40 protein-coding genes, 2 tRNA genes, 2 rRNA genes and 2 pseudogenes (1 of these 46 running past the window's edge) are annotated in these 45,000 nt (G+C 48.0%); 26 read left to right on the top strand and 20 right to left on the bottom strand.

Annotation, left to right across the window (positions count from 1 at the left end; all coding sequences use genetic code 11):
• Positions 1–590 precede the first annotated feature (590 nt).
• Positions 591–1,580, bottom strand: a complete 990-nt coding sequence (gene epmA / locus V5J35_RS11500) for an EF-P lysine aminoacylase EpmA (RefSeq protein WP_354007274.1) — start codon at positions 1,578–1,580, stop codon at positions 591–593.
• Positions 1,581–1,663: 83 nt separating this feature from the next.
• On the opposite strand from epmA, the gene V5J35_RS11505 reads away from it, so the two are divergent.
• A complete protein-coding gene (locus V5J35_RS11505) occupies positions 1,664–2,245 on the top strand; it encodes a hypothetical protein (protein WP_354007275.1) in 582 nt (193 codons plus the stop codon).
• 143 nt (positions 2,246–2,388) lie between these two features.
• On the opposite strand, the gene efp is transcribed toward V5J35_RS11505, so the two are convergent.
• Positions 2,389–2,958: an elongation factor P gene (gene efp, locus V5J35_RS11510; protein WP_354007276.1), complete on the bottom strand. Its 570-nt coding sequence runs from the start codon at positions 2,956–2,958 to the stop codon at positions 2,389–2,391.
• Between the two features lie 12 nt (positions 2,959–2,970).
• On the opposite strand from efp, the gene epmB reads away from it, so the two are divergent.
• Positions 2,971–4,026 (top strand): EF-P beta-lysylation protein EpmB, encoded by a 1,056-nt coding sequence (epmB, locus tag V5J35_RS11515; protein WP_354007277.1) that lies wholly within the window; start codon positions 2,971–2,973, stop codon positions 4,024–4,026.
• 103 nt (positions 4,027–4,129) lie between these two features.
• Here epmB and V5J35_RS11520 read toward each other — a convergent pair whose 3' ends face one another.
• Entirely contained in the window at positions 4,130–5,149 is a 1,020-nt protein-coding gene (locus V5J35_RS11520) for a TLC domain-containing protein (protein WP_354007278.1), read from the bottom strand.
• A gap of 49 nt (positions 5,150–5,198) precedes the next feature.
• Here V5J35_RS11520 and V5J35_RS11525 point away from each other — a divergent pair.
• Positions 5,199–5,354, top strand: a pseudogene (locus tag V5J35_RS11525) (alanine:cation symporter family protein); the annotation flags it as partial.
• 91 nt (positions 5,355–5,445) lie between these two features.
• Here the strand turns inward: V5J35_RS11525 and V5J35_RS11530 are convergent.
• Positions 5,446–6,411: a PLP-dependent cysteine synthase family protein gene (locus tag V5J35_RS11530; protein WP_354007279.1), complete on the bottom strand. Its 966-nt coding sequence runs from the start codon at positions 6,409–6,411 to the stop codon at positions 5,446–5,448.
• Between the two features lie 156 nt (positions 6,412–6,567).
• Here V5J35_RS11530 and V5J35_RS11535 point away from each other — a divergent pair, with 156 nt between their 5' ends.
• Entirely contained in the window at positions 6,568–7,224 is a 657-nt protein-coding gene (locus V5J35_RS11535) for a hypothetical protein (protein ID WP_354007280.1), read from the top strand.
• Between the two features lie 164 nt (positions 7,225–7,388).
• Here V5J35_RS11535 and V5J35_RS11540 read toward each other — a convergent pair whose 3' ends face one another.
• Positions 7,389–8,027, bottom strand: coding sequence for a serine hydrolase (locus V5J35_RS11540; RefSeq protein ID WP_354007281.1), 639 nt, complete (start codon positions 8,025–8,027; stop codon positions 7,389–7,391).
• On the opposite strand from V5J35_RS11540, the gene V5J35_RS11545 reads away from it, so the two are divergent.
• Both V5J35_RS11545 and V5J35_RS11550 read left to right on the top strand, forming a co-directional pair.
• Positions 8,026–8,373, top strand: coding sequence for a hypothetical protein (locus V5J35_RS11545; RefSeq protein ID WP_354007282.1), 348 nt, complete (start codon positions 8,026–8,028; stop codon positions 8,371–8,373). The genes V5J35_RS11540 and V5J35_RS11545 overlap by 2 nt on opposite strands.
• Positions 8,313–9,980 carry a hypothetical protein gene (locus V5J35_RS11550; RefSeq protein WP_354007283.1) on the top strand — a complete coding sequence of 556 codons (1,668 nt, stop codon included), beginning with the start codon at positions 8,313–8,315 and terminating at the stop codon, positions 9,978–9,980. Before V5J35_RS11545 ends, V5J35_RS11550 begins: the two co-directional genes overlap by 61 nt.
• A gap of 356 nt (positions 9,981–10,336) precedes the next feature.
• Here V5J35_RS11550 and V5J35_RS11555 read toward each other — a convergent pair whose 3' ends face one another.
• Both V5J35_RS11555 and serB read right to left on the bottom strand, forming a co-directional pair.
• A complete protein-coding gene (locus tag V5J35_RS11555) occupies positions 10,337–11,680 on the bottom strand; it encodes a hypothetical protein (protein ID WP_354007284.1) in 1,344 nt (447 codons plus the stop codon).
• Between the two features lie 180 nt (positions 11,681–11,860).
• The gene (gene serB / locus V5J35_RS11560) at positions 11,861–13,087 is read right to left on the bottom strand and encodes a phosphoserine phosphatase SerB (protein ID WP_354007285.1); all 1,227 of its coding nucleotides are present in this window, start codon (positions 13,085–13,087) and stop codon (positions 11,861–11,863) included.
• 186 nt (positions 13,088–13,273) lie between these two features.
• Here serB and V5J35_RS11565 point away from each other — a divergent pair, with 186 nt between their 5' ends.
• Both V5J35_RS11565 and nfsA read left to right on the top strand, forming a co-directional pair.
• The gene (locus tag V5J35_RS11565; protein WP_354007286.1) at positions 13,274–14,563 is read left to right on the top strand and encodes an AhpA/YtjB family protein; all 1,290 of its coding nucleotides are present in this window, start codon (positions 13,274–13,276) and stop codon (positions 14,561–14,563) included.
• A gap of 2 nt (positions 14,564–14,565) precedes the next feature.
• Positions 14,566–15,303 carry an oxygen-insensitive NADPH nitroreductase gene (nfsA, locus tag V5J35_RS11570; RefSeq protein WP_354007287.1) on the top strand — a complete coding sequence of 246 codons (738 nt, stop codon included), beginning with the start codon at positions 14,566–14,568 and terminating at the stop codon, positions 15,301–15,303.
• A 58-nt stretch (positions 15,304–15,361) separates the two neighbouring features.
• Here nfsA and hisF read toward each other — a convergent pair.
• The 5 genes and pseudogenes from hisF to V5J35_RS11595 all read right to left on the bottom strand — a co-directional run bounded on the left by hisF (position 15,362) and on the right by V5J35_RS11595 (position 18,753).
• Positions 15,362–16,136 (bottom strand): annotated as a pseudogene (gene hisF / locus V5J35_RS11575) (imidazole glycerol phosphate synthase subunit HisF).
• Positions 16,137–16,152: 16 nt separating this feature from the next.
• Positions 16,153–16,539 carry a DUF4870 domain-containing protein gene (locus tag V5J35_RS11580; protein WP_354007289.1) on the bottom strand — a complete coding sequence of 129 codons (387 nt, stop codon included), beginning with the start codon at positions 16,537–16,539 and terminating at the stop codon, positions 16,153–16,155.
• A gap of 15 nt (positions 16,540–16,554) precedes the next feature.
• On the bottom strand, positions 16,555–17,199 hold the full coding sequence (gene hisH, locus V5J35_RS11585) for an imidazole glycerol phosphate synthase subunit HisH (protein ID WP_354007290.1): 645 nt from the start codon (positions 17,197–17,199) through the stop codon (positions 16,555–16,557).
• 3 nt (positions 17,200–17,202) lie between these two features.
• Positions 17,203–17,796: an imidazoleglycerol-phosphate dehydratase HisB gene (gene hisB / locus V5J35_RS11590; protein ID WP_354007291.1), complete on the bottom strand. Its 594-nt coding sequence runs from the start codon at positions 17,794–17,796 to the stop codon at positions 17,203–17,205.
• Positions 17,797–18,000: 204 nt separating this feature from the next.
• On the bottom strand, positions 18,001–18,753 hold the full coding sequence (locus tag V5J35_RS11595; RefSeq protein WP_354007292.1) for a hypothetical protein: 753 nt from the start codon (positions 18,751–18,753) through the stop codon (positions 18,001–18,003).
• Positions 18,754–18,976: 223 nt separating this feature from the next.
• Here V5J35_RS11595 and V5J35_RS11600 point away from each other — a divergent pair, with 223 nt between their 5' ends.
• The 3 genes from V5J35_RS11600 to V5J35_RS11610 all read left to right on the top strand — a co-directional run bounded on the left by V5J35_RS11600 (position 18,977) and on the right by V5J35_RS11610 (position 24,273).
• Positions 18,977–20,827, top strand: a complete 1,851-nt coding sequence (locus V5J35_RS11600; RefSeq protein ID WP_354007293.1) for an SPOR domain-containing protein — start codon at positions 18,977–18,979, stop codon at positions 20,825–20,827.
• 112 nt (positions 20,828–20,939) lie between these two features.
• Entirely contained in the window at positions 20,940–23,000 is a 2,061-nt protein-coding gene (locus V5J35_RS11605; protein ID WP_354007294.1) for an AsmA family protein, read from the top strand.
• Between the two features lie 142 nt (positions 23,001–23,142).
• Positions 23,143–24,273, top strand: a complete 1,131-nt coding sequence (locus V5J35_RS11610) for a PilT/PilU family type 4a pilus ATPase (RefSeq protein WP_354007295.1) — start codon at positions 23,143–23,145, stop codon at positions 24,271–24,273.
• A 33-nt stretch (positions 24,274–24,306) separates the two neighbouring features.
• Here V5J35_RS11610 and V5J35_RS11615 read toward each other — a convergent pair whose 3' ends face one another.
• Positions 24,307–24,831 (bottom strand): hypothetical protein, encoded by a 525-nt coding sequence (locus V5J35_RS11615; RefSeq protein WP_354007296.1) that lies wholly within the window; start codon positions 24,829–24,831, stop codon positions 24,307–24,309.
• A 128-nt stretch (positions 24,832–24,959) separates the two neighbouring features.
• Positions 24,960–25,544 (bottom strand): hypothetical protein, encoded by a 585-nt coding sequence (locus V5J35_RS11620; protein ID WP_354007297.1) that lies wholly within the window; start codon positions 25,542–25,544, stop codon positions 24,960–24,962.
• Positions 25,545–25,876: 332 nt separating this feature from the next.
• Here V5J35_RS11620 and V5J35_RS11625 point away from each other — a divergent pair, with 332 nt between their 5' ends.
• From V5J35_RS11625 to V5J35_RS11635, 3 genes are read left to right on the top strand one after another with little or no spacing between them, the layout of a single operon-like run.
• Positions 25,877–27,247: a hypothetical protein gene (locus V5J35_RS11625; protein WP_354007298.1), complete on the top strand. Its 1,371-nt coding sequence runs from the start codon at positions 25,877–25,879 to the stop codon at positions 27,245–27,247.
• Positions 27,228–28,202 (top strand): metal ABC transporter solute-binding protein, Zn/Mn family, encoded by a 975-nt coding sequence (locus tag V5J35_RS11630; protein WP_354007299.1) that lies wholly within the window; start codon positions 27,228–27,230, stop codon positions 28,200–28,202. Before V5J35_RS11625 ends, V5J35_RS11630 begins: the two co-directional genes overlap by 20 nt.
• On the top strand, positions 28,195–28,995 hold the full coding sequence (locus V5J35_RS11635) for an ABC transporter permease family protein (RefSeq protein ID WP_354007300.1): 801 nt from the start codon (positions 28,195–28,197) through the stop codon (positions 28,993–28,995). The genes V5J35_RS11630 and V5J35_RS11635 overlap by 8 nt, the downstream gene beginning before the upstream one ends.
• Here the strand turns inward: V5J35_RS11635 and V5J35_RS11640 are convergent.
• On the bottom strand, positions 28,967–29,815 hold the full coding sequence (locus tag V5J35_RS11640; protein ID WP_354007301.1) for a magnesium transporter: 849 nt from the start codon (positions 29,813–29,815) through the stop codon (positions 28,967–28,969). The genes V5J35_RS11635 and V5J35_RS11640 overlap by 29 nt on opposite strands.
• A 387-nt stretch (positions 29,816–30,202) precedes the next feature.
• On the opposite strand from V5J35_RS11640, the gene mutY reads away from it, so the two are divergent.
• The 12 genes from mutY to V5J35_RS11700 all read left to right on the top strand — a co-directional run bounded on the left by mutY (position 30,203) and on the right by V5J35_RS11700 (position 39,301).
• The gene (gene mutY, locus V5J35_RS11645; RefSeq protein WP_354007302.1) at positions 30,203–31,273 is read left to right on the top strand and encodes an A/G-specific adenine glycosylase; all 1,071 of its coding nucleotides are present in this window, start codon (positions 30,203–30,205) and stop codon (positions 31,271–31,273) included.
• 12 nt (positions 31,274–31,285) lie between these two features.
• Positions 31,286–32,746 (top strand): protein adenylyltransferase SelO, encoded by a 1,461-nt coding sequence (locus V5J35_RS11650; protein ID WP_354007303.1) that lies wholly within the window; start codon positions 31,286–31,288, stop codon positions 32,744–32,746.
• Between the two features lie 60 nt (positions 32,747–32,806).
• The gene (locus V5J35_RS11655; protein ID WP_354007304.1) at positions 32,807–33,079 is read left to right on the top strand and encodes an oxidative damage protection protein; all 273 of its coding nucleotides are present in this window, start codon (positions 32,807–32,809) and stop codon (positions 33,077–33,079) included.
• 100 nt (positions 33,080–33,179) lie between these two features.
• Positions 33,180–33,398: a hypothetical protein gene (locus V5J35_RS11660; RefSeq protein WP_354007305.1), complete on the top strand. Its 219-nt coding sequence runs from the start codon at positions 33,180–33,182 to the stop codon at positions 33,396–33,398.
• A gap of 198 nt (positions 33,399–33,596) precedes the next feature.
• Positions 33,597–33,672 (top strand) — tRNA-Phe (locus V5J35_RS11665).
• Between the two features lie 51 nt (positions 33,673–33,723).
• Positions 33,724–33,799, top strand: a tRNA-Phe gene (locus V5J35_RS11670).
• 188 nt (positions 33,800–33,987) lie between these two features.
• A complete protein-coding gene (gene ada, locus V5J35_RS11675; RefSeq protein WP_354007306.1) occupies positions 33,988–35,079 on the top strand; it encodes a bifunctional DNA-binding transcriptional regulator/O6-methylguanine-DNA methyltransferase Ada in 1,092 nt (363 codons plus the stop codon).
• Between the two features lie 135 nt (positions 35,080–35,214).
• A complete protein-coding gene (locus V5J35_RS11680; RefSeq protein WP_354007307.1) occupies positions 35,215–35,493 on the top strand; it encodes a hypothetical protein in 279 nt (92 codons plus the stop codon).
• A 116-nt stretch (positions 35,494–35,609) separates the two neighbouring features.
• Positions 35,610–37,388 carry a DNA repair helicase RadD gene (radD, locus tag V5J35_RS11685; RefSeq protein WP_354011285.1) on the top strand — a complete coding sequence of 593 codons (1,779 nt, stop codon included), beginning with the start codon at positions 35,610–35,612 and terminating at the stop codon, positions 37,386–37,388.
• Positions 37,389–37,536: 148 nt separating this feature from the next.
• A complete protein-coding gene (locus V5J35_RS11690; protein WP_354007308.1) occupies positions 37,537–38,088 on the top strand; it encodes a cytochrome b in 552 nt (183 codons plus the stop codon).
• A 52-nt stretch (positions 38,089–38,140) separates the two neighbouring features.
• Positions 38,141–38,722 (top strand): YceI family protein, encoded by a 582-nt coding sequence (locus V5J35_RS11695; RefSeq protein WP_354007309.1) that lies wholly within the window; start codon positions 38,141–38,143, stop codon positions 38,720–38,722.
• A gap of 246 nt (positions 38,723–38,968) precedes the next feature.
• Entirely contained in the window at positions 38,969–39,301 is a 333-nt protein-coding gene (locus tag V5J35_RS11700) for a hypothetical protein (protein ID WP_354016388.1), read from the top strand.
• 32 nt (positions 39,302–39,333) lie between these two features.
• Here the strand turns inward: V5J35_RS11700 and V5J35_RS11705 are convergent, their stop codons facing one another.
• From V5J35_RS11705 to V5J35_RS11725, 5 genes are all read right to left on the bottom strand, one after another.
• Positions 39,334–40,314, bottom strand: a complete 981-nt coding sequence (locus V5J35_RS11705; RefSeq protein ID WP_354007310.1) for a Tle-like phospholipase domain-containing protein — start codon at positions 40,312–40,314, stop codon at positions 39,334–39,336.
• A 241-nt stretch (positions 40,315–40,555) separates the two neighbouring features.
• A complete protein-coding gene (locus tag V5J35_RS11710) occupies positions 40,556–41,704 on the bottom strand; it encodes an SO2930 family diheme c-type cytochrome (RefSeq protein WP_354007311.1) in 1,149 nt (382 codons plus the stop codon).
• A gap of 5 nt (positions 41,705–41,709) precedes the next feature.
• Positions 41,710–42,930: a parallel beta-helix domain-containing protein gene (locus V5J35_RS11715; RefSeq protein ID WP_354007312.1), complete on the bottom strand. Its 1,221-nt coding sequence runs from the start codon at positions 42,928–42,930 to the stop codon at positions 41,710–41,712.
• 190 nt (positions 42,931–43,120) lie between these two features.
• Positions 43,121–43,236, bottom strand: a 5S ribosomal RNA gene (gene rrf, locus V5J35_RS11720).
• A 120-nt stretch (positions 43,237–43,356) separates the two neighbouring features.
• Positions 43,357–45,000: ribosomal RNA gene (locus tag V5J35_RS11725) — 23S ribosomal RNA — on the bottom strand (it continues 1,249 nt past the right edge of the window).

The raw sequence follows: 45,000 nt of genomic DNA on the forward strand, positions 1-45,000 counted from the left end.
TAACGAGTATGTTCGCTTGCTTGATCAGCATTTTAAATCATTTCAAAGTCCGCTCTTAGAAAAGAACTCGCTTTGTTGACTGATGCAATCGCACAAGCGCCCACACGAATTGTCTGATAATTTGTTAAAGAACAGGTTCAAACCAGAGTGTTTGAACCGCTGAATCGCTCTGCTCAGTGAGCCAGTGCCGATCAGCAAGGCCGCCTATCTTACCGTGGCGGCTTTCGTTGTCAAGCGATCATTTTTCGTAGAGAAGAAAGATGCTGTCGAACTCGCTAACCGTTCAATGTTTGCCGAAGCAGTTGTTGAACTCTTGGTCAGCGGCGGTGCATTCTAGCGAATCCGTTTTTGATGTCAACCACTTAATGTTTAAGAGGAAAATCAAATTATGGGTTCGTGACTGAAACTTCAGATGGGCTTCGTTCGAAGCGGCTTTGGAAGTGATGTCCCGATCAGTGGAGGCGTAGTATACGCAGAAATTACCCTATGGCAAGCAGTAATTGAAAATTAATCGCGCCTTATCGCACCGGAAGAAAGCACTCTGAAAAATGGAGTTTCTACATCTATATAGGAAGGGCGCTTCAATACTCTCAGGCTCTATGGAAATCGAATGAGACAACATCTGCAATCGCTTTCTTTCCGAGCATCAGCATCAAAAGTCGATCTATTCCAATAGCAACTCCAGCACAGTCTGGTAATCCATGCTCCAAAGCAGCAATCAGATTCTGATCGTAAGGATAAACGGGATATCCCTGAGCCTGCCGTTTGTCCTGCTCGTTCATGAAGCGGGCTTTCTGCTCCATGGCATCGGTAAGCTCGTGGTAACCGTTGGCCAGCTCGACACCATTAATAAACAACTCAAACCGGGCTGCCACCTCATGCCCTTCTTTATCTTTGTGAATTCGGGCTAGTGCTGACATGCTGGCAGGGTAGTCATAGACATAAACGCCAGCCAGAGATTCTGGAGAGTCTTTCCCAAGACCGGGTTCGATAACGGTAGAAAACAGCAGGTCAAGGCAGTCATTCCGCTCCAGATCGTTTAACTGGGCATCCACATAGCGATGAACCAGCTTTGTCAGATCACTTAGAGTTGCTGTATGAGGGTTTATTCCAAGATGCTGGCTGAATACTTCACGGTAACTTACCCGGTTAACTTCCACAAATGCAGAGACAGAACCAAGTAAGGCTGTTATATCGTCCATTAGAGTCTGCTGATCCATCCCAACCCGATAATACTCAAGCATGGTGAATTCAGGATTGTGTCGCCCTCCAGCTTCACCGTTGCGAAATACCCTGCCCAGGGAGTAAATATCGCCACTGCCTGCAGCCAGCAGCCTTTTCATCGCAAACTCTGGCGAGGTATGCAGATAGCAAACCTTTTGCTGCCCCTCTCCCAGAGGTTTGTACTGAACCTGAAAGCTATCAATAAATACATCAACGGTTGCTGCACCTGAAAGCATTGGAGTTTCGACTTCCAGAACTGACTGGCTGTCAAAGTACTGCCGTATACCTTTAAGTAGCTCTGCTCTTCTGCGCAGCGTCACCAATGAAGCGGAGGGTTGCCAGTTATCGCCGATCATCGGCTTATTACTCCTGTTTTTGAATCATATATAGGGTTCATTTCTATACTGAAAAAGCAATTGATTGTAACAAGGAAGTGAATATGACGTTGTTCAAGAAAATCCCGGCGATTCTGGCAATAAGCCTGATGCCCACATTAGCCATTGCCTGCCCTTACTCTAAACCCAACAGCCCTCAGGCACCTGCCGCATGCTCTATTCCCGATGGAGTCTATGAGTTGAGCGGCAGACTCTCAACCGCCTCCAATTATACGCTGTTGGTCTTTGTCAAGAATGCGTCTGCGAGGATGCTCATTAAAGATAAAGCTGGAAACAGAGACTTTATAGTTACTGCTAAACGTCCCAAGCGTGACTCTCGTCATGGCAAAAGAGGCATGAAGCCAGATGCACATGGACACCATCATAGAGACCATAAAGGCAAGCATCGTCGTCCCGGAGGACCACATAAAGGGCATGGAAAGAAACCCGAAAGAATAGCTATCTGTCAGGGAAATCAGATTAATATCTGTTTCGGCCCTGAATCTAAAAAGGCGGCAGCTACTCCCAAAGGACTGACAGGAGGCATGCAGCTGACTCACACCAATGGCCAGTTATCTGGATCAATCACCCTGAATGGCAGCCTTAACGGAAAAAATGCTGTTCAGCTGATCAGACAAAGTCGTTAAAAAACCTGCATTGAGTCAGAACAACAGAAAAGGGGAAGCCATTTACAGTTTCCCCTTTTTATATGGAAATGCAATTTTCACCGCCAGAAGGTGATGAAAACTGCATTTCCTCGCTCATGGCTGTTTATATGAAGCAACAATGCTTACTTCACACGACCTACGTACTCACCAGTACGGGTGTCGATCTTCAGCACTTCACCTTCAACAATGAACAGTGGCACCTTAACGGTTGCGCCAGTAGACAGCTTGGCTGGTTTGGAACCACCCTGGGCAGTATCACCTTTCAGGCCCGGGTCAGTTTCTACAACTTGCAGCTCAACAAAGTTAGGAGCAGATACGGACAGTGGGGAGCCGTTGTACAGCGTTACACTGTATACTTCCTGTTCCTTCAGCCAGTCGATGGTGTCACCCACCGCCGCTTTGCTGGCAGCGTGCTGCTCGTAAGAACCATCTGTCATCATGAAGTGCCAGAATTCACCGTCGGTGTACAGGTACTCCATGTCATAGTCCATTACGTCAGCCGCTTCGATGCTTTCGCCAGACTTGAAGGTGCGTTCCCAAACCCGGTTAGTCATCAGGTTACGGAACTTAACGCGGTTAAAGGCCTGGCCTTTACCGGGTTTAACAAACTCGTTCTCGATCATGACGCATGGGTCACCTTCGAGCATTACTTTAAGTCCTGAACGAAACTCGTTGGTACTATAACTAGCCATCAGTCGCTACCAGTGAATACAAAAACCTCTATGATAACCCGTTCCGCACCCGGTGTGCATACCGGCAACCAACAGACTGTGTCTGACAGCTGGCAAATGCAGTTGGCAAACTGTGTTACTCAACCAGAAGAACTGCTGGAAATTCTGGGTCTGGACCCGTCCTTTTTACCTGCAGCTATCAGTGCCAGCAAAACGTTTGCCATGCGGATTCCACGTTCATATATAGCACGTATGGAGTACAGCAACCCGAATGACCCACTGTTAAAGCAGGTGTTGCCTCTGGAACAGGAACTTCGGGAGGTTGCAGGCTTTGGAATCGACCCACTGGGCGAAAAGGATAAAAATCCAACCGAAGGGGTTATCCATAAATACCATGGGCGTTTATTGCTGATCACCAGTGGTGCCTGTGCTGTCAATTGCCGGTTTTGCTTTCGCCGGCACTTTCCGTATCAGGACAATCAGCTGAGCGGCCGTCATCTTGAAGAAGCCCTGAACTATATAAAGAATGACGATTCTATCCGGGAAGTTATCCTGTCCGGCGGTGATCCTCTCGCAGCCAGTGACCGCCGTTTACAGCAGTTAACTGAAGCACTGGCAGACATTCCGCATGTTAAGGTGCTGCGAATCCACTCCCGCCTGCCTATTGTTCTGCCCGACCGGGTTACCGATGACATGCTGGACTGGCTTGGCTCAACTCGATTAAAGACCGTTATTGTATTGCACTGCAATCACGCTAATGAGATCAATGGCAATGTCAGAGCGGCCATTGCCCGACTGAAACAAACCGGTGCTACCGTGTTGAACCAGGCGGTTCTCCTGAGAAATGTTAATGATAGCGTCGATGCACTGGTTGAACTGAGCGAAACACTGTTCGATGCTGGCGCTATGCCCTACTACCTGCACCTGCTCGATAAAGTACAGGGGGCTGCGCATTTTGATATTTCCAGAGAATCGGCTCAAGACCTGGTCAGGGGTATGATGCAGCGCTGTTCCGGCTATCTTGTTCCCAAGCTGGTTCAGGAGATTGCCGGGAAAACCAGCAAAACTATCATTCCACTGAGTGAATGAATTACGTTCCCTTCAGTCAGAAGCTGAGTCTTCTGCCTTGCTGGTCACTCCGGGGCTTTTGTGACAGCTTCGTCAGGCTCCGGAAAAGCAAAGTTGGCAGGATCTAGTTTGATACTGGAGAAAAACGCTGCCACGCGGTTTTGATGATCATATACCCCCAATAAAGGTTCATCAGGTTAAGAGCCATGCCGCCCGCAACGATTACATTAGATAATATGGGGTTTTTATTATATTCCTCTTTATTCAGGTAGGTGTCTTTGATGAACCTGTAAGATTCATAGGGAATAACGACAAGGCGGCTGCCAAAGAAAGCCAGAGTAAAAGGAATAAAGAACCCCAGTGGACGCTTGCTTCCTTTAGCTAAATAACGCTCTTTGTAGAGTACTCCGGCACTGTAGAAGACCTGTGAAGATTCGACGACCATACCAAAAATCGCTAGCCTTAACTTGCCTGTGTAGTGAGATACTGTGCTACCAGCAAAGATGATGAATCCGTGAAGCACAAATATATTTTCCTTTTCGTACCATGAAAACAGCATTTCATAGGCTGAATAAGCGTATATAACAAGAGGGAGCAGGTTTTCAGCATTATTCTCAAAGGACGGAGGTGCCGCTACGACTTCAGACAGTGTCTGGTTCCCGGTCGAATACAGGTAGACACTTGCAGGCCCCGTAGCAAGAGCGTTGAAAAGTGGTGAAACACGAGAGTTGCCGGACACAATCCGGGTCGCGACAAAAAAACAAAACAATGCAGAAGCTAAAAGCTGCTGTTGCCGATACAGTGCGGAGTCCCTGGCCTCGCTGTCCATAACGTTATCCGCCTGCTCGCCTGTTAACAGCTTCGGTAACAACAGGCAGACAGGCTGACCAGAGTCGGTACAGCCATCCATCGTCCCCGGATGCGTACAGTCCACCACAGAAATGGAGCCGTCATAAAATAACTGGCTACCGACTTCATTCTGACTTTCCGGGACGTTATCCAGATTGCGTTCTGCCTGCAGTTGTAACGGACAACATACAGGGAAAAAATGTTCTGATTCTAAAGTGCTATTGTTTGCCCAGACGAGACAGTCGAAGTAAAACAAACAAATAAACAACGCTAAATCGATAATGTATTTTTTCATGATGCACTGGAGTAGCTTCGTTTCACCGTAAATTCAGCTCCTGACGGTTGAACTGACTTTCATCTGGTTGGTTGCCGACACCCTGAGCGCTATGATGGCTATTCCTAACCTCATTGCACTGGGTCTTCTGAGCCCTGTTGTATTTAAGCTGGTTAAGGAATATAAGGAAAGATCAAAAGCGACGCCACATCCTGTTGCGAAATAATTTAGCTGACTGATAAAGGGCTGCCATGTGGTAGCCCTATTCAGTTAAGGCACTTTCACTTATGTTGAGATCCAACCTCTGAATGACCAAACTATTCAGGCCACAAATCTGTGCTTAAGTATTTGAGTCCAGAATCACAAAGCAAAACCGCAATAGTTTTTCCAGCATGGGTTGTTTGCAATAAATTAATCGCTGCGGCTACATTGGCACCTGCGCTAAACCCGGCAAACAATCCTTCTTTTTGAGCCAGTTGGCGTGTCCAATAGATCGCATCTTCATCGGATACTTTAATGAACCCATCAATATTTTTAGTATCAATTAACGTTAACTGAGGCATTGAATAACCCCCTCCCTGGATACGGTGGTTGGGATTGGTTACTTTTTCTCCTTTCAGGACCGCGGCACTGGAGGGCTCAACAATAAAGCAGTTGATGGCTGGATTTGTTTCTTTGAAGAACTTGCTACACCCTGCAAAAGTGCCACCAGAACCTACGAAATCACAAAATGCATCTATTGCCCCTGCTTGTCTCAGGATTTCGGGGCCAGTATTGATGTAGTGAGCACGCCAGCTGCCTTCCAGTTTAAACTGGTCTGCGCGAAAAGCACCTCGCTCTTCAATGAGTTCAATAACACGTTTATTAACTAATTCAAGGTCAGCACCAGAAACTTGGCCAGGTGTAGATTCCGGGCATTGATCCACTAAAATAACTTCTGCTCCAAGTGCTTTCATCATACGCGCTCTTTCAATAGAGTTGCCTCGCGACATAACTGCAATAAAGGGATAGTTTTTTGCTGCACAGACAATAGCCAAGCCTGTGCCTGTGTTACCGCTAGTCAATTCAATAACAGGCTGGCGTGGTTGCAACACACCATTATTTTCAGCATCTTCTATGATCTGCCTGGCAATTCGGTCTTTTTTAGAATAGCCGGGATTAAGAAATTCAAGTTTGGCAACAATACGGCCATTATAATTTTGTGTAAGTCGACTGAGTTCAACGAGTGGAGTGTTGCCAATTGTTTCAATCGCGGATGAAAGTAAATGAGTTTCGCGGCTCATATCAGGACTCTCTTCTATTGTTAGTCGTTGTTAGAGAACAAGTATGGTAAATAGATAGCGTCTTTGCATTAGCGCCCAAGGAAACGTCATTTGACGTCCTAATCAGAACGTAGCTCAAGCCGATAGTAGAAAAACAATCCCTAAGAGCCAGACACAATGCCTGACGCAAGGATAGGTTCTACACAAATAAGCCCGATCTCCAGGGATAATGCTCCGGATAAAACACAGGCTCCGGATGCCACGGGCAAACTTGGACGCTTCAAAGTTGCCAAGCTGAAGCTTTCCGAAGGTGGTTTTTTAAATCGAATATCTAATTTATTCTCAAAAAAAACACCAAGCACACCGCTGGGCAACAGAAAGATTACCAAAACTCCTGTTGAGCCAAAGCTCATGCAGCCCGGCAGCAAAAATAAAAAAACAGCCCGGGCCGCTGCGAACCCGGTTAAACAGAATTCATCGGCTCGCAACAAGGCAGATACAACCCTTCATGCCCTAAAAAACCAACCCGGTGTTAGTGACAGCTTCAAAACCCTCGACAAGGTCCTTATGACCGTGGTTAAAACTAAAGCGGACATGCAGGCTCACCCCCGTAATTCCAGAGAAAGAAGGGAAGCAAGCCTGGAACTGCAACTGGCCCAGAAGGAATTGAAACAGGCAGTTAATGAGTTCAATAGCAAGAGCAGTGCCGCAGGACTGGAACCACTCAATACTTATGACCTTGAACTGGCTATGCTCAATGGGCATATTGAGGGCTTTGATGGAGACAAAGCAAACCTTGAGAAATACCAGTCCATCAAAAAAGCTCTCTCATGACTCGCTCTGACGCCATCATTTGTTAAAAAGACAAGCCTGCTTACGCAAACAGACTTTCTTTCAAATTGAAGAAAAACAATTTAACGGTATCAACCAACCGATCAAACAAGCCACCCTGTTCAATCGCTCTGGCGGACACCAGGTCAACCTCTTTTACGGTTTTGTCATCCAGTATCCAGCGATACGGTACCCAGAGCCTGCCCTGCTTCAATAGGTGCCTTGATCGGCGTTTCAACACTGTATTCAACATCCAGCTTCTTTGCTGCGCCTCGTGGCAAGACGGTGAAGATATCTTCAGCAACGGTCAGCTCAACCATGTCGTCTTTACCCATCCACAGTTTTTCTGTCATCAGGGCTTCACCGATTTTTACTTGTTCAGTGCTTTCAAAGAAGCGAAACCATAGGTCAGCAGTTTGCGGCTTTCTTCCAGACGTACCCGCTGGCTTGGCGTACCCATCACCACAGAAATCAGGCGCATATCGCCCTGAACCGCAGAACTTACCAGACTGAACCATAATGCCACGGCTCAGGTTTGCAACACTGATTTCGTCACTCGGTTCGATAAACATTTTGGAGGAGTCCGGAAAGTTCCTAGGCCAGGCGGTCTGCCTGATGGTGACCGTGTCATCAAACGCCAGACGTCCATTATTAATCTCCTGACCAATAACGTAAGCGGTCATCATTTTGGTCAGGCTGGCGGGAGCCAGTTCTTCATCCGGATTGCTGGAGGCAATGATTTCTCCGGATTCATAATCCATTAACACATATCCCTTGGCATTAATGGCCGGGGCATCGGGAATCATGGAAACCAATGCCAGTGCATTGCCAGATGCCAGTGTAAAAATGGTTGCCGTTGCGCCAACAAGTTTTTTTACTGAAGCTAGTTGTGAAACAGCAAATTGTCATACGGCAGCACCGAAAAACCCTCTCAGGCCGATAAATCCGGTAAGTGTCCGTAAAACCATCAGAAAGTGCCTGAAACCAGTTTTTACCACCAAAGGTGACAAAAATTGGTTTCCCCGCTCACGGCTGTTTATGATGAATAAATACCTGAACGTTTTTCAGTCGACAAAATCAGGACTTTTTCCATGGACACGCAGATTGAAAGGACTCAGCTGCAGGTACCAGAACGCAATCTTAAGACGCTGACTTTTTGTAGTGCGGATGCACAATCATTAAATCAATGGCTTCAGGCATTGCCGAGAACGAACCTGCCGGATTGTGCCAAAAAACTGGGTTTTGCTCTCAAGGAACTGGCAAAACTCAATATGACGTCAAAAGAGCTATTCGGACTGGTTGAGCTGATCAGGCCCGTTGTTTATTTCATCACCCACCAGATAAATCGCAACGAACTGACTGAGGGCATTGTCCACAGTGAACAGCAGATCTCCCTGTTGGGAAAATGCCAGCAACTGCATTTACTGCTATTCAGCTGTTACAAGTCGGTTGTCGACATTCATATCAAAAACAGTGACGACAGCGCTCTGATGGCAGCGCCAGTACACCGGGCAATAGCTGAAAGCCACAGCCTTCTTCTGCTCATGCAGGAGCATTACCGGGAGATGCCTGCAACAGTGTGGCTGGATACTCACAAGCTGGTTCACATTGCCGGGGAAAACGACATGCTGCAATGCAGCTTTGATGACCCGCTGACGGCCAAGGCTCGTGAACTGACGATTATTGATCAATATAAGCGAATGCTTCTTCTAAGCCATTGCCGTTCTAATCAGTTACATCAATCAGAGATTCGTCAGGTCAATAAAGCCCTGTGCTTATGGGCGCCCCATGGCAGACTTCTCGACCAGCCGGACCAGAATTGCTGGTTTATGGTGAATACGCTATCCGATGAAGGTCTGCACCACACATTAACCGAAACCAGTAATGAACATCCGGGACTAAAAGGTATGGATACCCGGGTTCTCAGTGCTCACCTGAAAAAAGTGGCCAGTTCAATTGACGAAAACAAACCGGCTACTTTGTCAAAGAACCTGGTTCTACACCTCGCTTCTGCCTGGGGTGCATTAACACAAAGGCAACATATTCGTCATGAAGGGTCTGAAAGCTGTTCATTTGCTTACGGCAGTAGCGCCTCTCATTATTATTTATCAGACAAACAGACATTTGACGATTTGGTCAAAAAACACTCAGATTCACATAAATCGGGAAAAAGCGGTTTTATTCCAGATAAAAGCGACATCTGGGAAGACGTACATGACGTTGATCAGGAAACAGGAGCATCCGAAGATAAAGCTTCCCTGGATTTTGAAGCCACTCCAACCGGGTCACCACTTTACCCCTGTTTTTCGGGAAAAGTGCTTAACACCAGTGCTGGCGGTTACTGTCTACAGGTGAGAGCGAATCCGGATATAACTCTGGTACCGGGCGAGCTGATTGCCGTGCAGGAAGGTACGCAGACAAACTGGATACTGGCGAGTGCTCGCTGGGTACACTCTATAGACGACAATAATATTATGCTTGGCGCCCAGTTGCTAAGTGCCAATACCAAACCCTGTGCCATTACACCGCTCAAGAAAACCCGGGACGCCAGCCATTATCAAAGAGCTTTCCTGCAGCCCGCCATGCCAGCCCTGAACAGTCAGGCCACTCTGATCACACCACGCATTCCCTTTACAGCAGGAATGAAGTTTATTCTTCTGGAAGGTGGAAAAATCATAAAAGGGCAGTTACTGGAGTGCATAGAATCAACACCGAGCTATAGTCAGTATCAGTTTCGATTTCTGGATAGTTCGCTATAAGGTGCAAGAGTGTTCAGGCAGTTCCCTTTCATAAAACCGACTTGTTTTTTATTGGCGTCGTTCAGTGCTGGCTGTAGTACCACTGAAAAAGTGATGGACTCATGGCGGGGACATCATATCGAAGAAGTTGTCGCGAACTGGGGAGCCCCCAGTTCCAGCCTGAAACTGACCGATGGCAGAAGTATATATAGCTGGGTCTCAAACTGGGGGTCAGCTTATCTCCTGAATACCTGCCGACAGTCTTTTACAACAGACCAGTATAATATCATTCAGAACTGGCGTTTTACCGGCTGCCCGCAGTGGCAAACGCTGTCTGTGAAGGATGTATCAGAGTTTTTCCCACAAAAGAACTAAAGCTATGGCAATGCTAAACAGAGAGGCGTTTGTTTTAACAATAAGGTGACAGTACCCTCTATTATTCCAAGGATGCTTTGTACTTTAGAATTTACGGTTTCAACACCTTCAAACAAAGGCTTAAATCTTTCTCTCTGCAACTCTCCGGCTTTGGATAAAACAGCACCTGCGAATATTGTATTCAAGGGCAGCCGGGGGGTGCTTTCTGTTTCCTGATAAGAGTCATCAAAAGGGTAGTGCATATCAGGATGCATCATTGCCGTATCGGGCAGGGAATCTCCCGCAGAAATAACGACTTTAATTTTATCTCTGAATGAAGGGAACTCCTCTGACAGGGCGTTCATTAGCCTGGAAAAGGAAACACCTTTATTAATCAACTTATGGTAAGCAAAAAGGACGGTTGAACCGAAATCAGCAGATTGCTGCCAATACCGGTACTCAGGTTCTGTCTTTACGATACTTTCCAGTTTTTCAACTGTGCTGGATATACTGTCAACGGCAAAAAACGGACATTCGTTTTTCAATGAACGAGCGCTGACAGTCGTTGTACAACCAGCAGGCCTGATCAAATCCCAGTAGGAATCATTGAAATAGATCCCGTAGTGCGACTTTATGAATACAGGTATTTTTTCACCAAAAAGTGGATTTTTCGTAAAACAATTAAAGAAGTAGCGGGAGCCTTCTCCGGCAATCACTATATCAGGTTCAGGATAGGGGCGTGACCAGTTGCGAAATGAAAGTTCATAATAGTTACGAGCCGTATTGTAGATGAGTAACAGCTGCTTATTCTGCCGTAATATCAGGAGTGCATCGGCCAGCTTAGCATGCAACTCTGTCTCAGTAAGGTCTTTATAGAGAACCGTTCCATCAATATCCCACAAGAGAACTAATAGCCACCCGGGGTTCTTAGCCATCGTTTTTTCCAGACTATCCAGCTGAAATAGTAAATGATTAAGATTTTCTACGGTTTGCTCATCCTTGCCTTGCCCTGCTCCGTTTGTTTGAGATAAAGAAAGTTCCTTGAAAGATCTGGTAGTCCGGGCGACCTGCCCCTCTGCCTGACAATCTGGTGTGTTGGAGGCATTAGGGGTGTTTGGGTCAGGTCTGTTAATAACATCATCCGGCTTTAAGGCGTTGCAGGCTATGAAATGTATTAACTGATCATACTCCCCTTTCAAAGCTGTACTGATGTCATATTGTACAGAGAGCAGCCTGAAAAGCTGGGTGGCAGAAAAAGTTGCTTCCGAAAAGGCATCAGTGGTGCCTGTTAACAATAAACTGGTGTAAAGGATCAGGCAGCGGATATAGATTGTTCTTGTGGTTAATAACCGTTTTCTTCTTATCATTTGACTCTCATCTGCAAGAGACAGATCAACCGAAAGAGAGTAGACGATTATTAAAAGCCTTGCGTTAACGCCACTCCCGGAGCAAGCTCCGGGGTATCAGTCTTAGTTCGGTTGGAGTGAGTTCGTTGCAAAGCAGGGAGGAATATGGCTCGTAAAGATTTAATGCCTGAACCAACAACGTTAACGGTTTAAAAACTCCAGATCCTTTTCTCTGAAGCCCAACAGGTAGAGAATGCTGTCCAGTCCCAGAGTAGAAATAGACTGTCGTGCATTTTTCTGCACCAGAGGCTTGGCACGAAAAGCAATACCAAGACCCGCAACACTCAGCATAGGCAGGTCGTTGGCACCATCGCCCACAGCGATAACCTGTTCCAGTTCGACACCTTCTTTAACGGCAATGTTCTGCAAAAGGCTGGCTTTGCGTTCACCGTTCACAATATCACCCTTCACTTTACCCGTAACTTTGCCGTCTTTGATATCCAGCTCATTGGCATACACATAGTCGATGCCCAGCTGCTCCTGCAGATGCCGGGCAAAGTAGGTAAACCCTCCAGACAATATGGCGGTTCGATAACCAAGCGCCTTCAGGCTGTTGATCAGCCGCTCAGCCCCTTCTGTCATTGGCAGTTTTTCTGCAATGTCCTGCAACACCGACTCATCAAGCCCTTTCAACATGGCCAGACGTTCACGGAAACTGGCGTTAAAATCAAGTTCGCCCTGCATTGCCCGCTCTGTTATCTCTGCTACCTTCTCCCCGGCTCCGGCAGCATCGGCCAGCAGGTCAATCACTTCGGCCTCAATAAGGGTTGAGTCCATATCAAACACAACCAGACGCCGGTTCCGGCGAAAGACCGTGTCCTCCTGAAAAGCAACATCGACATCCAGCTCAGACGAGATATGCAAAAAGTCAGAACGGAGTTTAGCCAGATCAGGGGATGTGCCACGAACAGAGAACTGCAGACAGGAGGACAGGCTACCCTGCTCCTCCTGTTTCAGGGAACGGCGTCCAGAAAGACGACGGATATCGTCAATATTCAACCCGTGTTCTGCCGTGATACTCGACACCCTGGCAATCTGTTCAGCGGATACATGCCGGGCCAGCAACGTCAGAATATAACGCTTTTTCCCCTGTTCTCTGACCCAGTGTTCATAGTTTTCATCAGAAACGGGCTGATAGTTAAATTGCAGATTGTGTTCATGGAAATGGAACATCAATTCTTTAATAACCGGTGCAGCTTCCTTTCCTTCAGGCAGACGAACCAGAATCCCCCAGGTTAATGTGTCATGAATAACCGACTGGCCAATATCCAGAATTTCCAGTCCATAGTCAGCCATAATGGATGTAATGGAAGAGGTCAGCCCGGGTTTATCCTGCCCGGTGACATTAATCAGCAGTATTTCGCTCACTTTTTATCCGGCAATTTTATTTATCTGCAAGTATTGTAACCCACTCAGCGGCGGGTTTAAGCACCTGACAATACAAAACCGGCCGGGCAATCATTTGCAGCATAAATTGAAGCTCATCACTTTATTCTTCCGGGCAGCCTGTCATCATAGAAGATAAATTCGCCTCTATTCTCAGGAGATTCGGCTTTGCAATCGCCGATTACGTTCATCAAACACATCACCGATCGATTGTATTCACTGTCGATACGAAACCAGTTACTGCTGATTTTCAGCCTGTTTTTTATTGCCGTGGTCGGCAGCAGCGGCATGATTATCCGGTCAGAAATGAACTCTGCCAGCCAGCATCAGTCTGACACCATTGGCGTTTTACTGAGTCAGCAAACAGCCAGTGCAGCCACCGATATGCTGGTCACCGGAGACCGGTTAAGTCTTAGCGTTCTTCTTAATCAGCTGGTACAGACGCCTTACGTTGCGAGGGCTGCGATTTACAGTATTGATAATCGTAAAATTGCCAGCTCAGAAAGTGAAGATTCTACGACGGTTTCCGGACAGACCTATTCATCACCCATACACTATCAGGATGTTATTGCGGGTTATGTACGCCTGCAGCTGGATGAAGCCCTGTTAACCAAAAACGCCCGCGATGCGTTAGTGGTGATTACTGCCGTTAGTCTTATCCTGCTGGTTGCCGCGCTGATTTTTCTGCAATTTTATGCCACAACACTGAGCAGCAGGCTTGAACTGGTGTTGCGGCAATTAAGAAGCTTGTTGCAGACGCCGCTTGTTAAACGGGATGAATCCGGTAATGAACTGAACCAGCTGGCACACTTTGTGGAACAGCAGCTCACTGAAAAACTGGCCAACAGTCAGCCCGAAGATGAAGAGCCGGAAGCTGAGCAGGATGAAACGTCTGTGGTCGTCTGTATACGCAACAAAAACCTGCCACGTTTGCGCCAGTTGATTTCCCATCAGGACATGATGGATATTCTCCATACTCACACCTTCGCTATCGAACAGGCTGCCAGCCTTTATAACGGTGAAATAAGCTACACCCCCGAAGGTAATGCCTATATACGTTTTTCCAGTTTCGAAAGCAGCGAATTTGCACAGGATGCCCTGAGCTGCTGCCTGTTAATTGAATCGGTCAGCCGGGTGATTGGTGAGAATGCCATTGTCAAAGTTCAGGTGGGTATCGGGCTTTGTGTTAGCGATGATATTCCGGATTTTCCCGGAGACGAATCTCCCAGCGACGTAGACAGTGCCGCCGGCAACGCATTAATGCTTGCCAGCTTGCCGGGAGAAGACGGTTTGAATATGTTGAAAGAGCAGTTAAGCTGGTTGCCGACGGAGTTGGCAGAGTTCAGTGCTTCTGAACATGCAGAAGACATTGTTCAGATAACTGGTATTGCCGAAGAACAGAAAAAAAAGATCAATCAACAGGCTTATAACCTGAGCAGGGAACTGGAAAGAGAATAAGTATGAACCGATCCGTTATCGAGTTATTGCAGTCGCATCGTTCAATTCGCAAGTTTACCGACCAGCCAATTGATAACACTTTATTACGCCAGCTGATCAGCGCCGGACAAAGTGCCGCCACCTCCAGCAACCTCCAGGGTGTCAGCGTTATTCGTGTACGCAATCCTCAAACCCGTGAAGCCATGGCTGACCTGGCGGGAGGACAGGCTTATGTTGCCAGTGCCGCTGAGTTTCTGGTGTTCTGTGCCGACCTCAACCGTTCAGCCGTCTGTTGCGAAAAAGAAGGTCAGCAACTGGCTGACGGTATGACCGAACATTTCATGATCGCAACCATTGATGTGGCCCTGTTTGCCCAGAATGTCGTGGTGGCTGCTGAGTCTGAAGGACTGGGCATCTGTTATATTGGAGGCATTCGCAACAATCCGGCAAAAGTCAGTGAACTGATTAATCTTCCAAAGAATGTTTATCCGGTGTTTGGACTGTGCCTGGGCTATCCGGACCAGAACCCGGAGCTTAAGCCCCGCCTGCCTGTTGATATGGTGCTAATGGAAGAAGAGTATCAGCCTGTGGATGAACAGCTTCTGGCCGAATACGATGAAACCATGCGTCACTATTATCATCAGCGTACCAAAGGTAAGCTGAACCGGGTCTGGAGTCAGGACATGTCAGCCCTGCTTGGAAAGGAGTCTCGCCCACACATGAAAGCATTTCTTGCCAGCAAAGGCTTCAAGATGCGTTAAAGCGGTTTGAGAAAACAGCTCCCATGTGAAGTCATGGGAGCATTTTCTTAACGAACCATTACAGCCTCATTTCAATACCACGTTCTGCCATGTATTGCTTGGCTTCAGGAATCGAGTATTCCCCAAAGTGGAAAATACTCGCCGCCAGAACCGCATCCGCCTTACCTTTTTGAATACCATCCACCAGATGGTCCAGATTCCCTGCACCACCTGAAGCAATAACCGGAATAGTCAGTGCTTCGGAAATAGCCCGGGTGACGCCAAGGTCATAACCACTCTTCACACCGTCCTGATCCATACTGGTGAGCATGATTTCACCGGCTCCCAGCTGCTCCATTTTTATCGCCCACTCAACCGCATCAAACCCTGTAGGCTTGCGGCCACCGTGGGTAAAGATTTCCCAGCGGTCATCTTCGCCGGGCCGACTCACTTTCTTGGCATCGATTGCTACCACAATACATTGCGATCCAAAACGGTCGGCGGCTTCCTGAACAAACGCCGGATTAAAGACAGCTGCCGTATTGATGCTGACTTTGTCAGCTCCGGCATTGAGCATAATACGAATGTCTTCTACCTTGCGAATCCCGCCACCTACCGTCAGAGGAATAAACACTTCGCTGGCCATACGTTCCACCGTATGAACCGTTGTATCACGACCTTCATGAGTGGCAGTAATGTCCAGAAATCGTGATCTCATCAGCCCCTTCATCGTTATAACGGCGAGCGACTTCCACCGGGTCTCCGGCATCGCGAATATCCACAAACTGGACACCCTTCACCACCCGACCGTTTTCAACATCAAGACAGGGAATTATTCTTTTTGCTAAACCCATACACAGCCTTCAGTTTCTAATTCACAAACCGTACACAGAACGGATAGTGGTAATAATTCCCGCCACTGGCCTTAAGGCCAGCACGAATCATTAGCATCAACGCCAGAATAACTACCACCGGCACAAGGGGCAGTAGAAACAGCCCGACAATGATCATCTTCAGGGCAAACCACATCGCTGCCAGCAGGGTCAGGGATATCTGGAAGTTCAGCGCTTCCCTGCCATGATGGTCAAGATAAGCCGACTCATTGCGCTTGGTGAGCCAGATCAGCAGCGGCACAACAATGTTCATGCCCGGAATCATAAAACCCAGCAATGGCAACAGGTGTGCCAGCATGGCTATGTTCTTTTCATCCCGGCCCGGAGGTGGGTCCAGGTCCCTCATGGGAGGCCATTCATCCATTTTCAAAAGAACCGTTCAGGGAGTCCACTGTAAAAAGTTTTCCAGCAGTTTCAAACCACTGGCAGCACTTTTTTCCGGGTGAAACTGCACGGCAAAAATGGCATCTCTTGCCAGTGCAACATCAAAATTCACACCGTAGTCACAACGACCCACCGCAACCTCATCGTCAACGGCGTGAGCGTGGTAGCTGTGGACAAAATAAAACCGCGCGTTGTTTTCAATGCCTTCCCACAACGCATGGGGCTGATGCTGATCGACCATGCTCCAACCCATGTGGGGAACCTTCAGTTTCTCACCCGTAGTGCTTTTTAAGCCACGACCAAAGAACTTCACGTTTCCTGACATCACCCCCAGACATTCAACGCCGCCATTTTCTTCACTATGATCCAGCATGACCTGCATACCCACGCAAATACCCAGCAGCGGGCGTTCCGATGCCACAACTTCCCTGACAACGTCGTCTACACCTTTGTGTCGGATTTCTGCCATGCAGTCGCGAATCGCACCAACGCCCGGCAAGACAATCCGGTCTGCCTGCAGGATGGTTCCGGGGTCGCAGGTGACCACTACTCTGGTATCTCTACCTGCAACATGCTCCAGAGCTTTACTGGCTGAGTGCAGATTTCCCATTCCATAATCGATTACAGCCACTGTTTTCATGGTTTACAGCGAACCTTTGGTCGATGGCATCTGCCCGGACATACGGGGATCAAAGGTCAGAGCCATGCGCAAAGCCCGCCCAAACGCTTTGAAGACGGTCTCTATCTGGTGGTGAGAATTACGCCCGCGGAGGTTGTCGATGTGCAGGGTAACATTGGCATGATTAACAAAGCCCTGAAAAAACTCATAGAACAAATCAACGTCAAACTGACCAATATGAGAGCGGGTAAAATCAACATTGAACTCAAGACCAGGGCGACCTGAGAAATCGATCACAACCCTGGAAAGCGCCTCATCTAACGGCACATAAGAGTGTCCGTAACGGGTGATACCTTTTTTATCACCAATCGCTTTGGTAAATGCCTGCCCGAGAGTAATGCCTATGTCTTCAACGGTGTGATGGTCATCGATATGGTTATCACCATCGGCTTTTATATCAAGGTCAATCATGCCGTGGCGGGCAATCTGATCCATCATGTGTTCCAAAAATGGTACACCAGTATCAAACTGTCCTTTACCTGTACCATCAAGATTGATATCAACCCTGATTTTGGTTTCCAGCGTATTACGCTCTACGCTAGCTGTGCGCTTTGACATCAAAAACTCCGGTTCCTGTTTCTTTATCTGTCTGTTTTTATAACTGTCTGTTTTTGCAGGGCTGAATTTTTTATTTGCTTGTTTTTTTATTGATGCCTCCATAGCAGAGACCAGGTCATTATAGGCATTAAGCCCTTCACCGAAAACAGGCAGCCAAAACTATCTATCCCTGAGCTTGCCCCCTAGCCTGGCCCGTAGCAGCTATCATTCTTCCCGCACGTTTTCATACAACCCGCCCTTGAGCTTGCTTAACAGGTCATCCACCTTGCTGCGTTTTACCTGAACCAGCCTGCCGGTTAAAGGACGCTCGCGATCGTTCGACCAGTGCCTGGACCAGAAATCGGTCGTATCAATACACTGCTCAGGAAAATTAGTCAGGTTGAACTGTTTAGCCTGTTCAATGCAACCGGTCAGAAATTCGTCCACTTCTGACATCAGAATTGGATACTTACCTGCAGGCTCAAGTCTGGAGGCTTTCTGGGTCGTGTAGATCCAGAACTCGCCTTTTGAAGGAATCACCTGCCCGGCCATAGACGTGATGTTTTTACGGTCCAGGCGGGTTCTGCACATTCTGTGTTCGGTTCTGTCGTGTGTATCAATCATACCCGGCGTCGCCTCGACCAGAATGCCGTTCAACAGTTTTCCGACCTCAGGCACAACGCCAAGCGTCGTGTATTTGCCTTCTTCTTTAATGCGGGTCATCCAGCCACGCTGATAGCCACTGACCCACACAGGAAGCTGACTGTTGTACTTCTGCTTCATTTTTTGTTCTCTAAGACTTTCATGCATATTTCGCCCATACACCACTACATACTGAGGTTGTTTTTTATCCAGTACCGGAAAACAGTCTGTATTCAGCGCTTTCGTCTCAGGAGTAAATAAAAGACTTCCAGTCGCCAGCAAGCTGACAAGCAGAGAAACAACCGTTGCGCCCGGAACTTTCCTGAGAGTCCACATGACAAAATCCTCACCAAAGAACCTTAAACATAATAGCTGTTTAAATAGCGACCCAATAAAAAGCTGCGTTATGAGTAGCAAGAAAATGAAGCCTTGCTTACTTAGCCGGGGCTTTTCGCCTGACTCACAACATCTTGTGTGATAAAAATAATTCACACACAACTCTTGCATTCCATTTGCAAATCTGTTTTGTTAAGAGTAATGAATCAGAAGGATCTGGCTCATGCCTGGTCGAGTGCTGTTTACCTGTAAGCCACTCAGCCTTTCAGTCGTGGCTGCGCTTGCACCCCTGTCTGCCCCAGTGGCGGAGGCTTTACTGTTGCCTCCAAAACCTCTTGCCCTGAGTTCATCCTGGGACTGTAAATCCAACGCAAATAACGACTGGCTGTGTCGAAGAGATGCAACCAGTGACTACAGTCAGCCTCTCGAAGAGGTGGCCAGACAACGAAAATATCAGCCCGCACAAGCCCGTGAAGACTATCTATCCGCTAATGGAGAGCCATCAGCTAATAGAGAGTCATCAACTAATAGAGGGTACCTGCCAGCTCCGGAAGGCGGTCAATACCCACCACAGCAGGAATACAATCCGGCTTACCCTTCCTCTTCAAACAACAGTTTTCGTAATACTCCTTACCAGGCTCTCTATCAGCCTGCACCAGACTATCCTCAACCACCACCGGCAAGGCAATACCGGGAGTCTCCAGTTACCAGACTACCGTCCGAACAATTTTTACCCATCTCACACAAACAACCTGTAACCTTTGCGGAAGCAGAAAGCCAGAACCTGAACCGCCTGCTGAATGCTCCACATGGCAGCTATGTGTTGCAATGGCTGGCTGCTCATACCCCAAAGCCTCTCAGGGAGCTGCAGAATTATTACCCGGTTCTTCAGGAAGCGGCGATTGTTCAATACCGTCGAAATGGCAAAGAGTGGTACGTGCTTCTTGATGGTCCCTTCAATGACAGAAACTCTGCGACCGAAGCTCTGCAGGCAGCTCCCCGGTCTGGCATGATCAACAAGCTGTATCCCTGGACCCGCTCAGTCGCCAGCATCCAGAAACTCGATCTTGTCCGCCCGGATATCACTAACCCGATTCCGGAACAACCAGTCCTGGCAGACCAGTACAACATGCCGGTTGGCTCTCCTCAGCCAGCTGAAACCATGTTTGCCAGTATTGCGCCAGCCTACCCAAGCATGGAACAGGCATCGGATTATTCCTATGAATATCCAGACTACAACACGGTTACACAACCAGAGTCTCACGACTACAACACCAATCCATTTCAACAGCCGATTCAATATAATCAGCAAAAACCAGAGCACCTGAGAGGCTATAAACGCAATACGGAACGACAGTCATCACAACAATATCAACAAGAAAAAGAGTCCGAAAAGGTTCTGGAAGCGCCTCCGGGCAGCTACACCATTCAATGGTTAGCCAGCAGTAAAAGGGAAACGCTTGAACGGACTAAACAGCGTTTTCCTTATCTGGAAGATGCTCAGGTCATTCAGTACCGCAAGCGTGGACGCAACTGGTATGTGCTGGCCAGCCCTGCTTATGGCAGCCTGGCGATGGCAAAACGAGCACTGGAACAGCCAGCCTATGCCCGCATAGCCACCCGGCTTTACCCAAGGGTTCGCCCGGTAGACAGCCTGAGGCAGCTGGTTGCACTAAGCAAACCAGCCCGTCAGGACCAGCGTATTACCGCTTCCCAACATCGTTCACGCCTGTCCAGACAGCCATCAGCATCACCTGCGCAGCCAGTTAGAAATCATCCAGGCAGCCTTCTGCAGAACTCAGATGGCAGTTATACGATTCAGTGGTTTGCAGCTAACAAGCCAGAATCCATTAAAAAAATGAAGCAGCGTTTTCCTGAGCTGGCTTCTGCGATCACGGTTCATTACCGCCGTAACCAGAAAGACTGGTATGTGCTGTTACAGGGGCAGTTCAGCAGTAGCAGTGAAGCACTGTCGATCATAAAGTCGCCGGTTATGCAGGATGCTGTCAGAGTCCTGCATCCATGGACTCGCCCTCTGACCTCCCTGAAAAAGCTGGGTATCCGGGAAACCTGACGTCCTTTATAGTTTTGTAATACCATCATCCTGTCCTCAACGTCATCAGACCAGTAAACTGAACGAATAACTACTTTATAAGAACCCCAAACACATTCGACCGAGGCGAACCATGAACCGCATTATCAAGTTTTTTGTCTTTGTGGTAGCTGGACTGGCCTTAATTGCGATTATCGCCGCCCTTGTCCTTCCCAGAGTACTCGACCCTAACAATTACCGGGATGAAATCAGCCAGCTGGTTTACGATAACACGGGGCTGACGCTCACTATCGACGGGCCTATCGGCTGGTCAGTTTTTCCCTGGCTGGGGCTCTCTCTGCAAGACGTGAATGTCAAAGGCTCCGGGGAAAACCCATTCGCAGAGCTGGGCAAGGCTGAAGTCAGCGTTAAACTGCTGCCCCTGTTGAGTCAGACTGTCGAAATGCAGACAGCCACTTTAATCGGACTGAAACTGAACCTGATTAAAGACAAGAATGGCAACGGCAACTGGGAAAGCGGGCAAAAGCCTTCTAATGCTTCTGCTTCTAAATCGACAGGCAGTACAACAGATACATCAACGTCTTCAGACCAGTCCGGCGAACAGCAGCCTTTGCAGATCAACATTGCCAATGTTATTGCTGATGACCTGATCGTTCACTATCAGGACCTTGCTACAGGAAAATCCTATACCGTTGACCAGGCCAGCCTGAAAACCGGTGCCATTCGCAATCAGGAACCTTTCGATTTTGACCTGCAGGCTCGTATAAGCAGTAATGAGCCTGCACTGGCATTCCAGACAGGCCTGAGCGGTAACTTAAGTTTTGATCTGCAGAACGGGCGGTACAGCCTGAAAAATTACAAGCTCAGTGCCAGACCGGATATAACCCAGGGCGAAAGCGTCAACCTTGTGGGTAATGTGAATTACCAGCAGGAGCCGATGCAGATTAACGGCACAATGGATGTTACCGAATTCAATCCTGCCAGGCTGTTAAGCCAGATTAAAGTCAGCCTGCCCCCAATGGCTGACCCTGATGCCTTAAGCAAACTGTCGTTTAAAAGCCAGTTCACAACCGATGGTAAACGCTTTGATGCGAATACCCTGAAGCTTAGTCTTGACAGTTTTATCATGGACGGCAACTTCAAAGTCACGGATCTGGAGACTCAGGCCATGACGTTCCAGTTTGCCGGTAATGACCTGAATCTCGATAATTACCTGCCACCAGCAAGTAACGGAGCGAACTCTGGTAAAGAAACCAGCAGTACAGAATCCAGCGGTAAACAGACTGCTCCAGCGACCACCAGCGAAGCTCCCCTGATTCCGGAAGATGCCCTGCGCCCTCTGGATATCAAAGGCTCCCTGAAGCTGAACTCCATGACAGTGGCAAAACTGAAGTTTGAAAAACCCAGTGTTCAGCTGAGTGCCGCCAAAGGTCGTCAGGAGGTCAAAATCAACTCTGTTTTCTACAAAGGCGTCATTGACCTGGACACCAAACTGGATGTGCGTCAGAAAGGCAATCCAAAAGTATCAACAGTGGCAGGCCTGAAGGGCATTGACCTGCAAACTCTGGCGGAACCGGTTCCGGCACTGGCTTCTGTTCAGGGTAATCTGAATGCCGACGTAAATGTCACTACCCACGGTCTGCTACAGAGTACCCTGACCCGAAACCTCAATGGCAAGGCAGGATTCGGGATTGCCAACGGCGCGTTCACCGGAGCCAACTTCGACAAGCTGGTGTGCGAAGGCATTGCCCAGATTCGCAACAAAGACCTGCAGAAAAAAGACTGGGGACAGTCAACAGAGTTTAAAAACCTCAGTGGTAGTTTTGATATTCGCAACGGTGTCGCCAGCAACAACAACCTGACCGCCGCCCTGGCCAACCTTAACCTGAAAGGCGATGGCACAGTAAACCTGATACAGCAGACCATGGATTACCACATTGGCCTGAATATCAGTGGCGACACAGCGCCGGACAGCGACCCGGCGTGTCAGGTAAACGAGGATTATGTGGAGGTCACCTGGCCAGTACGTTGCCGTGGAGAACTGGGAAAACCGGACTGTGGTCTTGATACAGAACGCCTGGCCGACACCATAGCCGGTCTGGCCAGGCAGGAAGTCAAACACCGCATTGAAAAAGAAATTGAAAAGAACGTCGATGGTCCCCTCAAGGATGTCCTGAAGGGTTTCTTAAAGTAATTGTTTTCCTCTCAGCCTTTCCAGAGTCCGGGTAGCAAAATACCCGGACAGTCTCTTTTAAAGCCACGAGCTCAAAGCCGCAAGTTCAAAGCCCGCAAGCCGACAATATCAGTTATTACCTTCCTGCGTTGCCGTGGCTGCCATGAAAATAGACAAAATTCTTCAGTTACTGACTGACAAAAAAGGCTCCGAGTGTTTTTTCACCGTAGGCATTCCACCCAACCTGAAGATTGGCAAATCGATCCACAACGTGGGTAACACGGTTCTCACCAGTGAACAGGCGCATCAGAGTATTCGTACTTTTATGGGAGAAGAACGCTTTCAGCAGTTTGTTAAAAACAAAGAATGTAATTATGGCTATAACCTGAAAGATGTCGGCCGCTTCCGAATCAGTGCATTTTTCCAGAAGTCTGAGCCCGGTCTGGTCATCCGCAGGCTTAACTCTTACATCCCCTCTCATCAGGAGTTATCTATACCTCCACAGATTGCTGACCACATGTTGCAGGAACGCGGGCTTATTCTGATCACCGGGGCGGCCGGAGCGGGTAAATCTACGTCAATGGCGTCCCTGGTTGATTACCGCAACCAGAACAGCAAAGGCCATATCATTACCATTGAAGACCCGGTGGAATACATCCACGACCACAAAAACTGTATTGTTACCCAGCGGGATGTCGGACTGGACACTGAAAGCTACGAAGCAGGTTTATTTAATGCACTGCGGCAAGCACCCAACCTTGTGGTGGTTGGGGAAATTCGTTCTCCCGGTGTTATGAAACATACCGTTGAATTTGTTGAAACAGGTCATTTATGCATAGCCACCATGCACGCCAATAACACTTACCAGGCTCTGGAAAGAATCATTCACTTTTTCCCTCCCGAACAACACTCTGAAATTCTTATGGACCTGTCACTCAGCCTGCGAATGGTGGTCGGTCAACAACTGGTTGAGGGAAAAGAAGAAGACTCAGTGGTACCGGTACACGAAATCCTGATCAACACGCCACGGGTCGCCGACCTGATCAAGAATGGCAATATTGACGAGCTTAATGAAGCCGTCCAGAAAGGTAAAAGCCTGGGTATGCAGACCTTTGACCAGGCGCTCTACGATCTGGTCAAAGCCGGAAAAATCAATCAGGATCGCGCCATGCTGCACGCTACATCGCCAAACAACCTGCGCCTGATGCTGAAAATGGATCAGGCGCCTCCCGCAGATTTTGGATCAAACGATAATCTCAGCATCAGTCCTGTGGACTCTGAAAACCAGAGATGAGATTCCTGACCGAAACCCGGTTGAAGCCGTTATTTAAAGAAGTGGGGCTTCCAATTCTGTTCGACCCGCCCTGCGCGACTTGTAAAAAAACAGAGACAGAACAATGCCTGTCTCTATAAACATAACGACCAGCGATGGGAAGGAATTTCTAAAGAACGTCATAGAGTCGCCACCGTTGTGCCAGTCCAGAGCGACTTGAACGACATAACAGCCATTAGAAATAAAATCCAGAGAAGGTTGCCCAAAGGCCAGTCTCGGAATATCTGTCTGCCCCCCGGAGTACATTCGAAGGTTATGAAAGAACTCTGCCACCGGCCCCGATGAAGTAAAAACCGATGAAACCGGTGAAAAGGCGTCTGCCAGATCTTTGAGTTCAGGGGAGGTATTATTTGATTTTTCCCTTATTATCATGCAGAAAGGTTTATTCGCTGAGCTTTGGGAAGACTGGTTGTGATGCAGCTGTTGTATTCGCTGGAAGTTAGAGTCAATCTGTATTCCCAGATATCTGTTCTTTTTCTGTAACTGCCTGTGCAGCTCTACCAGCTCAGTATAATTCATGGAATTATAATCCAGATCAGTAGAACCTGAGTATGCGCAGGGAAAATAAAGTGCGCTGATTGTGATTGCCAATTGGAAACAGCTAACAACAAACCTGACGAGCAACCACTGTACAGACATCTTTCTCATTAATCTCTGTGTCCTTGACGATAGCGATACCTGTATACGAAAAGCGACAGATAAACCAGCATGTTGGCAGCCCCCGCCGTAGCGGATGGCATAGCATCCTTAAGCTTGCCCCACTTACTTTCAGATTGATTCATTGCTACGCTAGCCAGAAAAAATGAACTACCTATAAACGCCAGCGTAGACCAGAGGAAAGCACTACAGGGAACCGGTTCACCGTTTCTTCCGTAAGTCGCCCGATACCGGAAAAACTGGGTAACAGGTCCAACAAAACCGGTAATAATCGTAGCAGCACTAAAAGCAAGGCTGACGTAAAAAATGGTATCACTGCAGTCTGGCTTTGAATGATCCTGAACCTGAGAAAGTGCCGGGGCAGTGATGTTTGAGTTCTGATTCTCCTCAAGGTGACGCAGTAAAACAATCTGTCCTTGTCGTACAATTTCCTTATTCGTAATATTTTTCTCTAAGCCTTTAATTTCACGGATCAGAGCTTGACGGTCAAAGCTGTCGTATGTCAGATCAGATGACGCCTGAGCCAGGCCCGAAAGTAAAATAAATACATATAACCATTTTACGAAACCAGACATATAACCCTTCAGTCACTGTTTCAGGTTTAACAGAGGGCAGTTTAGATGATGCTGAAGAGTAAGCAACGGGAACTTGTTTTATGAATGGCTTGTATTGATACCAGGACTATTAGCCAGTGTTTGATTAGAGCTGCATCTCTATGGATTTGGGTACCAATGTTCTATAAGTGATAGTTTACATTTTTAAAAATCCCTCCTTAAATTATTTGAATCATGAAAGCTGCTCCTGCAGCTCTGAGTTATCTGATAATGGTGGGTATCCACAGCAATATTTAATCAATTTCTGGCTTTTTTAAAACGTTATACTATAACAGATCACTGCATAAGCCTTTGTGCTCCAACAACAACTTCACAGAGAGCAAACCGCAGTGAATAACCGGTGCATCACTAAAACAGCCCTCTCTTTAGCCGTCTTTCTTGGCTATCTTTCAACTTCTCACGCCATCGACTTTGACCCAAACTACAGTTTGATACTGGATGGTCACTACAAGTCTGAAAAAAGCGCCCTCAGCGAAATGGACAAAGGTTTTGGCCTGGGCCACGTTGAGCTGAGTATCAGTTCCCCGATCGACGACCTTTTCTTTGGAAAATTGACAGCGGTCCTTCATACCCACGACAGCAAAACAGAAGTAGAAGCAGAAGAAGCCTTTATCCAGACTCTGGCATTGCCAGGAGGGCTTTCCGCCAGGGCTGGTCGCTTTCTGTCCGACTTTGGTTATCTCAACAGTCAGCACACTCATGCTGATTCGTTTACAGAACGTCCGGCGGTTTATCGGGCTCTGTTAGGCTCTCATTACTTTGATGATGGCGTACGAGTCAGTTACCTGATGCCCACAGACATTTACTGGAATATTGGGGCTGAAGCGTTCAGCGGCAAAAAAATGCGGGCAGATAATATTAAGGATCCGGACTCGGTCGGGGTATATAACTTTTTTACAAAGATCGGTGGCGATTTCAATCATGAACACAGCTGGCAGATTGGTTTCAACTATCTGCGTAATGAAAATGGTACCAGTCCCTGGAGCCGTCCGGCAGAGTTTCATGCCCATAACCTTCATCACAAGCACCATGATGAAGAAGAACATCATCACCATGATCATCATGAACACAATGATGATGAAGAACACCATCACGACAGTCATCATGAACACCATGAGAAAGAGCATCATCACAAGCAGCATGGTGAAAGTCTCCAGCACTCTGACGGAAACCACAATCACCACAGCAATCACCACCACGGTCATGATCACCACCACTGCCACAAAGCGTCCTACACAGGCAAAGACCTTTATGGCGTAGAAGCTGTCTGGAAATGGGCTCCGGAAGGGAACTACAAATACCGACATCTGAGCCTGTCTGCCGAATACCTTCAGGCAAGGAACATTACCGATAACAAAACCATCAAAAGCTCCGACGATAAACACGATGGCTGGTATCTGAGCAGTGTCTATCAGTTTGCCCCACAGTGGGCGACAGGTATTCGTTATGGGGAATTTAATGGCTTAAAGTTTGAAGACGACCATCATCACAAGCACTCGCTGCAGGAAACCGAGTTGATGCTGTCATGGAGTCACAGTCATTTCTCCACCATACGTCTGCAATGGACACACCAGAAAGGCAAAGGTCTGGAACACATCAACGACAACATCATTACTCTGCAATATGTAATGTCTTTAGGGGCTCATGATGCGCATCAGTTTTAACACCCTTTTTAAACCCCTTATTAACAATGAGGGCATTAGCGGGCGGCTTTTTGCTCTGGGGATAATACCTGCGCTGGTTTTCATTCCTGAAGCCACAGCATTAAATATCCTGACCTGTGAACCCGAATGGAAAGCCCTGGCAGAACAGATTGCCCCCCACAGTAAAATTTACAGTGCCACCTCTGCCCTGCAGGATCCTCATCACATAGAGGCAAGACCGGGGCTGATTGCAAAAATGCGTAATGCCGATCTAGCGATCTGTTCCGGAGCCGATCTCGAAGCAGGCTGGCTTCCCTTGCTGCAAATGAAATCAGCCAATGCCCGTATTCAAAACGGCAAAGACGGTATGTTCTATGCGGCTGAGCAGATAGACACTATTGGTAAGCTCAAAAACGTGAACCCCACCATGGGCGATGTTCACCCGGAAGGAAACCCTCATTTTCATCTTGACCCTTATCGCTTAATGACCGTTGCCAATGCTCTGGCAGAACGAATGGCAAAGATTGATCCGAATCACGGGGAGTCTTACAGAAAGAACATTAAACAGTTTGATGAACAGTGGCAGAAAAACATCCGGAAGTGGGAACAGGAAGCCAAACCCCTGAAGGGCATGCAGGTAGTGGCTTACCACACCAGCTTCGAGTACCTGTTCCAGTGGTTAGGCATATCAATGGTTGGCGACCTTGAGCCCAAACCCGGGCTGCCACCTTCCGGCAAACACCTGTCCAGACTCCTGAAACTGGCTAAAAATACACGGGTAGATGCTGTCGTTTATGCCTCGTATCAGGATAAAAGCGGAGCAGAATGGCTGAGTAAACAGATCGGTGTGCCTGCAATCAAGTTGCCCATGTCGATTAATGGCAATGCCAATGACAATAACAAGAGCCAGACACTGACACAGCTCTATGATGATCTGATTGATAAACTACTGAAGGCTGCTAAAAGCAATGGTTGATATCAGTCTCGTGACCATACTGTTGCCATCATTCTGTGGTGGCGTTCTGATACTGGTCAGCCACCTGATCCTTGGACGACAGGTGCTGAGCAGGGGCATTGTCTTTATGGATCTGGCTGTGGCTCAAATTGCAGCCATGGGTGCGGTCATTGCTCACATCATGAATAAAGCACTGGGCATTTCCCACAACCCTATGCAGGAAAACCTCAAGGACGGCCTGGAAACAGCTATGCCGTTTATTTTCTCAATAGCTGGCGCTTGTCTTATATCAAAGCTGTCACGTCGTGCTCCCATTGAGCTGGAAGCGATCATCGGCTGTATTTATATTCTGGCTGCTGCGTGCATACTGCTTGCCCTTGCGAGCGATCCACATGGAGCCGAGCACATCACCGACACCCTTGGTGGCAGACTGCTCTGGATACAGTGGTCAAACCTGCAGATCCCCGGGCTGGCAACAATGGCGTTGTTAGCGGGTTTGCTTCTGATGCCTCAATTACTGACCGGCAGACTGTTCTATCCAATCTTTGCCATTCTGATCACAATGTCTGTGAAACTGTCGGGGGTTTATCTGGTATTCAGCACCCTGATCATGCCAGCACTGGCAGTCTCGGGAATGGCGGGAATGAAGTCGTGGGTAACAGGCTATAGCCTGGGCATTATCGGGATAGGAACAGGCCTTGTGTTGTCCAGCCTGCTCGACTATCCGGGAGGAGCGTCCATCGTGGTGACGATGGCGATGGCATGTGCATTATTCAGGATGCTGGTTAAATTCCCAGCAACCGTGTCACCGTAAAGAAGTAAATCAGCATACCGGTAATATCAACAACCGAGGCCAGAACCGGGCTGACCAGAACCGCCGGGTCAAGACGGAAAGCCCTGGCAATCAGGGGCAGAACACCGCCCAGGGTGGTCGACATAATCACCTGCATGGAAATAGCCAGACCAATGGCAAAGGCTACCATCTGCAACGAAATCCCTTCTGGCAGAACACTGTTACCGCTGAACATAACCACCCTGGCGCCAATCACCAGTGCCAGCACCATGGAAATAAAGCAGGCAACCCGAAACTCTTTCCAGACCACTCTGGCCCAGTCATTCATGCTGATATCACCCGTTGCCAGTGCGCGTACCACCAGCGTTGCCGCCTGAGAACCGGTGTTACCACCCGCTGCCGCAACAACCGGCATATAAACCGCCAGCAAAACCATTGAACTCAGGGCATCTTCATAGCGTGCAATGATCAGGCCGGAAACAATACCCATCAACGCCAGACCAACAATCCAGCCAATGCGCTCACGCACGTGAGACATCACACTGTTATCAAGATATTCTCCGGCAGGTTCAACCTCACTGCTGATCAAACCCAGGCCCATACTGATCTGCCGGGCTCGAATTTCATGCTCCGAGTCTTCCAGCAGTTCCAGGATGTCCTGAACCTCACGCAACGGACACTCAGCCAGTACATCGTTTGCCTGACTGAGCGTTAAACCAATAATAAACTCAGCCTTTTCTTCAAGACTGAGCGACCGCATAAAGGCAAGAGCCTGAGCGGTATCAAATTCACTTTCACTTACAAGATGCAGATTTGTAACAGCCATATCAGCAACCGCCATGGTACTCCTCCAGGCGCAATTTCTGGCGCACTAAACAAGCGCAATATATACGTCGATCGTTTTTTAACTACTTTTTGCTGAGTGTGTAAGAAGTGATATTTCGGAGAGGATCAAACCAGCAGGACCGAAACTCGAACGGCTTCGGCGAACAGACACAGAAAACCGTCAGAGTGTTACATCACAACTTACCTTGCTACTCGGGGGTTGGTCGGTTTCCATTAAAATTCCTTAGTTATAAGCATGCGGCGGGGAGCATACATTTAGTTATTATTAGTGGCAATAGCGTTTTTTGCTCAGCCTTATAGTACAGCTTCCAAACCGCTTAACATTGGAAGCTGCATCCCTGTAACGCCATAATGCTCCTATAAATTCCAATACACAACCGTAATGACTCACAGCGATAAAACATTCAGCGAACAGGTCCTGAAATGGTTTGACCAGCACGGACGTAAACACCTTCCGTGGCAACAGAATATTACGCCATACCGCGTCTGGATCAGTGAAATCATGCTGCAGCAAACCCAGGTGACGACCGTCATTCCATACTTCGAAAGGTTTATGGCAAGCTTCCCTGCTGTTGCCGACCTTGCCAGTGCATCGGAAGACGATGTGCTGCATCACTGGAGTGGGCTGGGCTATTACAGCAGGGCAAGAAACCTTCACAAAGCGGCCAGAATGATTTTGGAAAATTATGCCGGAGAGTTTCCAAAGTCAGTAGAACAACTGCAACAATTACCAGGCATTGGTCGTTCAACAGCCGGTGCCATAGCTTCTATCAGCATGGGTATTCGGGCGCCGATTCTTGACGGCAATGTAAAACGTGTACTGGCAAGATACCGGGCAGTGGAAGGCTGGCCAGGTCAGTCTGCGGTTGCCAGACAACTCTGGGCAATAGCTGAAGAGTATACGCCCCAAAAACGGGGAGCCGGTTACACTCAGGCAATGATGGATCTTGGCGCAATGGTCTGCACACGCAGCAAGCCTTCGTGCCTGATCTGTCCTTTGAAAGATTCCTGCATCGCCCACCAGATGGGCGAAGAAACACGATATCCCGGTTCAAAACCAAAAAAAACCAAACCGGAACGAGCGGTAAAGATGCTGATGATTATCAATCAGAATGGCGAAGTTTTGCTGGAAAAACGTCCTCCCACGGGGGTATGGGGAGGGTTGTGGGGATTTCCGGAAATCCAGCCCGATGGGAACCTTTCAGAAAAAGCTCTGCAACTAACTGGCATCGACATCATCGAATTCGAAGAGTGGGACAGTTTCCGCCATACTTTCAGTCATTACCATCTGGACATTACACCCGTAAAAACCTTTGCCAACAGTTCTAAACTTCATTCCTGTCAGGTTCAGGAAGGCGACCACTGGCACTGGTTTCAGCCAGATACCCCTTCTCAGCTGGGACTGGCAGCACCTGTTACCAGGCTTTTAAAAAAAATAAAACAAAGCCTATAGGAGACACTTATCATGGCTATTCTGGATCAGCTCAGGTTTAACAACGCGTTTGCGCAGCTACCTGAAGCATTTTATACACGACAGAATGCCACGCCTCTGACCAATCCAAAGCTGGTTTGTGTCAGCCAGCCTGCTGCCGGGCTGACAGGACTTGATACCAACACTGCAAGCCTTGACAGACTGTGTGACATCACATCCGGCAATGACACCTGTCCGTCATTTGCGCCCCTGGCCATGGTGTATTCCGGTCACCAGTTTGGTGCCTACAATCCGCAACTCGGGGATGGCAGAGGGTTGCTACTGGGAGAGGTTCAAACGCCACAACAGGGGAAATGGGATTTTTATCTGAAAGGTTCCGGCACCACACCTTATTCACGTTTTGGCGATGGCAGAGCCGTACTGCGTTCGTGTATCCGCGAGTTTTTATGCTCTGAAGCCATGCACCATCTGGGCATACCCACCACCAGAGCCTTATGCGTGACCACCAGCGATACCCCCGTTTACCGGGAAACAGAAGAAAGAGGTTCAACCCTTTTGCGGTTAGCCAGAACCCATATCCGCTTTGGACACTTTGAATATTTTTATTACACCAGACAGCATGACCTGCTGAAGGTGCTTGCCGATTACACGATTGGGCAATATTTTCCACAGTTGGTGAATGACACCGACAAATACCTTCTGTTCTTCCAGGAAGTGATCAGGAAAACCGCCCTGATGGTTGCCCACTGGCAGGCAGCCGGCTTTGCCCATGGCGTTATGAACACCGATAACATGAGCATTCTGGGCGAAACCTTTGACTATGGCCCGTTTGGCTTCCAGGATGATTTTGACTGGAATTACATCTGCAACCATTCCGACCACTATGGTCGTTACGCCTTCAGCCAGCAACCGGATATCAGCTACTGGAACTGTGGCCGACTGGCCCAGGCTTTGCTGCCACTCATTGGCGATGCCGAATCCCTGCAAACCGTTATCGATCAGTACCCACAGCTCTACTCCGGCCATTACACCGAACTGATGACCAGAAAGCTTGGTTTAGCTCTGGTTGAAGACGAAGACCCGGAGCTGATCAAAAGCCTTCTGCAACTGCTGCAGGACGAACACTGTGATTACACCCTGTTTTTCAGGGCTTTATGTGCTTTCGCTCCTGACACCCCTCTTCCTGATTACCTTCAGACTTTACAGCAGCCCCCCCTGCTGCGATGGTTGAACACCTATGCTGAGCGACTGAAACGTAACCTGATGGATAACCGCACCCGCAGTCAGGCAATGAAACAGGTGAACCCCAAATTTATTCTCAGAAATTACCTGGCGCAGCAAACCATAGAGCAGGCTGAACAGGGTAACTACAAGCCCATAGAAGAATTATTGAGTGTGCTCGAATCCCCTTATGACGAGCATCCGGAATACGAATACTTTGCCGCTGCTCCACCCGACTGGGGCAAAAAACTGGAAATCAGCTGCTCGTCCTGACTTATCAACCGATTGGCGTTAAGATGAACCCACCTTTAACCAACCTATTCAGGAAACATCATGGGTCGTACTGTTCAATGCGTAAAGCTGAAAAAAGAAGCTGAAGGTCTTGCTGTTCCACCTCTGCCAGGACCCAAGGGACAGTGGGTTTACGAGAATGTTTCCGAACAGGCATGGACAGAATGGCAGATTCATCAGACCCGTCTGATCAACGAAAAGCGCCTGAACCTTCTGGAGCCTGAAGCCCGCCAATACCTGACCGAACAGATGGACAAATATTTTGCCGATGAAGAGGTCGATGCCGCTGAAGGGTTTATTCCTGAGGAGAAATAACTTTTACAGGTCAGCCCTCAGGCCTGAGACAGCTCTGGTAGCGACTGCCCTCACCTACCCATATAATGGCTCTCTGGAGTTATCACTGGTCGAATATTGAATGAGCATTAAAGACATCCCTCTTTCCAACAACCAGAAGAAAAGGTTGTTGGCCTGCGTTAAGGATCAATCCATTTTCTTTCAGGATGAAAATGGTGACATTGTCGTAGATACCCAAGCCTACAAAGTGTTGAAGGAACGCCTTCAACAGTCGCCTATCGAAGAGCTGTTGAAACTCGACGATCTGGAAACCCTCGCGGACTACGTGGTATTCCAATAAAGCGTTCTGCCTGTGTAAATTTGAGTTTAAGAGGAAGGCTGATCAAAAAGCTTCATCCTCTTAAACAGTAGTATTTGTACTAACGCACTAAAAAGAAAGAAGAAAATCCTCACTCCTTACTTGACTAAAGCAAGGGAAATCCGTTTAATACGCCTCGCACACATTCTCTTGCTTAGAGAGTTTAGAAAGCTGTGAAGCGCCTGGGTAGCTCAGTTGGTAGAGCAGCGGATTGAAAATCCGCGTGTCGGCAGTTCGATTCTGTCCCTAGGCACCATTTCTTATTGATGAAATGGTTGTGCGACAATCTCTCTTTGTAAAAAGAGTAGCCTGGGTAGCTCAGTTGGTAGAGCAGCGGATTGAAAATCCGCGTGTCGGCAGTTCGATTCTGTCCCTAGGCACCATATTCAAAAGCCCTGAAGTTAACGCTTCAGGGCTTTTTTCGTCGTATCCTCCTGCCTGAGAAACTCACCCGCACTTTTGTATTCCGCCTTTTATAGCCAGTATCATAAAATTTGACCGCAAGATCTGGACTGTTAACCCCATTAAACAGTCTTAAACTGGTGCTGTTTTATTAGCGGAATACTCCATCATGTACTCCATCAGGAATACCGGCCCGGCAGAGCAAACATTATCCACAGAGAAAGATCCGCGCTGGCAGGCGGTTGTCGAGCGTAACCCGGACTTTGATGACCAGTTTGTTTACGCTGTTAAAACAACAGGCATCTACTGTCGTCCAAGCAGCCCAAGCCGTCATCCGAAGCCGGAAAACGTTATATTTTTTTCGTCTGCAGAAGAGGCAGAAGCCCATGGATTTCGCCCTAGTAAGCGAATCCAACAGGATCAGGGATCAACAAACAGCCGACACATCAAGCTGATCTCCCGGGCCTGCTGGCAGATCGAACAGGCAGATATTGAACCTTCGCTGAATACACTGGCCACCAGTGCAGGACTCAGTCCATTTCACTTCCACCGGGTCTTTAAAGCCATCACCGGCATGACACCCAAAAAATACGCACAGGCTCATCGAGCCCAGAGAGTTCATAACGAACTGACAAACAGTCACTCTGTAACCCGGGCAATATACGACGCTGGCTTTAATTCAAGTAGCCGGTTTTATGAATCATCGAGGAAAATTCTTGGTATGAAACCATTGGACTTCAAAGAAGGTGGCAATAACACCGATATCTACTTTGCTGTCGGTGAGTGCTACCTGGGGGCAATTCTTGTTGCCCAGAGTATAAAAGGCATTTGTGCAATATTTCTGGGAAACAATCCGGACAAGCTGGTTCGCGATCTTCAGGATCGTTTTCCCAATGCCAACCTGATTGGTAATGACCGCCTGTATGAACAACTGGTTGCCAGAGTGGTGGGATTTCTGGAAAACCCGGAAATGGACCTGCAACTGCCGCTGGATATACAGGGAACCGCTTTTCAGAAACGAGTATGGGCAGCCTTGCAGGATATTCCAGCAGGCACAACGGTCAGCTATACCGATATTGCAGAAAAAATAGGTTCACCCAAATCCGTCAGGGCTGTGGCAGGGGCGTGTGGTGCCAACCTGCTCGCGGTCGCGATTCCCTGCCATCGGGTCGTTCGCAGAGATGGTAGTCTTTCAGGCTATCGCTGGGGCATAGAACGTAAACAACAGTTGCTTGATAAAGAAAGTCAGTTAAGCCCCTGATAATTTCATTAGCTCTTTCTGCGAAACAATACGTTCATTGTCTGTTGTTTTTCTTCACGTCTTCTATTCATAAACTAGGTATCAACAAAAGCAAACAACAAAAACAAAACAGAAGCCAAGAGAAGGAAAATAAAAATGAAAAAGACTATCGTAGCCATCGCCACCGTCCTGTTCGCCTCAGTTTCCCAAGCCAGCATCAGTGCCTGGAGTAGCAATCAGGACCTCAATGTCAAAGCTGAACCAAACACTCTGGTTCAGGCATTCAGCACTAACGGCAAGCTGCTTGCCGAAGCTGAAACCAACCAATACGGTCGCGCCAGACTTAAGGTGGGTAACTCTCAACTGTTGAGCCTGGTTGCTGATGAAAAGACTGTTGTATACAGGCATACCACCCGGTCTGACATTGCCAAATAATGACCTTCAGCCGGATATAAGAACCTTATATCCAGACCGGACAAATGTTACTGAGACTGGACTAATAAACAGCGGAATAAGTGACGACCATAAAGGGGATTTATATAATCCCCTTTATGGTTTATCAGCTTCGCCCTTATCAAAAAGACGCCGTTAAAAGCGTTATTCAACATTTCCGCTCCTCCGATGATCCCGCATTGATTGTGCTGCCCACGGGTGCCGGTAAAAGTCTTGTCATCAGTGAACTGGGGCGAATTGCCAGAGGCCGGGTTTTGGTACTGGCTCATGTAAAAGAGCTGGTTGAACAGAACCATGCCAAATACGAAAGTTACGACCTGAAAGCATCGGTTTTCAGTGCCGGTCTTGGGCGCAAGGACGCTGATGAACAGGTGGTATTTGGCAGTGTTCAGTCAGTGGTTCGCAACCTTGACCAGTTCAACGACGATGGTTTTACACTGCTGGTGATTGACGAATGTCACCGGGTTTCACTGGAAAAAAATTCCAGCTATCACAAGGTCATTGACCATCTGCGCAACCTTAACCCCAGATTGAAAATCCTTGGATTAACGGCAACTCCTTATCGTCTGGGCATAGGCTGGCTGTACCAGTATCAGCACAGTCAGGATAAAGACAGAAAAGGCACCGTTCGCACCACCGACAAACGTTTTTTTAAAGACTGTATTTTTGAGCTGCCGCTGTCTTACATGATCAGAAACCATTTTCTGACACCAGCCACTATGGTGGATGCCCCCGTAGTATTTTACGACTTCAGTCAGCTTTCCCGTGACCCTTTTGGTCGATACAGCGAGCAGGAACTGAATTCGCTTCTGAAAGGCAGTGGACGTGCGACCCAACAGATTATCAGACAGGTTATAAAAGAAGCAGAGAGTCGCAAAGGGGTTATGATTTTTGCTTCTACCGTTGATCATGCCCGGGAAATTCTGGGTTACCTGCCTGAAGATGAAGCGGCACTGGTTATTGGCGATACGCCGGGGAAAGAGCGGGATGCCATCATTGATGCGTTTAAGCAGCAAAAACTCAAGTATCTGGTGAACGTTTCCGTTCTAACGACCGGCTTCGATGCTCCCCATGTCGATCTGATCGCTATTTTGCGTCCTACGGAGTCTGTCAGCCTGTATCAGCAGATAGTCGGCAGGGGTTTACGACTGGCACCTGATAAAAGCGATTGCCTTGTTATCGATTTTGCAGGTAACCGTTACAACCTTTTCAGCCCGGAAATTGGCAGCCCGAAGCCTGACTCAAAAAGTGTTCCTGTAACGGTTCCCTGCCCTGCCTGTGGGCATGAAAACAGTTTCTGGGGCATTGTAGATAACGATGGCGACCTGGTAGAACACTATGGACGACGCTGCCAGGGTTATCTGGAAATGGAGGGAGAACGGGAACAGTGTGACTTCCGCTATCGCTTCAAGGAGTGTGACCAGTGTGGCGCGGAAAATGATATTGCAGCCCGGAAATGCCATGAATGTCAGAAACCAATGGTTGACCCGGACCAGAAGCTCAAAGAAGCCCTGAACCTGAAAAACTGCCTGGTGATTCGCTGTTCAGGTATGACTCTGGAAACCGATGAAAACAGGCAGGGTAAAACACGCATTAAAGTCACCTATTACGACGAAGACGGAGCCGATGTAAAAGAGTATTTCCAACTGGAAACCCCGGCCCAGCAAGGCGCTTTCTATCATCATTTCGGCAAGCACGCCCTGATTAACCGGGCAGAACCATTTCGGGCAGATTCAGTGGATAAGGTGATCAACAACCGTAAAAAGTTCAGAAAACCTGACTTTGTCATTGCTCAGAAAGAAAAACATTTCTGGCGAATTCTGGACAAGCTGTTTGATTATCAGGGGGCTTACCGGAAGGCAGACCCGGCAGAATAGTTTTTATCCAACTCTTCGATTTATTAGAACAATGTCATCTAATTTTTGTGATATATAAAATATGTATTTTAAAGTAATCTTTGCTGACCAAAGCTGTAGGTAAAAGCTTTGGAAAAAAGCTCTGAAAAAAAAGCAACAAGGGGCGGACATGGGCGTCTGGAAGAATACAACAACAAGTTACGGCCTGGTCAGCATTCTTATCCACTGGATCAGCGCATTGACCGTTTTCGGGCTGTTTGGCGTTGGCCTGTATATGATGTCGCTGTCTTATTATGACCCTTTGTATCAATCGCTTCCCTGGTGGCATAAAAGTATCGGCCTGACCTTGTTTGCTGCCACACTTTTCAGACTTTTGTGGAAAGCCATTAATATCAGACCTGCTCATCTTCCTGAACACAGCAAAACGATCATCAGGCTGGCGGTTTCAGCCCACCATCTGATTTATATTCTGTTGTTTGCCATTATGCTCAGTGGTTACCTGATCAGTACGGCTGACGGTCGTCCCGTGTCGTTTTTTGGCTGGTTCGAGGTACCTGCGCTTATTTCCGGAATCAGTGGACAGGAAGATATTGCCGGAGATGTTCATTTTTACCTGGCCTGGTCACTGGTTATTCTGGCTTCCCTGCATGGGCTGGCAGCCATTAAACATCAGCTGATTGATCGGGACCGGACACTGACACGAATGATCAAGCCACACTGAGAATCTAATAATTTTCCAGTAACAATATCTAATAACAATAAGAGTGAAGAGTATGACCCGTTTAGAAAAATTCTTTGCCATCGTTGCCCTGGGCGCATCAATCTTTGGACTGAGCGTGTCAGCCGGTGCCAGTAACTATGTTATTGATACCAGGGGAGCCCACGCTTTTATCAACTTCAAGATCAGCCATCTTGGCTACAGCTGGGTTCATGGTAATTTCACCGACTTCAACGGCTCATTTAATTTTGATCCTGCCAAACCAGAAGCGTCGAGCATAAAGGTCAACATTAATACCAATTCTGTAAACAGCAGCCATGCGGAACGGGACAAGCATCTTCGCGGCAATAAATTTCTTAATGTCAGCAAGTATCCTGAAGCCACTTTCGTCAGTACCAGAGTGGAAAGCGATGACGGAAAAAGTGCCAGAATTTATGGTGAGTTCACTCTGAAGGGTGTTACCAAAGATATCGTTATTGAAGCGGTAAAAGTAGGAGAAGGCAGAGATCCATGGGGCGGTTACCGGGCGGGCTTTTCCGGGACAACCACATTATCCATGGCTGATTTTGGCATGAATCTTGGCCCTGCGGCTGCTGATATTTTTATTACGCTGGAAGTGGAAGGAATCAGGCAGTAAAGGCTCCTGCTCAACCCCTGTCGCTCTATACGGCAGGAAGTTGAAGCCTGTGGTTAATTCTCTATCTTCGCGAACCTTACACCCTCGCCTTCAGATTTTGACTAATACACCTGTCAGTAAACCTGACAAAAGCCCCGTAAATATACCCACCCCTGCTCATAAAGCTTTGATCCTGCAACGGCAACCGCTTACAGCAAAAACAGAGGAATCCGGTCATTATGGCGGGATAGAAAAGTGGAGATTGTTATGCTGGCGTCTTTCGAACAGTTTTTGATCGGTTCTCCGGATTGGCTGGTTCTCCTGACCCTGATCAGCGTCGTCCTGCCTTTGACTATTCTTCCGGTTACCGTACTGGGACTATTTGGTGCAAAATCCTGCAACAAAGCCCGCGCGTATCTGCGCCTGATGTACCTGATGCTACCATGGATTCCTTTTGCTGCGCTGGCTGGTGCCTTTATTATGAGCCTTTCCAACCTGCTGCTGGGCATGGTAATAGGACTTATCTTTGTTGTGGTACGTCTTTATTTTGTATTTATGAACTCAACCAGCAATGGGCTGAGTGCTGCTGCGGCTTCTTAATAGCCGCTATAACAGATTTTTAAAAAGAGTGCTTACCTGGCACTCTTTTTACCTGTTTCTTCTGCATAAAGATCAGCAAAATTTTTACCCGCAAGCTTTTCAGAAACAAACAGTACCGTTCCGGTCCAGTGCCTGATCCACGGGGTTGTTGCAAAGTAGTAACCAAATACACCGTGCTGCTTGTAGTAAACATTGTTGAGTTCATCTTCCATGTCGTCATCAATCATTATTTCAAGCGTTTCTACCGTCGATGAATTCTGGAAAAAAAATCCTGCCGGATGGATGCTGTCGTTCAGCATATCCCCCTCAATATAGGCATGCTTAATATTGACCTTTGCATCAGACATAACTATATCCAGAAGCGCCTGCCCCGGCATTTGACTGTTAAATACAAAAGCTGAAGCATTCGTTGCATAAGCTGCCAGCTGCGCAATAATGCCTCCCTGTGATGCACCGGTAATTTCTATTCGATAGCCCTTTCCGAAATACATTTGTCTCAGGTCATGAGCCAGATCCATACCATTCATCATTGCACCAGAATGCTTTCCATAAGCAAGGTAAGCTGCTGACAAAATGCTGTCTATATCGGAAAAATCGGTGCCGGCGATGGCGAGCGCAACAACTTTTTTCGTCTTATTAATAAAAACACGGGCTCGAAAGCCAGTATCATCAATATGAATCCGCTTCAAATCATCACCCTGAAAATACCTGTACCATTCTTCAGGAAGGTCTTCTTTTTCTGCGGGAATGTATCCATTGGAAGCCAGGAAAGCGAGACGCTGATCAATAGCTTTCTGCTTATTAGGCTTTCTTCCCTTGATTTTGGCGACTTCAGCAAAGTAGCTCATCATCGCATAAGGCAGGCGATCAACAGGGTTTTCCCAGTCCGGGTAAGGTTGACTAACCTCGTAGCTGGCGGTATCGGCTGTATGGACAGCCTGCTCTGAATAGGCTGTCACCCCGAAGCAGGCAATCGCCAGAAATATCAGTAGTGATCGGAATATTGTTTTCATTAGACGTCTCCCTGATTATTTTTTTTTGCTATGGGCATTTGTATCGTTAGTAGCCCATTTACATTTAGAGAGCATCATAGCTATTTAGTTCTTGCTGCTTATAATATTTTCGATATTAATAAAGCCATAAATATTCCAAATTAAAAATAACTGAGACGGAGGTAATCTACGAAAGCTATTCTGATCAGGGTTAATCAAGCGGTCAAAAAGGCTCTGGGATCAAGCCCAGAGCACACATTCGTCAACACTCAGGAGCCATGCCATCAATCCATTCTCTGACCAGCTCCACGCCCTCCTGGTGGATCAGGGAACGTCCAAGCTCTGGCATCATTTCTGCCGGGTCCTTACTGTTCATACGATACAGCAAAATGGACTCATCACCCGATCCGGGCTTTATGGCAACATGATGATTACCACTTCCCCGGCCTGCCGCAATTGGACGTTTGCATATTCCAAGGCTGGTGTCATAGGGGGTATCAAGAGTCAGGAATAAACCACTGGTATTACCTGCACCTTTCGTATTATGACAATGGCTGCAATTAGCATCCAGATAGCTGCGGGCCTGATGTTCCAGAGTTTCGTCTTTGCGCGCAACGGGCCATAAAGCATTCTTTGGCAATGATTCAGGCTTTACATCAAGAGCCAGCACGCCAGTTTCTGCCCAATAATCCAACTGATTGCGGGTGCCATCCGCATAGTCAAAGTCTCTGTTAAGGTGCCTGACCTTCGGCCCAAGGGGCTGTATATCCTTCTTATAAGCCTCCGGGGCATGACAGCCACCACACTGGTTAGCATCCGGAACAATATAGGGGAACTCCTCCCTGGAGCCGTCTTTATACACCAGTGTCAGCATTTTACTGTCACCAGCCCATTCCAGAACCGCTTCTGTCTGATCGTCATTCCATACGTAGGGTAATGCCACCCAACCCTGCTCCTGACGTACCAGTACCCGTGTTTCAATCAGGTGGACTCTGGCCAACGGCAACCCTTTGCTTTCATCATACAGCTCTGCACTGCCTTCACTGGCTTTAACTTCCAATCGGTTTTTCTGGCTATCAACGGGATAGTAAAAGGTTTTGGTAATGATGGTACCAACAGGGTATTCGATATCACCCTTCTCAAATGTTGCCTGAGTCCCTTCTGGCACCCAGACAGTTCTGAGCTTGCTGGCATAATCGGTAAACAGAGGCGTATTCAGATCATAAGGCACCACTTTATGATTTAGCTTAAGGGTTTTACGCCCAATATCGTGAATGCGCCATTCACTCAGTTTTTCCGGATAGTCATCCCCTGTTGTTTTGAGCAGGGGTGGTTTCTCTACACAACCGGATACAAGGACAACAAACAACGCTACGGCAATAAACTTTATCACCCGGTTTACAGCTTTCATGTCGATTACCCTTCCAGATGGGACAAATCAATCGCTGACAGTTTTGGCAGTTCACAGCCATACTGAGTCATATCCGTCGTGACGTTGGCAAAGTCATTACCCGCATCCACATTAACGACTAATGACTCACCATTATTCACACAAAGCGCAGGCTGCTTTGCAGCCGGGTTCATAATGCCATCCCAGAGAATGTCAGGCAGGCTGCCAGTTAAGCCAAACATGGCGACTTTAAGGGTTTTCAGTTCAAGACGATCAGGGCTGCTGCCACCACCTATAAAGGTGTTGTCGTAGACATAAATGCCCTCTGGGTAAGGATCAAAGGTATCGTCCACTTTGTACTCTTCTTCATAGTTAGCAGTGAACAGGCTACTGACAATAATATTGGCAGTGTCGTTATCCCTGATTTCGTTGTTAAAAATTTCAACATTGTCGTTAGAGTTAATCAGAATACCGGAACCAGCAGGCACCGAAGCCACGGCACCGCCCTTAGGGGCAAAGTTATCCAGATTATTTTCGTACACCTTGTTGTTATAAACACGAGTCGTATGGCCTGACTGGGTCAGGTAGGGCATGTTAAAGATCAGAATGCCACCGGTATTATTGGTCGCCACATTGTCATAAACATCAGCACCGATAGTGTTTTCAATCTCAATGCCAGCAACGTTATATTCAACCCGGTTATTGCGAACAACGACATTACGGGACTGTCCAATGTATAGACCTGAATCGGAAGCGCCTATAGCCACAGAGCCTTCAATCAGGGTGTTTTCTGTTTGAACCGGATAGAAGCCATAAGCGCCGTTTTTTGTATCGGGTCCATTGGTCCACTCGGCCCTGACCCTGCGAATAACAATATTTTTGCCTTTGTTGACCTTCAGGGCATCGCCTTTGGTATCTTCAATCGCAAGGTCTTCAATGGTGAAATCGCTGGCAGTAACAAGTATGCCTTCGGCACCAGCTTTCTGGTTCTTAAAGCTCAGAACACTCTTGTCCATACCAGCGCCGCGTATAGTGATACCATCGACATTCAATGTCAGGCTTCGATCTATCTGGAAAGTACCTTCGGGAATTTCAATTACGTCACCCGGTTTGGCTTTAATTAAATTACCTTGTAGCTCCTTACGAAACTGCTCATCCGACTGGCTCACATCCTGCACAGCTTCTTCGCCACAACCGGCAAGAAAAAGCAGAGCTATTCCCACAGTAAAAATGTGCCTGACTGTCACGGCTAAGCTCCTTGTTATTATTTTTTTGAGCCTACATGTAACCCTGTTTTCTACAAAGAAAACCACTGCTGAATAAAGGAATTGTTAAATTGATCTGAAATTAAATGCAGAAAGTACGCTTTTCTGTTGTTTATTTTTCGCACATAGCAAAAACCCTGACAGATTTCTCTATCAGGGTTCTCTAATAAGTGCCTGGCGATGACCTACTCTCACATGGGGAATCCCCACACTACCATCGGCGATGTGTCGTTTCACTTCCGAGTTCGGGATGGGATCGGGTGGTTCCAACACTCTATGGTCACCAGGCAAAACTGGCTGAAGTTGAGATGTTTATCTCAGCTTCCGGAATCCAAAATCTGTTTTAAATGAGCTTTGTTCTTGCTTTTACACTCTCTAGTGCATGGCACCAAATCGCTTTGGCGTTATATGGTCAAGCCTCTCGAGTCATTAGTACTGGTTAGCTCAACGCCTCACAACGCTTACACACCCAGCCTATCAACGTCGTAGTCTTCAACGTCTCTTATGTGACCTCTAGGGCCAAGGGAAGTCTCATCTTGAAGGGGGCTTCCCGCTTAGATGCTTTCAGCGGTTATCCCGTCCGAACTTAGCTACCGGGCAATGCGTCTGGCGACACAACCCGAACACCAGTGGTTCGTCCACTCCGGTCCTCTCGTACTAGGAGCAGCTCTCCTCAAACTTCCAACGTCCACGGCAGATAGGGACCGAACTGTCTCACGACGTTCTAAACCCAGCTCGCGTACCACTTTAAATGGCGAACAGCCATACCCTTGGGACCGGCTTCAGCCCCAGGATGTGATGAGCCGACATCGAGGTGCCAAACACCGCCGTCGATGTGAACTCTTGGGCGGTATCAGCCTGTTATCCCCGGAGTACCTTTTATCCGTTGAGCGATGGCCCTTCCATTCAGAACCACCGGATCACTAAGACCTACTTTCGTACCTGCTCGACATGTACGTCTCGCAGTCAAGCTGGCTTGTGCCTTTACACTAACCGCACGATGTCCGACCGTGCTTAGCCAACCTTCGTGCTCCTCCGTTACTCTTTGGGAGGAGACCGCCCCAGTCAAACTACCCACCACACAATGTCCCCGATCCCGGTAAGGGACCTGGGTTAGAACCTCAATATTGCCAGGGTGGTATTTCAAGGTTGGCTCCATGCAGACTGGCGTCCACACTTCAAAGCCTCCCACCTATCCTACACAAGCAACATCAAGATCCACTGTGAAGCTGTAGTAAAGGTTCACGGGGTCTTTCCGTCTAGCCGCGGATACACTGCATCTTAACAGCGATTTCAATTTCACTGAGTCTTGGGTGGAGACAGCGTGGCCATCGTTACGCCATTCGTGCAGGTCGGAACTTACCCGACAAGGAATTTCGCTACCTTAGGACCGTTATAGTTACGGCCGCCGTTTACCGGGGCTTCGATCAAGAGCTTCGCCTAAGCTAACCCCATCAATTAACCTTCCGGCACCGGGCAGGCGTCACACCGTATACGTCCACTTACGTGTTAGCACAGTGCTGTGTTTTTAATAAACAGTCGCAGCCACCTGGTATCTTCGACCAGCCGGTGCTTACGGGGCAAGCCCTTCACACCAGCCGGCGCACCTTCTCCCGAAGTTACGGTGCCATTTTGCCTAGTTCCTTCACCCAAGTTCTCTCAAGCGCCTTGGTATTCTCTACCTGACCACCTGTGTCGGTTTGGGGTACGGTCCCTTTTGACCTGAAGCTTAGAAGTTTTTCCTGGAAGCATGGCATCAACCACTTCCCGGCCGTAGCCGGTTCGTCATCAGTTCTCGGCTTTGTGGGTCCGGATTTGCCTGAACCCACAGCCTACGACCTTAAACACGGATAACCATCACCGTGCTGGCCTAGCCTTCTCCGTCACTCCGTCGCAGTCAAAAGGGGTACAGGAATATTAACCTGTTTCCCATCGATTACGTCTTTCGACCTCACCTTAGGGGCCGACTCACCCTGCGCCGATTAGCGTTGCGCAGGAACCCTTGGTCTTCCGGCGGGGGAGGATCTCACTCCCCTTATCGTTACTCATGTC

This window comes from Endozoicomonas sp. NE40, from assembly GCF_040549045.1.
Lineage (GTDB): Bacteria > Pseudomonadota > Gammaproteobacteria > Pseudomonadales > Endozoicomonadaceae > Endozoicomonas_A > Endozoicomonas_A lisbonensis.

What these genes read in the sequence shown, in the direction of transcription:
- epmA (WP_354007274.1), bottom strand. Translation starts at nt 1,580, where the DNA reads ATGATCGGCGATAACTGGCAACCCTCCGCTTCATTGGTGACGCTGCGC.
- V5J35_RS11505 (WP_354007275.1), top strand. Translation starts at nt 1,664, where the DNA reads ATGACGTTGTTCAAGAAAATCCCGGCGATTCTGGCAATAAGCCTGATG.
- efp (WP_354007276.1), bottom strand. Translation starts at nt 2,958, where the DNA reads ATGGCTAGTTATAGTACCAACGAGTTTCGTTCAGGACTTAAAGTAATG.
- V5J35_RS11520 (WP_354007278.1), bottom strand. Translation starts at nt 5,149, where the DNA reads ATGAAAAAATACATTATCGATTTAGCGTTGTTTATTTGTTTGTTTTAC.
- V5J35_RS11530 (WP_354007279.1), bottom strand. Translation starts at nt 6,411, where the DNA reads ATGAGCCGCGAAACTCATTTACTTTCATCCGCGATTGAAACAATTGGC.
- V5J35_RS11535 (WP_354007280.1), top strand. Translation starts at nt 6,568, where the DNA reads ATGCCTGACGCAAGGATAGGTTCTACACAAATAAGCCCGATCTCCAGG.
- V5J35_RS11545 (WP_354007282.1), top strand. Translation starts at nt 8,026, where the DNA reads ATGGAAACCAATGCCAGTGCATTGCCAGATGCCAGTGTAAAAATGGTT.
- V5J35_RS11540 (WP_354007281.1), bottom strand. Translation starts at nt 8,027, where the DNA reads ATGATTCCCGATGCCCCGGCCATTAATGCCAAGGGATATGTGTTAATG.
- V5J35_RS11550 (WP_354007283.1), top strand. Translation starts at nt 8,313, where the DNA reads ATGGACACGCAGATTGAAAGGACTCAGCTGCAGGTACCAGAACGCAAT.
- V5J35_RS11555 (WP_354007284.1), bottom strand. Translation starts at nt 11,680, where the DNA reads ATGATAAGAAGAAAACGGTTATTAACCACAAGAACAATCTATATCCGC.
- nfsA (WP_354007287.1), top strand. Translation starts at nt 14,566, where the DNA reads ATGAACCGATCCGTTATCGAGTTATTGCAGTCGCATCGTTCAATTCGC.
- V5J35_RS11580 (WP_354007289.1), bottom strand. Translation starts at nt 16,539, where the DNA reads ATGGATGAATGGCCTCCCATGAGGGACCTGGACCCACCTCCGGGCCGG.
- hisH (WP_354007290.1), bottom strand. Translation starts at nt 17,199, where the DNA reads ATGAAAACAGTGGCTGTAATCGATTATGGAATGGGAAATCTGCACTCA.
- hisB (WP_354007291.1), bottom strand. Translation starts at nt 17,796, where the DNA reads ATGTCAAAGCGCACAGCTAGCGTAGAGCGTAATACGCTGGAAACCAAA.
- V5J35_RS11595 (WP_354007292.1), bottom strand. Translation starts at nt 18,753, where the DNA reads ATGTGGACTCTCAGGAAAGTTCCGGGCGCAACGGTTGTTTCTCTGCTT.
- V5J35_RS11600 (WP_354007293.1), top strand. Translation starts at nt 18,977, where the DNA reads ATGCCTGGTCGAGTGCTGTTTACCTGTAAGCCACTCAGCCTTTCAGTC.
- V5J35_RS11605 (WP_354007294.1), top strand. Translation starts at nt 20,940, where the DNA reads ATGAACCGCATTATCAAGTTTTTTGTCTTTGTGGTAGCTGGACTGGCC.
- V5J35_RS11610 (WP_354007295.1), top strand. Translation starts at nt 23,143, where the DNA reads ATGAAAATAGACAAAATTCTTCAGTTACTGACTGACAAAAAAGGCTCC.
- V5J35_RS11615 (WP_354007296.1), bottom strand. Translation starts at nt 24,831, where the DNA reads ATGAATTATACTGAGCTGGTAGAGCTGCACAGGCAGTTACAGAAAAAG.
- V5J35_RS11620 (WP_354007297.1), bottom strand. Translation starts at nt 25,544, where the DNA reads ATGTCTGGTTTCGTAAAATGGTTATATGTATTTATTTTACTTTCGGGC.
- V5J35_RS11630 (WP_354007299.1), top strand. Translation starts at nt 27,228, where the DNA reads ATGATGCGCATCAGTTTTAACACCCTTTTTAAACCCCTTATTAACAAT.
- V5J35_RS11635 (WP_354007300.1), top strand. Translation starts at nt 28,195, where the DNA reads ATGGTTGATATCAGTCTCGTGACCATACTGTTGCCATCATTCTGTGGT.
- V5J35_RS11640 (WP_354007301.1), bottom strand. Translation starts at nt 29,815, where the DNA reads ATGGCGGTTGCTGATATGGCTGTTACAAATCTGCATCTTGTAAGTGAA.
- mutY (WP_354007302.1), top strand. Translation starts at nt 30,203, where the DNA reads ATGACTCACAGCGATAAAACATTCAGCGAACAGGTCCTGAAATGGTTT.
- V5J35_RS11650 (WP_354007303.1), top strand. Translation starts at nt 31,286, where the DNA reads ATGGCTATTCTGGATCAGCTCAGGTTTAACAACGCGTTTGCGCAGCTA.
- V5J35_RS11655 (WP_354007304.1), top strand. Translation starts at nt 32,807, where the DNA reads ATGGGTCGTACTGTTCAATGCGTAAAGCTGAAAAAAGAAGCTGAAGGT.
- V5J35_RS11660 (WP_354007305.1), top strand. Translation starts at nt 33,180, where the DNA reads ATGAGCATTAAAGACATCCCTCTTTCCAACAACCAGAAGAAAAGGTTG.
- ada (WP_354007306.1), top strand. Translation starts at nt 33,988, where the DNA reads ATGTACTCCATCAGGAATACCGGCCCGGCAGAGCAAACATTATCCACA.
- V5J35_RS11680 (WP_354007307.1), top strand. Translation starts at nt 35,215, where the DNA reads ATGAAAAAGACTATCGTAGCCATCGCCACCGTCCTGTTCGCCTCAGTT.
- radD (WP_354011285.1), top strand. Translation starts at nt 35,610, where the DNA reads ATGGTTTATCAGCTTCGCCCTTATCAAAAAGACGCCGTTAAAAGCGTT.
- V5J35_RS11690 (WP_354007308.1), top strand. Translation starts at nt 37,537, where the DNA reads ATGGGCGTCTGGAAGAATACAACAACAAGTTACGGCCTGGTCAGCATT.
- V5J35_RS11695 (WP_354007309.1), top strand. Translation starts at nt 38,141, where the DNA reads ATGACCCGTTTAGAAAAATTCTTTGCCATCGTTGCCCTGGGCGCATCA.
- V5J35_RS11700 (WP_354016388.1), top strand. Translation starts at nt 38,969, where the DNA reads ATGCTGGCGTCTTTCGAACAGTTTTTGATCGGTTCTCCGGATTGGCTG.
- V5J35_RS11705 (WP_354007310.1), bottom strand. Translation starts at nt 40,314, where the DNA reads ATGAAAACAATATTCCGATCACTACTGATATTTCTGGCGATTGCCTGC.
- V5J35_RS11710 (WP_354007311.1), bottom strand. Translation starts at nt 41,704, where the DNA reads ATGAAAGCTGTAAACCGGGTGATAAAGTTTATTGCCGTAGCGTTGTTT.